At 59.6% G+C, this 57671-nt stretch carries 55 protein-coding genes (1 of these 55 running past the window's edge); 39 read left to right on the top strand and 16 right to left on the bottom strand.

The window, feature by feature from the left end:
* Positions 1-42 precede the first annotated feature (42 nt).
* Positions 43-630: an NUDIX domain-containing protein gene (locus KGA82_RS00280; RefSeq protein ID WP_223449299.1), complete on the bottom strand. Its 588-nt coding sequence runs from the start codon at positions 628-630 to the stop codon at positions 43-45.
* A gap of 50 nt (positions 631-680) precedes the next feature.
* Entirely contained in the window at positions 681-1118 is a 438-nt protein-coding gene (locus tag KGA82_RS00285) for a hemerythrin domain-containing protein (RefSeq protein ID WP_223449301.1), read from the bottom strand.
* Between the two features lie 146 nt (positions 1119-1264).
* On the opposite strand from KGA82_RS00285, the gene KGA82_RS00290 reads away from it, so the two are divergent.
* Complete coding sequence (locus KGA82_RS00290; RefSeq protein ID WP_223416595.1) at positions 1265-1708, top strand: GNAT family N-acetyltransferase; 444 nt, start codon at positions 1265-1267, stop codon at positions 1706-1708.
* Positions 1709-1794: 86 nt separating this feature from the next.
* Here the strand turns inward: KGA82_RS00290 and KGA82_RS00295 are convergent, their stop codons facing one another.
* Positions 1795-2145, bottom strand: a complete 351-nt coding sequence (locus KGA82_RS00295; protein WP_008029480.1) for a hypothetical protein — start codon at positions 2143-2145, stop codon at positions 1795-1797.
* A gap of 161 nt (positions 2146-2306) precedes the next feature.
* Here KGA82_RS00295 and KGA82_RS00300 point away from each other — a divergent pair, with 161 nt between their 5' ends.
* The 9 genes from KGA82_RS00300 (at position 2307) to KGA82_RS00340 (ending at position 7322) form a co-directional block, all read left to right on the top strand.
* Positions 2307-2555, top strand: a complete 249-nt coding sequence (locus tag KGA82_RS00300) for a hypothetical protein (protein ID WP_008045271.1) — start codon at positions 2307-2309, stop codon at positions 2553-2555.
* A gap of 20 nt (positions 2556-2575) precedes the next feature.
* On the top strand, positions 2576-2905 hold the full coding sequence (locus KGA82_RS00305) for a DUF6388 family protein (protein ID WP_008029485.1): 330 nt from the start codon (positions 2576-2578) through the stop codon (positions 2903-2905).
* Between the two features lie 28 nt (positions 2906-2933).
* Positions 2934-3638 carry a YoaK family protein gene (locus KGA82_RS00310; RefSeq protein ID WP_008029486.1) on the top strand — a complete coding sequence of 235 codons (705 nt, stop codon included), beginning with the start codon at positions 2934-2936 and terminating at the stop codon, positions 3636-3638.
* A gap of 206 nt (positions 3639-3844) precedes the next feature.
* Positions 3845-4237, top strand: a complete 393-nt coding sequence (tusD, locus tag KGA82_RS00315) for a sulfurtransferase complex subunit TusD (RefSeq protein ID WP_223416604.1) — start codon at positions 3845-3847, stop codon at positions 4235-4237.
* A gap of 1 nt (position 4238) precedes the next feature.
* A complete protein-coding gene (tusC, locus tag KGA82_RS00320; RefSeq protein WP_207286701.1) occupies positions 4239-4601 on the top strand; it encodes a sulfurtransferase complex subunit TusC in 363 nt (120 codons plus the stop codon).
* Complete coding sequence (tusB, locus tag KGA82_RS00325) at positions 4601-4894, top strand: sulfurtransferase complex subunit TusB (RefSeq protein ID WP_207286702.1); 294 nt, start codon at positions 4601-4603, stop codon at positions 4892-4894. Before tusC ends, tusB begins: the two co-directional genes overlap by 1 nt.
* A complete protein-coding gene (locus KGA82_RS00330; RefSeq protein ID WP_008043792.1) occupies positions 4891-5226 on the top strand; it encodes a TusE/DsrC/DsvC family sulfur relay protein in 336 nt (111 codons plus the stop codon). Before tusB ends, KGA82_RS00330 begins: the two co-directional genes overlap by 4 nt.
* Entirely contained in the window at positions 5223-6224 is a 1002-nt protein-coding gene (locus KGA82_RS00335; protein WP_207286703.1) for a glycosyl transferase family protein, read from the top strand. The genes KGA82_RS00330 and KGA82_RS00335 overlap by 4 nt, the downstream gene beginning before the upstream one ends.
* A gap of 90 nt (positions 6225-6314) precedes the next feature.
* Complete coding sequence (locus KGA82_RS00340) at positions 6315-7322, top strand: glutathione S-transferase family protein (RefSeq protein ID WP_223449303.1); 1008 nt, start codon at positions 6315-6317, stop codon at positions 7320-7322.
* A 112-nt stretch (positions 7323-7434) separates the two neighbouring features.
* Here the strand turns inward: KGA82_RS00340 and cysG are convergent, their stop codons facing one another.
* The 6 genes from cysG to KGA82_RS00370 form a co-directional block, all read right to left on the bottom strand.
* Entirely contained in the window at positions 7435-8829 is a 1395-nt protein-coding gene (gene cysG, locus KGA82_RS00345) for a siroheme synthase CysG (protein ID WP_223449306.1), read from the bottom strand.
* Complete coding sequence (gene serS, locus KGA82_RS00350) at positions 8830-10110, bottom strand: serine--tRNA ligase (protein WP_008043810.1); 1281 nt, start codon at positions 10108-10110, stop codon at positions 8830-8832.
* 15 nt (positions 10111-10125) lie between these two features.
* Entirely contained in the window at positions 10126-10500 is a 375-nt protein-coding gene (gene crcB, locus KGA82_RS00355) for a fluoride efflux transporter CrcB (protein ID WP_008029503.1), read from the bottom strand.
* Positions 10500-11822, bottom strand: coding sequence for a replication-associated recombination protein A (locus tag KGA82_RS00360; RefSeq protein ID WP_223449308.1), 1323 nt, complete (start codon positions 11820-11822; stop codon positions 10500-10502). The genes crcB and KGA82_RS00360 overlap by 1 nt, the downstream gene beginning before the upstream one ends.
* 137 nt (positions 11823-11959) lie before the next feature.
* Entirely contained in the window at positions 11960-12583 is a 624-nt protein-coding gene (gene lolA / locus KGA82_RS00365) for an outer membrane lipoprotein chaperone LolA (protein WP_223449310.1), read from the bottom strand.
* A 65-nt stretch (positions 12584-12648) separates the two neighbouring features.
* A complete protein-coding gene (locus KGA82_RS00370; protein WP_223449312.1) occupies positions 12649-15057 on the bottom strand; it encodes a DNA translocase FtsK in 2409 nt (802 codons plus the stop codon).
* A 295-nt stretch (positions 15058-15352) separates the two neighbouring features.
* Here KGA82_RS00370 and trxB point away from each other — a divergent pair, with 295 nt between their 5' ends.
* From trxB to infA, 4 genes are all read left to right on the top strand, one after another.
* Entirely contained in the window at positions 15353-16312 is a 960-nt protein-coding gene (gene trxB, locus KGA82_RS00375; protein WP_008029514.1) for a thioredoxin-disulfide reductase, read from the top strand.
* Positions 16313-16376: 64 nt separating this feature from the next.
* Positions 16377-17057, top strand: coding sequence for a leucyl/phenylalanyl-tRNA--protein transferase (gene aat, locus KGA82_RS00380; protein WP_008043823.1), 681 nt, complete (start codon positions 16377-16379; stop codon positions 17055-17057).
* 56 nt (positions 17058-17113) lie between these two features.
* On the top strand, positions 17114-17821 hold the full coding sequence (locus tag KGA82_RS00385) for an arginyltransferase (RefSeq protein ID WP_008029519.1): 708 nt from the start codon (positions 17114-17116) through the stop codon (positions 17819-17821).
* A gap of 100 nt (positions 17822-17921) precedes the next feature.
* The gene (gene infA / locus KGA82_RS00390) at positions 17922-18140 is read left to right on the top strand and encodes a translation initiation factor IF-1 (protein WP_002553999.1); all 219 of its coding nucleotides are present in this window, start codon (positions 17922-17924) and stop codon (positions 18138-18140) included.
* A gap of 1322 nt (positions 18141-19462) precedes the next feature.
* On the opposite strand, the gene clpA is transcribed toward infA, so the two are convergent.
* Complete coding sequence (gene clpA / locus KGA82_RS00395) at positions 19463-21733, bottom strand: ATP-dependent Clp protease ATP-binding subunit ClpA (RefSeq protein WP_008033994.1); 2271 nt, start codon at positions 21731-21733, stop codon at positions 19463-19465.
* Positions 21734-21763: 30 nt separating this feature from the next.
* On the bottom strand, positions 21764-22126 hold the full coding sequence (gene clpS, locus KGA82_RS00400) for an ATP-dependent Clp protease adapter ClpS (protein ID WP_015094394.1): 363 nt from the start codon (positions 22124-22126) through the stop codon (positions 21764-21766).
* Positions 22127-22351: 225 nt separating this feature from the next.
* Between clpS and KGA82_RS00405 the strand changes: the two genes are divergently transcribed.
* Positions 22352-22633, top strand: a complete 282-nt coding sequence (locus KGA82_RS00405; protein ID WP_223449314.1) for a cold shock domain-containing protein — start codon at positions 22352-22354, stop codon at positions 22631-22633.
* 61 nt (positions 22634-22694) lie between these two features.
* Here KGA82_RS00405 and icd read toward each other — a convergent pair whose 3' ends face one another.
* Positions 22695-23951 (bottom strand): NADP-dependent isocitrate dehydrogenase, encoded by a 1257-nt coding sequence (icd, locus tag KGA82_RS00410; RefSeq protein WP_008033986.1) that lies wholly within the window; start codon positions 23949-23951, stop codon positions 22695-22697.
* Here icd and KGA82_RS00415 point away from each other — a divergent pair.
* The 24 genes from KGA82_RS00415 to KGA82_RS00530 all read left to right on the top strand — a co-directional run bounded on the left by KGA82_RS00415 (position 23950) and on the right by KGA82_RS00530 (position 53983).
* Positions 23950-24177 (top strand): hypothetical protein, encoded by a 228-nt coding sequence (locus KGA82_RS00415; protein ID WP_032829130.1) that lies wholly within the window; start codon positions 23950-23952, stop codon positions 24175-24177. The two genes, icd and KGA82_RS00415, sit on opposite strands and share 2 nt — an antisense overlap.
* Before the next feature lie 268 nt (positions 24178-24445).
* Positions 24446-26671: an NADP-dependent isocitrate dehydrogenase gene (locus KGA82_RS00420; RefSeq protein WP_192227333.1), complete on the top strand. Its 2226-nt coding sequence runs from the start codon at positions 24446-24448 to the stop codon at positions 26669-26671.
* A 208-nt stretch (positions 26672-26879) separates the two neighbouring features.
* Positions 26880-27326 (top strand): NUDIX hydrolase, encoded by a 447-nt coding sequence (locus KGA82_RS00425; protein WP_008032714.1) that lies wholly within the window; start codon positions 26880-26882, stop codon positions 27324-27326.
* Positions 27327-27385: 59 nt separating this feature from the next.
* The gene (gene mnmA / locus KGA82_RS00430; RefSeq protein ID WP_008041236.1) at positions 27386-28531 is read left to right on the top strand and encodes a tRNA 2-thiouridine(34) synthase MnmA; all 1146 of its coding nucleotides are present in this window, start codon (positions 27386-27388) and stop codon (positions 28529-28531) included.
* Positions 28528-29151: a high frequency lysogenization protein HflD gene (hflD, locus tag KGA82_RS00435; RefSeq protein ID WP_008032717.1), complete on the top strand. Its 624-nt coding sequence runs from the start codon at positions 28528-28530 to the stop codon at positions 29149-29151. The genes mnmA and hflD overlap by 4 nt, the downstream gene beginning before the upstream one ends.
* 127 nt (positions 29152-29278) lie before the next feature.
* Positions 29279-30649 carry an adenylosuccinate lyase gene (gene purB / locus KGA82_RS00440; protein ID WP_008032719.1) on the top strand — a complete coding sequence of 457 codons (1371 nt, stop codon included), beginning with the start codon at positions 29279-29281 and terminating at the stop codon, positions 30647-30649.
* Between the two features lie 86 nt (positions 30650-30735).
* Positions 30736-31905 carry a cupin domain-containing protein gene (locus KGA82_RS00445; RefSeq protein WP_192227332.1) on the top strand — a complete coding sequence of 390 codons (1170 nt, stop codon included), beginning with the start codon at positions 30736-30738 and terminating at the stop codon, positions 31903-31905.
* Entirely contained in the window at positions 31898-32323 is a 426-nt protein-coding gene (locus KGA82_RS00450; protein WP_017339601.1) for a GNAT family N-acetyltransferase, read from the top strand. Before KGA82_RS00445 ends, KGA82_RS00450 begins: the two co-directional genes overlap by 8 nt.
* 322 nt (positions 32324-32645) lie before the next feature.
* Positions 32646-33407, top strand: coding sequence for a secretin N-terminal domain-containing protein (locus KGA82_RS00455; protein WP_223449316.1), 762 nt, complete (start codon positions 32646-32648; stop codon positions 33405-33407).
* Positions 33408-33882: 475 nt separating this feature from the next.
* Positions 33883-35208 carry an isocitrate lyase gene (aceA, locus tag KGA82_RS00460; RefSeq protein ID WP_008032724.1) on the top strand — a complete coding sequence of 442 codons (1326 nt, stop codon included), beginning with the start codon at positions 33883-33885 and terminating at the stop codon, positions 35206-35208.
* Between the two features lie 661 nt (positions 35209-35869).
* Positions 35870-36283 carry an NADH-quinone oxidoreductase subunit A gene (locus KGA82_RS00465; RefSeq protein WP_003223812.1) on the top strand — a complete coding sequence of 138 codons (414 nt, stop codon included), beginning with the start codon at positions 35870-35872 and terminating at the stop codon, positions 36281-36283.
* Positions 36284-36293: 10 nt separating this feature from the next.
* A complete protein-coding gene (locus KGA82_RS00470; RefSeq protein WP_008032725.1) occupies positions 36294-36968 on the top strand; it encodes a NuoB/complex I 20 kDa subunit family protein in 675 nt (224 codons plus the stop codon).
* 72 nt (positions 36969-37040) lie between these two features.
* Complete coding sequence (gene nuoC / locus KGA82_RS00475) at positions 37041-38825, top strand: NADH-quinone oxidoreductase subunit C/D (RefSeq protein ID WP_008032726.1); 1785 nt, start codon at positions 37041-37043, stop codon at positions 38823-38825.
* Positions 38826-38827: 2 nt separating this feature from the next.
* Complete coding sequence (nuoE, locus tag KGA82_RS00480) at positions 38828-39325, top strand: NADH-quinone oxidoreductase subunit NuoE (protein ID WP_008020715.1); 498 nt, start codon at positions 38828-38830, stop codon at positions 39323-39325.
* On the top strand, positions 39322-40677 hold the full coding sequence (gene nuoF / locus KGA82_RS00485) for an NADH-quinone oxidoreductase subunit NuoF (protein ID WP_008032727.1): 1356 nt from the start codon (positions 39322-39324) through the stop codon (positions 40675-40677). Before nuoE ends, nuoF begins: the two co-directional genes overlap by 4 nt.
* A 137-nt stretch (positions 40678-40814) precedes the next feature.
* A complete protein-coding gene (nuoG, locus tag KGA82_RS00490) occupies positions 40815-43529 on the top strand; it encodes an NADH-quinone oxidoreductase subunit NuoG (protein WP_223436227.1) in 2715 nt (904 codons plus the stop codon).
* On the top strand, positions 43526-44533 hold the full coding sequence (gene nuoH, locus KGA82_RS00495) for an NADH-quinone oxidoreductase subunit NuoH (RefSeq protein WP_008032732.1): 1008 nt from the start codon (positions 43526-43528) through the stop codon (positions 44531-44533). Before nuoG ends, nuoH begins: the two co-directional genes overlap by 4 nt.
* Positions 44534-44545: 12 nt before the next feature.
* Entirely contained in the window at positions 44546-45091 is a 546-nt protein-coding gene (gene nuoI, locus KGA82_RS00500) for an NADH-quinone oxidoreductase subunit NuoI (RefSeq protein WP_008032736.1), read from the top strand.
* A 9-nt stretch (positions 45092-45100) separates the two neighbouring features.
* Entirely contained in the window at positions 45101-45604 is a 504-nt protein-coding gene (nuoJ, locus tag KGA82_RS00505) for an NADH-quinone oxidoreductase subunit J (RefSeq protein WP_008032738.1), read from the top strand.
* 2 nt (positions 45605-45606) lie between these two features.
* On the top strand, positions 45607-45915 hold the full coding sequence (nuoK, locus tag KGA82_RS00510) for an NADH-quinone oxidoreductase subunit NuoK (RefSeq protein WP_007940879.1): 309 nt from the start codon (positions 45607-45609) through the stop codon (positions 45913-45915).
* Positions 45912-47765, top strand: coding sequence for an NADH-quinone oxidoreductase subunit L (gene nuoL, locus KGA82_RS00515; RefSeq protein ID WP_008032743.1), 1854 nt, complete (start codon positions 45912-45914; stop codon positions 47763-47765). Before nuoK ends, nuoL begins: the two co-directional genes overlap by 4 nt.
* A 40-nt stretch (positions 47766-47805) precedes the next feature.
* Positions 47806-49338: an NADH-quinone oxidoreductase subunit M gene (nuoM, locus tag KGA82_RS00520; protein WP_008032746.1), complete on the top strand. Its 1533-nt coding sequence runs from the start codon at positions 47806-47808 to the stop codon at positions 49336-49338.
* 7 nt (positions 49339-49345) lie between these two features.
* Positions 49346-50809 carry an NADH-quinone oxidoreductase subunit NuoN gene (gene nuoN / locus KGA82_RS00525; RefSeq protein WP_008032749.1) on the top strand — a complete coding sequence of 488 codons (1464 nt, stop codon included), beginning with the start codon at positions 49346-49348 and terminating at the stop codon, positions 50807-50809.
* A gap of 474 nt (positions 50810-51283) precedes the next feature.
* Positions 51284-53983, top strand: coding sequence for an RHS repeat domain-containing protein (locus KGA82_RS00530; RefSeq protein ID WP_223449318.1), 2700 nt, complete (start codon positions 51284-51286; stop codon positions 53981-53983).
* Between the two features lie 145 nt (positions 53984-54128).
* On the opposite strand, the gene KGA82_RS00535 is transcribed toward KGA82_RS00530, so the two are convergent.
* The 4 genes in view from KGA82_RS00535 to KGA82_RS00550 are tightly spaced (at most 47 nt apart) and all read right to left on the bottom strand, a layout consistent with a single transcriptional unit that may run on beyond the window.
* On the bottom strand, positions 54129-55871 hold the full coding sequence (locus KGA82_RS00535; protein WP_192227326.1) for an extracellular solute-binding protein: 1743 nt from the start codon (positions 55869-55871) through the stop codon (positions 54129-54131).
* Positions 55872-55918: 47 nt separating this feature from the next.
* Positions 55919-56191 (bottom strand): DUF2160 domain-containing protein, encoded by a 273-nt coding sequence (locus tag KGA82_RS00540; protein WP_032829048.1) that lies wholly within the window; start codon positions 56189-56191, stop codon positions 55919-55921.
* A gap of 10 nt (positions 56192-56201) precedes the next feature.
* On the bottom strand, positions 56202-57002 hold the full coding sequence (locus KGA82_RS00545; RefSeq protein ID WP_008032760.1) for a carbohydrate ABC transporter permease: 801 nt from the start codon (positions 57000-57002) through the stop codon (positions 56202-56204).
* A gap of 8 nt (positions 57003-57010) precedes the next feature.
* Positions 57011-57671: the 3' portion of a carbohydrate ABC transporter permease gene (locus KGA82_RS00550; protein ID WP_008032762.1), read on the bottom strand. 206 nt of this gene lie beyond the right edge of the window; the window shows 661 of its 867 coding nt (coding positions 207-867); its start codon lies off the right edge, out of view; the stop codon is at positions 57011-57013.

The following is a 57671-nucleotide window of genomic DNA, read 5'->3' on the forward strand; positions in this document are numbered from 1 at the left end:
CACCTTCGCGAGCAAGCTTCGCTCCTACAGGGGATTGCGTGCTCAGGTGAACATATTTTTCATGGCGGCGTACTGCAGCAGCATGATGGTCTTCGCGTCGCAGATCTCCCCGCGATAAAACGCTTCCAACGCGTCGTCGAACGGCCACTCCAGCACTTCCAGTTCTTCGGTCTCTTCTTCGAGCCCGCCGCCCTCGCCGACTTTCGATGAAGCATCGTATTCGGCGATGAAGAAATGCAGTTTTTCTGTCACCGAGCCGGGGCTCATGTAGGCCTCGAACACCTTCTGCACATGGTGCACGCGATAACCGGTTTCTTCCTCCGCTTCATCGCGGATGCGTTCTTCGGGCGCAGCGCCTTCGAGCAACCCCGCAGCCACCTCGATCAACAGACCGTCGTGACCATTGACGAACACCGGCAAGCGGAATTGCCGGGTCAGTACGACGGTTTTCTTCTCGCGGTTGAACAGCAGAATCGCCGCGCCATTGCCACGGTCGTAGACCTCGCGGGTCTGGCGTTGCCATTCGCCGTTGTTGCGCTGGTAATCGAAGGTGATTTTCTTCAGCAGATACCAGTCGTGGGACAACACCTGCGACTCGACGATGTTGACCCGCTCGGCTGTGTTCGGCATGACAACGCATCCTTATTTCGTCAGAAAACGCCCATCTTAGACGAAGGCCCTCACGAAAGTTGAGCCTTGTATTCCTTCTCGTATTGCCCGGCGAGCGTTTCTTTCTGCTGGTCGTCGAGCAGCTTGCCGGCCATCTGGAAGAACTTCTGCTCTTCCTCCTCCAGATGGTGATGGACCTTCTCGGAGAGCTTCTTCGCGGTCGCCAGCCAGGCCGGGCTGGACATCTCGGTCTCGTCGAGTTCTTCCATCATTTCGTCCATCTCGTGATGTTCCGAAATCGCGTGGCGACTGAGGTCGACACCGTTGTCGAACTCCATCAGCGGGATATAAAAATGCCGCTCTTCTGCGGTTTCGTGTGCCTGGAGTTCGGACTTGAGCTGCTTGTAGGCTTCAACGCGCTCCGGGGTGTCGCCGCTGGTCTTGACCAATGCGACGGCGTAGGTGCGTTGGCGGTCGTGGCTTTCGCGCAAGGCTTCAAAAATGTTCATTGGCAATCCTCATCGGCCGCGTTCTGGAATGACGCTGTAAAGGCTAGACATCTGCGCGCTGGCGACGGTTCCTCTGAATAACGAGGGATAGAACAATCGGCGCGACCCGGATACGCTCGTGCATCACTGCCATAAGGATGTAGCCGATGACACTCAGCATCGAACAGTCGCACAACCCGACACCGGAAGATCGCGAGGCGATCCTCGCACCGTTGCGGGCCTACAACGTCGCCCAAGCGGGGGACGGCAAAGCGCAACCGCTGGCCCTGCTGGTGCGCAATGACCAGGGCGAGATTCTCGGCGGGCTGTACGGCCGGTTTTTCTATCAATGGTTGTTTATCGAATTGCTGTCGGTGCCGGAACAGGGCCGGGGACAAGGCATCGGTTCCAGACTGATGCAGATGGCCGAAGACCTGGCGCGGGAGAAGGAATGCATCGGGATCTGGCTGGACACCTTCGACTTTCAGGCGCCGGAGTTCTACAAGAAGCTTGGGTTCAGCGAGTTGGGGCAGATCGTTGACTACCCGCCGGGGCACAAGCGCTTCTTTTTCCAGAAGCGCCTGATCAATAAAGCCGAACTCTCCCTGTAGGAGCATGGCTTGCCAGCGAAGGCGTCCGTGAAATCGCCTTCGCCGGCAAGCCGTGCTCCTACAAAGGTATTGCGGTGTTCAAAAGATCAGAGGCAGGTAGCCAGCGCCGCCAAACGGCGCTTGGCGACAAAGTCGTCATGCTGCGCGTAGTAACTCAACGCCGTCCCTGACGCATCGGTGGTCACGTCCACAAAGGACTCCGCCGAACGCGTGTAAACGGTAGACCCGCCCTTCTTGCCCGGCTGCAAATACGCGCCCGCATCGACGCCGAATACCGCCTCGTCCTGCCAGGCAAACTGCACGCACTGGGCGACGACTTTTTCCGGTTTGTCCGAAGTCAGGGTTTTGTACGGGGTGCCCGTGCGGGCATCGTTCATCACCGAACCGGCGCATCCCGCCAGCAACGTTGCGGCCAGCGCCACCATCAGAATTCGCATTGCGTGTGCTCATCAAGAAAAAGCGGACTGTATCACCGTGGGCCGGCGTATCGTTCTGCTTTACTTCATTTATACCGCGACACCGCGCAACGATTCGCGCACCCTGTCGCGCCAACCGCTGCATCGCCCCTGTTTTCGGGCTCATTTTTTCTGGAACGTCCATGACACCCAACGCCGAATTCTACAAACCGACCGCTGAATATGCCGACAAGCTGATCAGCCAGATCGGCCAGACGCCTTCCTGGATCGCCAAGCGAATCGGCGTCACCGACAAGCGGATCCGTTACATCCTCGACGGCGAACGCACCGTCAAGGGCGAAACCACGCCGATCCAGATGACCTACTGCGAGCAGTTTGCCCTCGAATGCCTGGCCGCAGCGGCCAAGGCCAGCAAGAAGCAGTCCGTGTAACCCATTCTCAAGGAGCGACCATGGCGGCAACCGAACAGCAACACGAGCAGGCGCTGCAGAAGTTTCTCGATGAGCGACCTGAACTGCGCCACGAACTCGACAACCTCAACCCGCTGCTGGCTCAGGCCAAGGGCGAAACCGCAGCGCAGTTTCGCGACGAGCGCTTGCATGAAGCGTTCGAAGCCGAGGCCGAACGCCTGGGGTTGTTTGCCTGGGAGCTGACCCTGCAACTGACCGCCGCGACACCGGAGGACTACGAAGCTCAACGCCTGAACGTACACCGGGAAGTGGCCGAGATGGCGGGGATGGACTGGCTGGAGTATTGCGAGTTATATGGTCTGATCCCATAACCGTCGCCGCACAAGGATCCCGCCACCGATGCTGCCTTCGTCCTCCACGACCCGCGCCAGTCCGGGGCATCTGCACACTCAGAAATGGCGCGGCCGCATCGGCCTGTCACTGGTGGCCGCACTCTCGGTACTCGCCGGCATGACCGACGCTATCGGCTTCATGGCCAGCGGCGATTTCGTCTCCTTCATGAGCGGCAACACCACCCGCCTCGCCGTGGCGATCAGCGACGGCGACATGGGCCTGACCCTGCGCCTGCTGCTGCTCGTGGCCACGTTCATCCTCGGCAACGCCTTGGGCATTGTCGTCAGCCGTGTCGGTGGGCGCCGCGCGCTGCCCTTGCTGTTGTGCATCGCCATGTTGCTGTGTGCGGCGGCGGCCTGGCCTTATGACGAACAATTGCCGGCGCTGCTGGCGGCGATCATCGCGATGGGCATGCTCAATGCCGCCGTCGAAGAAGTGAATGGACTGCCGGTGGGCCTGACTTACGTGACGGGCGCCCTGTCGCGCTTCGGTCGCGGCCTGGGACGCTGGATGCTCGGCGAGCGGCGCAATGGCTGGCGGGTGCAGCTGATCCCCTGGACCGGAATGTTTGCCGGCGCGGTGCTGGGGGCTGTGCTGGAGCATCATCTTGGACTCAGGGCGTTGTTTGTCAGCGGGTTGCTGGCGGGGGCGCTTGGCGTGCTGTCGTTGAGGATTCCACGGCGTTGGCAGTTGGGGTATATGCCGCGTTGAACTCGGGTGTACATCCGGAACCTTGAGGCTGCCTGGCAGGCCGCCATCGCCAGCAAGCCGGCTCCTACAAGGGGTATGCGGTGGGCCGCGGTCTTGCATAAGACACAGATCCTGTAGGAGCCGGCTTGCTGCGGGCGGCGATCCGACGATGGCGACAACTCGGTCCACGCCTTATCATGGCCGCAGTTTCGCTGATCGAGTCCGTCATGAAGTTCGCCATCGCGCTGTTTTCCGCCGCCCATGCGCCCTCCTCGCGCCGTGCCTTGTTGTTCGCCCAGGCTGCGCTGGCCGGCGGGCATGAGATTGTCCGGCTGTTTTTCTATCAGGATGGCGTCTACAACGCGTCCGCCAGCGTGGTCACGCCGCAGGATGAACTGGACCTGCCCAAGCAATGGCGCGCCTTTGTGGCCGAACATCAACTGGACGGTGTCGTCTGCATCGCCGCCGCCCTGCGTCGTGGCGTTTTGAACGACGAAGAAGCCCAGCGTTATCAGCGCGAAGCGGTCGCCGTCGGCGCGCCGTGGGAATTGTCCGGTCTCGGTCAGTTGCATGACGCGGTGCAGGACGCCGACCGACTGATCTGTTTCGGAGGTGCGTGACATGCCTAAATCCTTGCTGATTATCAGCCGTCAGGCGCCGTGGTCCGGGCCGAGCGCACGTGAAGCACTGGACATCGTGCTGGCCGGCGGTGCCTTCGACCTGCCGATCGGCCTGCTGTTTCTTGATGACGGGGTGTTCCAGCTCGCGCCGAAACAGGACGCCAAGGCCCTGCAACAAAAAGACTTGAGCGCCAACCTGCAAGCGTTGCCGATGTTCGGCGTCGAAGACCTGTTCGTCTGTGGCGACAGCGCCGCTGAACGCGGCCTGGCCCCGGACAGCTTGTCGCTGGCAGAAGCCCAGGTGCTGGCCGCCCGCGAAATCACCGCCCTTATTGACCGTTACGACCAGGTGATCACCCTCTGATGTCGACTTTGCATGTGTTGTCTCATTCCCCGTTCGGCGACGACCGCCTGAGCAGTTGCCTGCGCCTGATCGGCGCGAACGATGCGCTGCTGCTGACCGGTGACGCGGTGTATGCGTTGCAACCGGGCACCGCGCCCTTCAACGCACTGATTGCCGGTAACCCGACGCTGTTCGTGTTGGCCGAAGACGCCCAGGCTCGTGCGGTGGAGGTTCCGGATACGGCCAAGGCGATCGATTATCCCGCCTTCGTCGAACTGTCGATTCACTACGACAAGGTCAACAGCTGGTTATGAATGCACTGACGGTCGGCGCCCGCGCCATCGAGTTGGACAAGGACGGTTTCCTGGTTGAACTGAGCGACTGGTCCGCCGACGTGGCCAGCGCCCTCGCCGCTGCCGAAGACATCGAGTTGAGCCCCGAACACTGGGAAATCCTCGAATTGCTGCGCAGCTTCTACGCCGAATTCCAGCTGTCCCCGGCGACGCGTCCGCTGATCAAGTACACAGCATTGAAGCTCGGCCCGGAAAAAGGCAACAGCCTGCACCTGAACCGACTGTTCAAAGGCACCCCTGCCAAACTCGCCGCGAAACTGGCGGGCCTGCCCAAACCGACGAATTGCTTATGACCGATTATCCAGTGCTGACTCTAGAAACACCCGCCGAACACCCCTTCGCCCAATTCGTGCGGATCCTCGGCAAAGGCAAGCGTGGCGCCCGCGACCTGACCCGTGAGGAAGCCCGCGAAGCCATGGGCATGGTGCTCGACGATAAGGTCGAAGACACTCAGCTCGGTGCATTTCTGATGCTGCTGCGGCACAAGGAAGAAAGCGCCGAGGAAATGGCCGGCTTCACCGAAGCCCTGCGTGAGCGCTTGCAACCACCGGCCTTGAATGTCGATCTGGATTGGCCAACCTACGCCGGCAAGAAACGCCATCTGCCGTGGTATCTGCTGGCAGCCAAGTGCCTGGCGCAAAACGGCGTGCGGATTTTCATGCACGGCGGCGGCGCACATACGGCCGGGCGGCTGTACAGCGAGCAACTGCTGGATGAGCTGAAGATCCCGTTGTGCCGCAACTGGCAACAAGTCGGCTCGGCGCTCGATAACGGCGGCCTGGCGTTCATGCCGCTGGTGGATTGGGCCCCGCAACTGCAACGCATGATCGACCTGCGCAACACCTTGGGCCTGCGCTCGCCGATCCACTCCCTGACGCGCATTCTCAATCCGTTGAACGCCCGCTGCGGCCTGCAAAGCATTTTCCACCCTGGCTACCAGGCGGTGCATCGCGATGCCAGCGGCTTGCTCGGCGACACCGCGATCGTGGTCAAGGGCGATGGCGGCGAGATCGAGATCAACCCCGACACCGACAGCCACTTGTACGGCACCACCGGCGGCGAGAGCTGGGATGAGGAATGGCCGCAGTTGTCGGCACAACGCCATGTCAAACCCGCCTCTCTCGATCCCGAACATTTGAAAGCCGTATGGCGCGGTGACGTGGTCGACAGTTATCCGCAAATGGCGCTGATCTCGACCATGGCCCTCGCACTACGCGGCCTCGGCCAACCTCGCGAGATCGCCTTCGAAACAGCCCAGAAATATTGGGACGCACGGGACAGATCGATTTAACCGATCATAAGCGCCCAACCTTTGCGCTTTTTTATCGAACCTATCGGAATAGACTCTTCTCCAACGCTTATCGGTTGAGGAGTCTTGAACATGGGTTTGTTAGTCGAAGGTCGCTGGCATGACCAGTGGTACGAAAGCAGCAAGGACGGCGCGTTCCAGCGCGAACAGGCGCAGCGTCGAAACTGGCTGACGGCCGACGGCACGCCAGGCCCGACCGGTGTGGGTGGCTTTGCCGCCGAGGCGGGTCGTTATCACCTCTACGTATCGCTCGCCTGTCCGTGGGCGCATCGCACGCTGATCCTGCGCAAACTCAAAGGCCTTGAAAGCCTGATCGACGTGTCGGTGGTCAGTTGGCTGATGCTGGAAAACGGCTGGACCTTCGACAAGCACTTCGGCTCGACCGGCGACAAGCTCGATCACTTCAACTTCATGCACCAGCGCTATACCGCCGACACCGTCGACTACACGGGTCGCGTCACTGTGCCGGTGCTCTGGGACAAGCAGCAGAATCGCATCGTCAACAATGAATCGGCGGAGATCATCCGCATGTTCAACGGCGCACTCGATGACTTGACCGGCAATGACCTGGATTTCTATCCGGCGCCATTGCGCGGCGAGATCGATGCGTTGAATGAGCGGATTTATCCGGCGGTGAACAACGGCGTGTACCGCGCCGGGTTCGCGACATCGCAGACGGCTTATGAAGAGGCGTTTGACGGGTTGTTTGCGGAACTGGATCGACTGGAACAGCTGTTAGACGCCAATCGTTATCTGGTGGGCGAATACCTGACCGAAGCGGACATTCGCCTGTTTACCACGCTGATCCGCTTTGATGCGGTTTACCACGGGCACTTCAAGTGCAACCTGCGGCGGATTGCCGATTATCCGAACCTGTCGAACTGGCTGCGCGAGATTTATCAGTGGCCGGGTATTGCCGAGACGGTGGATTTTCAGCACATCAAGAACCACTACTATGGCAGCCACAAGACCATTAACCCGACCGGGGTTGTGCCGAAGGGGCCGGAGCAGGACTTTACCGTGGCGCATGATCGGGCGCGGTTGAGCGGGAAAGGGGTTTGGCGCAAGAACAGCGCCTGATTTGAACCTCGTATAAATTTGAGGGCCTCTTCGCGGGCAAGCCTCGCTCCTACAGGGATTTGTACGTTCCCTGTAGGAGCGAGGCTTGCCCGCGAAGAAGGCGACGCGGTCTCTAGACTTGCGCCTGAGCACCCTCAAACCACGCCAGTTTCTCGCGCAACTGCACCACTTCCCCAACAATCACCAGCGTCGGTGCATGCACTTCATGCTCCGCTACCAGCCGTGGAAGATCGGCCAAGGTGCCGGTAAACACCCGCTGATTCACCGTGGTGCCCTGCTGAATCAACGCCGCCGGCGTATCCGCTGCGCGACCATGCTTGATCAACTGCTCGCAAATGATCGGCAAGCCCACCAGCCCCATGTAGAACACCAGGGTTTGCGCCGGCGCAACCAGGTCACCCCACGGCAAATCGGTGGAGCCGTCCTTCAGGTGCCCGGTGACAAATCGCACCGACTGCGCGTAATCGCGGTGGGTCAGCGGAATCCCGGCGTACGCCGCGCAACCGCTGGCCGCCGTGATGCCCGGCACCACCTGGAACGGGATGCCATGGGCCGCCAGTTCTTCGATCTCTTCACCGCCACGGCCGAAGATGAACGGATCACCGCCCTTCAACCGCACGACGCGCTTGCCCTGTTTGGCCAGGTCCACCAGTTGCTGGTTGATCTGATCCTGCGGCACGGCGTGATCGGCGCGACGCTTGCCGACGTAGACCCGCTCGGCATCACGACGGCACAAATCGAGAATCGCCGGCGCCACCAACCGGTCATACAGCACCACATCGGCTTGCTGCATCAGGCGCAAGGCGCGGAAGGTCAACAGGTCTGGATCACCCGGCCCGGCACCGACCAGGTACACCTCACCCGTGGCAACCGGCGCTTCACCGCTGATTTTCGCCTGCATCATGCGCTCGGCTTCAGCGCCCTGCCCGGCCAGTTGCCGGTCGGCAATCGGGCCCTGGAACACATCTTCCCAGAACGCCCGACGCTGCTGTACATCCGGAAACAGGCCTTTGACCTGACTGCGAAAACGCGCAGCCAGACCGGCCAGTTGACCATAGGTGGAAGGAATCCAGGTTTCGATCTTGGCGCGGATCAACCGCGCCAGCACCGGCGCATCGCCGCCACTGGAAACCGCGATGATCAGTGGCGAACGGTCGACGATTGCCGGGAAGATCACGCTGCACAAGGCTGGCGCATCCACCACGTTGACCGGCACGCAACGCCAATGAGCATCAGCGGAGACTTGTGCATTCAGCGGTTCATCATCGGTGGCGGCAATGATCAGCCCGCAGCCGTCCAGATCCGCTTCGACGTAGCCGCGCAGCAGGCACTCGCCACCGCTGCCGGCAACGAGTTCGCGCAGTTGCGGTTCGATTTCAGGCGCAACCACCCGCAGCAGCGCACCGGCTTCGGCCAGCAGGCGGGATTTGCGCAAGGCAATTTCCCCCCCACCGACGACCAACACACGACTGCCGCGAAGGTTGTGAAACAGCGGCAGATAGTCCATTTAGCCGATGACCTCGAGGCCACCCATGTACGGTTTCAGCACGTCCGGCACACGGATCGAACCGTCGGCCTGCTGGTAGTTTTCCAGCACGGCAACGAGGGTACGACCGACCGCCAGACCGGAACCGTTCAGGGTGTGAACCAGTTCAGGCTTGCCGGTTTCCGGGTTGCGGAAACGCGCTTGCATGCGACGGGCCTGGAAATCGCCGCAGTTGGAGCACGACGAAATCTCGCGGTATTTGTCCTGGCTCGGGATCCACACTTCCAGGTCGTAGGTCTTGACGGCGCTGAAGCCCATGTCGCCGGTGCACAGCGCAAGGGTGCGATAAGGCAGTTCCAGCAATTGCAGGACTTTCTCGGCGTTGGCGGTCAGGCCTTCCAGCGCTTCCATCGAGGTCGATGGCTCAACGATCTGGACCATCTCGACCTTGTCGAACTGGTGCTGGCGAATCATGCCGCGGGTATCGCGACCCGACGCACCGGCTTCACTGCGGAAGCACGGCGTATGGGCGACGAACTTGATCGGCAGCAGTTTCGAATCGACGATTTCGCCGGCGACGATGTTGGTCAGCGACACTTCAGCGGTCGGGATCAAGTACAGATCGGCCTCGCCTTCGCGAGCGATCTTGAACAGGTCTTCTTCGAATTTCGGCAATTGACCGGTGCCTTGCAGCGCCGGCGCCTGGACCAGATAAGGCGTGTAGGCCTCTTCGTAACCGTGCTCGCTGGTGTGCAGGTTGATCATGAACTGCGCCAGGGCGCGGTGCAGACGGGCGATCGGGCCACGCAGCAAGGCGAAACGCGCGCCGGACAGCTTGGCGGCGGTTTCGAAGTCCAGCCAGCCGAATTTCTCGCCTAGGGCGACGTGGTCCTGGACCGGGAAATCGAACGCGGTCGGGGTGCCCCAGCGGCGCACTTCAACGTTGCCGTCTTCGTCATCGCCGATTGGCACGGATTCGTGCGGCAGGTTCGGGATGCCGAGCAGGATCGAATCCAGATCTGTCTGAATCCCGTCCAGCTCGACTTTGCCGGCGCTCAATTCGTTGGCCATGCGCTCGACGTCCGCCATCAACGGCGCGATGTCTTCGCCGCGCTGCTTGGCCTGACCGATGGATTTGGAGCGCGCATTACGTTCAGCCTGCAGTGCTTCGGTGCGGGTCTGGACGGTCTTGCGCTGTTCTTCCAGCGCTTCGATGCGCGCAACATCCAGCGTGTAGCCACGGGATGCCAGGCGGTCCGCTACGTCCTGAAGGTTGCTACGTAACAGTTTGGAATCGAGCATGTCGGTCTCTCGTTATCAAAGTTTGGTCAAGGACAGGCCGGCCCAGGTGGCGAGCAGCCCGCCGAATACGCTGATGGCAGCATAGCCCAGGGCCAGTGGCACCTGCCCGCTTTCCAGCAGGCGCACCGTATCCAGTGAAAAGGATGAAAAAGTCGTCAGCCCCCCGAGGAAGCCGACAATCAGCCCGGCGCGCACTTCGAAAGGCACCTCCGGGCGAATCAAAAACAGACCGTATAGAACGCCGATCAGCAAACAGCCGACGATATTAACGGCCAGCGTCGCGGTATAGAAGTGCCGTGGCCAATTAGCATTGACCCAGTTGCCGGTGGCGAAGCGCAACAGCGTGCCAGCGACCCCGCCGACGGAAACCGCAACAATCAATGGAAGCACTATTTTCTCCGCTGCCGGGGGCTTAAACGGTCAAGTTGCGCGAGGTGATTGAGCTTCTCGCCGATCTTCAGCTCCAGGCCTCGCGGCACTGGCTGATAGAACGGTTGCGGCTCAAGCTCTTCGGGGAAGTAGTCTTCGCCGGCGGCGTAGGCATCCGGTTCATCGTGGGCATAACGGTACTCGTCGCCGTAACCGAGTTGCTTCATCAGCTTGGTCGGGGCGTTGCGCAGGTGCAACGGCACTTCCAGCGAACCGTGTTCGGTGGCGCTGCGCATCGCGGCTTTGAAACCCATGTACACCGCATTGCTTTTCGGCGCGCAGGCCAGATAGGTGATGGCCTGGGCCACCGCCAACTCGCCTTCCGGGCTGCCGAGGCGTTCCTGCACTTCCCACGCGGCCAGGCACAGGCTCAAGGCGCGGGGGTCGGCGTTGCCGATGTCTTCGCTGGCCATGCGCACCACGCGCCGGGCGAGGTACAGCGGATCGCAACCGCCATCGATCATCCGTGCAAACCAGTACAACGCGCCGTCCGGATTGGAGCCGCGCACCGATTTATGCAGCGCGGAAATCTGGTCGTAAAACGCTTCGCCGCCCTTGTCGAATCGGCGACGGGTATCGCCCAAAAGACTTTGCAGCAGATCGACGCCGATTTCGCTGTTGTCTTCGGCAAGGTCCGAGGCGTTTTCCAGCAGGTTGAGCAAGCGCCGACCATCGCCATCGGCGGCGGACAGCAGCATCTGAAAGCCTTCATCGCTGAGGCTCAGTTGCCGTTTGCCCAGGCCACGCTCTTCGGTGAGCGCACGATGCACCAGTTTGCGCAGCGCCGCTTCGTCGAGGCTTTTGAGCACGTAGACGCGCGCCCGGGAGAGCAAGGCGTTATTGAGTTCGAACGAGGGGTTTTCCGTGGTCGCGCCGATGAAAATCAGCGTGCCATCTTCGACGTAGGGCAGGAAGGCGTCCTGCTGCGACTTGTTGAAGCGGTGCACTTCGTCGACGAACAGGATGGTGCGTTTGCCGTATTGACCGGCCTGTTGCTTGGCGATTTCCACCGCCTGGCGGATTTCCTTCACGCCGGCCAATACAGCCGAGACCGTTTCGAAGTGCGCATCCGAGACTTCCGCCAGCAACCGCGCCAGGGTGGTTTTGCCCACGCCCGGCGGGCCCCAGAAAATCATCGAATGCAGCGCACCCTGCTCCAGCGCTTCGCGCAAAGGCTTGCCGCGAGCGAGCACGTGTTCCTGACCGACGTACTCGTCCAGATTGGCCGCACGCAAACGGGCGGCCAAGGGCTGAGCTATCGGGGCGCTGCGAAACAGGTCCATCACTGCCTATAAAACCTCACTATGAACACCGCAATACCTGTAGGAGCCGGCTTGCTGGCGATGGCTGTTTATCATTCAACATTGATGTTGACTGACCCACCATCGCCAGCAAGCCGGCTCCTACAAGGGGCTGCGGTTTATTCCTGGATGATGTCTGCGCCTTTAGGGATGTCGAACTTGAACTTCGACGCCGGGATCGGCTCGTTGGCCTTCACGCCGGTAAACAGGATGTTGGTACGCTGGCCGACGCTGTCGATCAGTTGCATGTCATTGACCAGGCCATTGCGGAACGACAGGCGCAGGCTGTCGAACAGGGTGTCCTTGGATTTCGGCTTCAGGGTGAAGTCAATCACCCCGCCGGCTTCCTTGGCGCTGATGGCGAAGCTCTGGCTGATCTTGGACACATCACCGGACAGCAACAATGCCGGCGTCTGGCTCAGACGCAGGTCGAGGGTCTTGATGGTGGCCTGTTCCAGGTCCGGGTCCCACAGGGTCACTTTCTTGCCGTCGGAAACCACGACTTGCTCGGCCGGCGCATCGGTGTGCCAGTAAAACAGGCCCGGGCGCTGCAGCGACATTTCACCGGCCGTTTCCTGCAACTGGGTGCCGCTGCCATCAAGGGTCAGTTGCGAGAAGCGTGCGGTCAGGGTCTGGGATTTTTCCAGGAGTTGGGTCAGACGTGCCACGTCCTTGTCATCGGCGTGGACCGAGAGCGTGGTCAAAGCCAGAACCGGCAGCAACAGCATGCGGATAAGACGCATGGGAGTCCTCATAACATTCGTGGGAGTTCGGACGGTGCGTCACCACACCATCCTTGCAAATCAAATCAGTCGCGCACCGGGCCAGGCGCCAGGACTTCACGCGAACCGTTGGTGTTCATGGACGTCACGACCCCGGCCATTTCCATGGCTTCGATCATGCGTGCGGCGCGGTTGTAGCCGATCTTCAGCTTGCGCTGAACCGCAGAGATGGACGCGCGACGGCTTTCCAGCACGAACTGCACCGCTTCGTCGTACAGCGCATCGGTTTCAGCATCGTCATCACCGCCGCCACCGCCATTCTCAAAGCCGCTACCGGCCTCTTCGACACCGGCGAGGATGTCATCGTTGTATTCCGGCGCACCGCGCAGTTTCCAGGCTTCCACCACCCGGTGTACCTCGTCATCGGACACGAACGCGCCATGCACACGAATCGGCAGGCTGGTGCCCGGCGGCATGTAGAGCATGTCACCGTGGCCCAGCAGCTGCTCGGCACCACCCTGGTCGATGATGGTCCGCGAGTCGATCTTGCTCGACACCTGGAACGCCATGCGCGTCGGGATGTTCGCCTTGATCAGACCGGTGATCACGTCAACCGACGGACGCTGGGTCGCGAGGATCAAGTGGATACCGGCGGCACGGGCCTTCTGGGCGATACGGGCGATCAGCTCTTCAACCTTTTTGCCGACGATCATCATCATGTCGGCGAATTCGTCGACCACCACGACAATGGTCGGCAGCTTGGTCAGCAGCGGCGCTTCGTCGTGAATGCTCTCGCGCTTGTACAGCGGATCGGTCAGCGGCGTTCCGGCGTCCTGGGCTTCCTTGACCTTGGCGTTGAAGCCGGACAGGTTTCGCACGCCCATCTTCGCCATCAGTTTGTAGCGACGCTCCATCTCCGCCACGCTCCAGCGCAGGGCGTTGGCCGCGTCCTTCATGTCGGTCACGACCGGGCACAGCAGGTGCGGAATGCCTTCGTAGATCGACAACTCAAGCATTTTCGGGTCGATCATGATCAGCTTGGCGTCTTCCGGGCCGGACTTGAACAGGATCGACAGAATCATCGCGTTCACACCCACCGACTTACCGGAACCGGTCGTACCGGCCACCAGCAAGTGCGGCATTTTGGCGAGGTCGGTGATGACCGGCTTGCCGCCGATGTCATGACCCAGGGCCAGGGTGACCGGGGATTTGAAGTTGTCGTACTCAGGCGTCGAGAGCACTTCGGAGAAGCGCACGATCTGCCGGTCTTCGTTGGGAATCTCGATACCGACGGTGGTCTTGCCCGGAATCACTTCCACCACCCGCACGCTGGTCACGGCCAGGGAACGCGCCAGGTCTTTCGCCAGGTTGGCGATACGGCTGACCTTGACCCCGGCGGCAGGCTGGATTTCGTAACGGGTAATCACCGGGCCCGGGTGGATCGAATCCACCGAGACTTCGACGCCGAATTCCTTGAGCTTGATTTCCAGCAAGTGGCCGACGGCTGCCAGCGACTCCGGGGAATAATTGAGTTGTTTCTTTTCTGCGGGATCGAGAATCGAGATCGGCGGCAAGGTGCCTTCGACGGCGCTGTCGACGAACAGCGGCGCCTGTTTCTCTTTTTCCACGCGCTGGCTTGGCGCGGCGGGTTTCGGCGGCGCGGGGGCAATCACCGGCGGGACCTGCTTCTCGCGGTCCGACATGTGTTTGCTCAGGGCTTGCTCGCGCTCGATCAGGCGTTCCTTGACCTTGGCTTGCTCGCGCTTGTCGGTAACGGTCGGTGCGACCACCTCATGCACGCGATCATCGACTTCACGCAACTGCGCAACCAGCTGCTTGCGCTCGACACGGGCGGCCCACCAGCGGTTGGCCGCGCCCTGGAACACTTCGAACAGGTCGAGGGTGATCTTGCCGGTAACGTCCATCACCTTGAACCACGACAGGTCGGTGAACACCGTCAGGCCGAACAGGAACAACGCGATGAACAGCAAGGTGCTGCCCTGGATATTCAGCGCATTGCGGGCCAGGTCGCCAAGGCTTTCGCCCAACGCGCCGCCCGCGCCGGCCGGCAAACCGGTCGGTGCATGGAAATGGATGTGGGCCAGGGCCGCGCCCGACAGCACCAGGAACACCAGGCCGATCAGGCGCCAGGAAAACAGCCAGCCGCTCCACTGCCACGGCTCGTGGCGTTGACGGAAGATCTGGTAGGTCTTGACCGCCAGCAACAGCGGGAAAATGTAGGCGAAGTAACCCAGCACCATGAACAGGATGTCGGCACTGTAGGAGCCGACCGGTCCGCCAAAGTTCTGAACATCGTCGATCTTGCTGTTATGGCTCCAGCCCGGATCGTCCTTGCCGTAAGTCAACAAGGCCATCATCAGGAACAGGCACAGGCCGCCGATGGCGATCAATGCACCTTCCTTGAGCCGGTAGTGCAAATGCTGGCGCCAGAGCGGAACGACGGCTGTTTTAGGTGCTGCGGTGGATTTCTTCAAAACGCTTCTTTTCCTGCGCCTATGGCGCGTCCATCTGTTGAATGACTATAAAAAACTGCCCAATCCAGGCAGGTAAAAAAGTTAACCGGCGCAACTGGGACTACTTTTAACACTGCACTCCGGTTTTTATAAACACGGTGCGCACTGAATATTCAAGTGACCGGCACGCATTGTACGGGTTTGTACGTACGATGCCATGCTGGCAGGCCATGGATCAGCATAGCTAACGGCGCACCGATTGCGATTCAATTTGAGCACGCATTCTCTTTCGTGACAAAGGCTTATGAGGTGTTTTATGAGCGAATCCAAGCATTGCCGCCTGATCATTCTGGGTTCCGGCCCTGCCGGTTACAGTGCAGCGGTTTATGCCGCCCGCGCCAACCTCAAACCTGTGGTCATTACCGGCATACAGGCAGGTGGCCAGCTCACCACCACCGTCGAAGTCGACAACTGGCCCGGTGACGTCGAAGGCCTGACCGGCCCGGTACTGATGGAACGCATGCAAAAACACGCCGAGCGCTTTGACACAGAGATCGTTTACGACCACATCCACACAGCCAAGTTGCAACAGCGCCCGTTCGAACTTATCGGCGACGGCGGCACTTATACGTGCGACGCACTGATTATTGCCACCGGCGCTTCGGCGCAGTATCTGGGTCTGCCCTCGGAAGAGGCCTTCGCCGGCAGAGGGGTTTCGGCCTGCGCAACGTGCGACGGCTTCTTCTACCGCAATCAGGTGGTCGCCGTAGTCGGCGGCGGCAATACCGCTGTTGAAGAAGCGTTGTATTTGTCCAACATCGCCAAGGAAGTCCACTTGATCCACCGACGCGACAAGTTGCGCTCGGAGAAAATCCTTCAGGACAAACTCTTCGAAAAGGCCGCCAACGGTAATATCCGTTTGCACTGGAACCAGAATCTCGATGAAGTGCTGGGCGACGCCAGCGGCGTGACCGGCGCCCGCCTGCGCGAAAGCCACAGCGGCGAAACCAGCGAGCTGTCGGTGGCCGGCGTGTTCATCGCCATTGGCCACAAGCCCAATACCGGACTATTCGAAGGCCAGCTGAAAATGCGTGACGGTTATCTGCTGATCAGAGGCGGCAGCGAAGGCGATGCCACCGCCACCGAGATCCCCGGCGTGTTCGCCGCCGGTGATGTGGCCGACCATGTTTATCGCCAGGCCGTCACTTCCGCCGGCGCCGGCTGCATGGCCGCACTCGACGCCGAGAAATACCTCGACGACATTCCGGCCGTTTGACGGCAAACTTCACGGTGGGCCCAACCGCCCACCACTGCCCTCCCCTTCTGTAAGCCCGGATGCCATGCTGACTTGGTTACAACGCAACACCCTGACCTTCCCGCCGCTGGAAAAAGCCATGCGCGATCCCAACGGATTGCTGGCTGCGGGCGGCGATCTGTCCGCCGATCGTCTGATTCAGGCCTATCGCCATGGCTGCTTTCCGTGGTTTTCGGAAGGCCAGCCGATTCTCTGGTGGTCGCCGGATCCGCGTACCGTGCTGTTTCCCGACGAACTGCATGTCTCGCGCAGCCTCAGCAAGCTGCTGCGTCAGCAACGCTATCAAGTGACCTTTGATCAGGATTTTGCTGCGGTCATTCGCGCGTGCGCTGCACCGCGCGAATATGCCGACGGGACCTGGATCACCGAAGCGATGCAGAACGCCTACCTGGCGCTGCACCAGCGGGGCTACGCGCATTCGGTGGAGGTCTGGGATCAGGGGGAACTGGTCGGCGGGCTCTATGGCCTGGCGATGGGGCAGTTGTTTTTCGGCGAATCCATGTTCAGCCGCGCCGACAACGCCTCCAAATTCGGCTTTGCCACCCTGGTCAAACATCTGAAAGACTCGGGTTTCGTGCTGATCGACTGCCAGATGCCCACCGATCATTTGCACAGCCTGGGCGCCCGCGCCATTCCTCGTCGCGAGTTTGCCCGCTATCTTGCGCAGCATCTGGACCAACCCAGCCGTGCCACCTGGGTTTGCTGAGCGACTTTCGCGCGCGTGGCTTACACTTAATTCAAAGCTTATACCGAGGGTTGATCATGACCGAGTTGGCGCGTTTGAAGTTTTATGCCACTCAGCCCCACTCTTGCAGTTATCTGCCCGAGGAGCAGGCCACAACGCTGTTCCTCGACCCTAGCCAGCCCATGGATGTGCATGTCTATGCAGACCTGTCTGAAATGGGTTTTCGTCGCAGCGGCGATCATCTTTATCGGCCACATTGCCAGAATTGCAATGCGTGCGTGCCTGCGCGCATTCCAGTGGCGCAATTTTCGCCGAATCGTCAGCAGAAACGCATTTTCAAGCGCAATGCCGACGTGCAGGTGCGCCCGACCAAGCCGAAGTTCAGCGAAGAGTACTTCGACCTGTATCAGCGCTACATCGAACAGCGCCATGCCGATGGCGACATGTACCCGCCGAGTCGTGACCAGTTCTCGACCTTCCTGGTGCGTGACCTGCCATTTTCGCGTTTCTACGAATTTCGCCTGGAGGGCCAGCTGTTGGCGGTGGCGGTCACTGACTTGCTGCCGAACGGTCTGTCGGCGGTCTACACCTTCTACGAACCCTCTGAAGAACGCCGCAGCCTGGGGCGCTATGCGATTCTCTGGCAAATCGCCGAGGCCCAGCGCCTGGGGCTTGAAGCGGTCTACCTCGGATACTGGATCAAGAACTGCAAAAAAATGAGCTACAAGACCCAATATCGCCCGATCGAACTGTTGATTAATCAGCGCTGGGTCATCCTGAACTAGAACCCCTTGGCTTAAACCCCATTTTTCGGGCACAATGCACGCCGCTTTTGCCTGGCGCAGTTGCACCGGGCCATTCATTGGACACCGAGGGCTTTACTGCATGTCGAAAGAAGACAGCTTCGAAATGGAAGGCACTGTCGTCGACACCCTGCCCAACACCATGTTTCGCGTGGAGTTGGAAAATGGGCACGTCGTAACCGCGCATATCTCCGGCAAGATGCGCAAGAACTACATTCGTATTCTTACCGGTGACAAAGTGCGCGTCGAGCTGACGCCCTATGACTTGAGCAAAGGGCGCATCACTTACCGCGCTCGCTAATCAAGTCAATACAAGACGCCCGGCTTTTGCCGGGCGTTTTTGTTTGTCTGCGATTTGGTTTGGCTTGGTTTGGCTTGGTTTGGTTTGGTTTGGTTTGGTTTGGTTTGGTGTGTATATCCATTTTTTTGGTGATGACTGATATTGGTTCCGCTTTTACAGCGGGTCACTTGGAGAAGCGCCAAGTAACCAAGCGCTTTTGCCCCTTTCGTTCGGTGCCTCGCTAAGGCTCGCCATACCCTCGCTCCGGTCCTGCTCCGTGGGCACGCCGCCATCGGCCATCCATGGCCGGGTTGCCCACTGCGCAGAACCTCCACTCGGCCTCTCGAGGGGGCGACCACCGCCACAGCCGCCGAGGCGGCCTGAAAGCCGACCTGGCTCTGCAGTTGTCCGCGTTGTCCTTCACTGCTGCGCTCACTCATTCCGAACATGTACACCAATCCCCTGTAGGAGCCGGCTTGCTGGCGATGGCGTCCTTTCAGGCGATACATGCGTCGACTGACCCACCGCTATCGTCGGAACGCCGCCCGCAGCAAGCCGGCTCCTACACGGTGATTGGGTTCACACGATTCAAAATGGTAGGAGCTGGCTTGCCAGCGATGGACGTCAACGATAACGCGGGCTGTCTGAATGAACGCGTTGTCCAAACGCTTTTCGCCGGCAAGCCGGCTCCTACAAGGGATTGGGTTCACACGACTCAAAATTGTAGGAGCCAGCTTGCTGGCGATGGACGTCAACGATAACGCGGGCTGTCTGAATGAACGCGTCGCCCAAACGCTTTTCGCCGGCAAGCCGGCTCCTACAAGGGATTGGGTTCACACGATTCAAAATTGTAGGAGCTGGCTTGCCAGCGATGGACGTCAACGATAACGCGGGGTGTCTGAATGAACGCGTTGTCCAGACGATTTTCGCCGGCAAGCCGGCTCCTACAGGGAATCGCGTTTGCTTTTGATTTTCACCACTCATCAGGCCGAGCGTTAGCTCGCCTTCAGCTTTTGATCTGAGCGCCCCCTCGAGAGGCCGAGCGCAGGTTCTGCGTAGTGGGCAACCCGGCATGGATGCCGGGTTAGCCGCCCCCGGCCATGGATGGCCGATGGCGGCGGGCCCACGGAGCAGGACCGGAGTGAGGGCATGGCGAGCATTAGCGAGCCACCGAACGAAAGGGGCAAGAGCGCTTGGTTACTTGGCGCTTCTCCAAGTGACTCGCCGTAAGGGCGAAACCAATAGCCGCCATTACCGAAGAAACGGATCTGCCCCCCCAAACCAAGCAGACAACAAAAAAGGCGCCCGAAGGCGCCTTTCGCTTTACAACAGATCAACAACCGTCAGGCCATTTCAGCCGTGGTTTCAAACTCGAAGGTCAGCTCGCCGTCCTTCAGATCGATATGCACCACGCCACCATGGTCAGCCAGCTCGCCAAAGAGAATCTCTTCCGCCAGCGGACGCTTGATCTTGTCCTGGATCAAACGCGCCATCGGCCGAGCGCCCATTGCCGAGTCGTAGCCACCTGCCGCCAGCCAGCTGCGCGCCGCGTCGGTCACTTCCAGCTGCACGCGCTTGTCTTCCAGCTGCGCCTGAAGCTCGGTAAGGAACTTGTCCACCACGCTTTTGATGACCTCATGACTGAGGCGACCAAACTGGATAATGGTGTCCAGACGGTTGCGGAACTCCGGCGTGAAGCTCTTCTTGATCACTTCCATCGCATCGGACGAGTGGTCCTGATGGGTGAAACCGATCGAAGCACGCGCGGCGGTTTCGGCACCGGCGTTGGTCGTCATGATGACGATCACGTTACGGAAGTCCGCCTTGCGCCCGTTGTTATCGGTCAGCGTACCGTGGTCCATGACCTGCAACAGCAAGTTGAAGACTTCCGGATGCGCCTTCTCGATTTCATCGAGCAACAGCACGCAGTGAGGCTGCTTGGTGATAGCTTCGGTCAGCAGACCGCCCTGATCAAACCCCACGTAGCCAGGAGGCGCACCGATCAGACGCGATACGGTGTGGCGCTCCATGTACTCGGACATGTCGAAACGAACCAGCTCGATACCCAACGCCTTGGCCAACTGACGCGCCGCTTCGGTTTTACCGACACCGGTCGGGCCTGCGAACAGGAACGAACCGACAGGCTTGTCAGGCGACTTGAGGCCGGCACGGGACAGTTTGATCGCAGTCGACAGCGAGTCGATTGCGGCATCCTGACCAAACACCGTCAGCTTCAGGTCACGCTCAAGGTTACGCAGCAGCTCTTTGTCGGAGCTGGTGACGTGTTTTGGCGGAATCCGCGCGATTTTCGCGACGATGTCCTCGACCTGAGGCACTTCGATGCGTTTCACGCGTTTCTCGATCGGCTGCAGACGCTGGTAGGCGCCCGCCTCGTCGATCACGTCGATGGCCTTGTCCGGCATGTGCCGGTCATTGATGTAACGCGAGGCCAGTTCGGCAGCGGCGCGCAGGGCTTCATCACTGTATTCGATATTGTGATGGAGCTCGAAACGCCCTTTCAGGCCGCGCAGGATGCCGATGGTGTCTTCCACCGACGGTTCCGACACATCGACTTTCTGGAAGCGTCGTGCCAGGGCACGGTCCTTCTCGAAGATGCCGCGGAATTCCTGGAAGGTGGTCGAACCGATGCAACGGATGTCACCGGACGACAGCAGCGGCTTGAGCAGGTTCGAGGCATCCATGACGCCACCGGACGCGGCACCCGCACCGATGATGGTGTGGATTTCGTCGATGAACAGGATCGCCTGCGGACGTTTTTTCAGTTCATTGAGCAACGCCTTGAAGCGCTTCTCGAAATCGCCGCGGTATTTGGTCCCGGCCAGCAAGGCGCCCAAGTCGAGGGAATACACCACGCTGTTGGCCAGCAGGTCCGGCACCTGGTTGTCGACAATACGCTTGGCCAGGCCTTCGGCAATCGCGGTTTTACCCACGCCCGCCTCGCCCACCAGCAGCGGGTTGTTTTTGCGTCGACGCGCGAGGATCTGCGCGACGCGCTCGACTTCGAGCTCACGACCTACCAGCGGATCGATTCGACCCTGGCGCGCGAGTTCGTTGAGGTTACTGGCATAAGCATCCAGAGGATTGCCTGAAGAAGAAGACTCACCGCCCTCGTCGTCCTGCATATCTTGCTCACCTTCAGAGTGATCGCCATGCCCCGGCACTTTGGAAATGCCGTGTGCGATGTAGTTGACGACATCAATGCGTGCAACGCTCTGCTGTTTCAGCAGGAACACTGCCTGACTTTCTTGCTCACTGAAGATCGCAACCAGCACGTTGGCGCCAGTCACTTCGCGTTTGCCCGAGCTCTGTACGTGGAAAACAGCACGCTGCAGAACACGCTGGAAGCCCAGGGTAGGTTGGGTCTCGCGATCCTCATCATGAATAGGGATCAACGGCGTGGTGGAGTCGATGAACTCCTGCAGATCATGCTTGAGTTTGTCGAGGTTGGCGCCGCAGGCACGCAAAACGGTGGCGGCAGCCTCATTGTCCAATAAGGCCAGCAGAAGATGTTCGACGGTCATGAATTCATGACGCTTCGAACGGGCCTCCTTGAAGGCAAGATTGAGGGTGACTTCGAGCTCGCGGTTTAACATAGCTTCACCTCATACCCAAGTGGTCGGCGATTAACCGTCCTTCTCGATTTCACAGAGTAGCGGATGCTGGCTTTCCCTGGCGTACTGGTTGACCTGCATGGCCTTGGTCTCGGCAATGTCGCGGGTAAACACTCCACATACTGCCCGTCCTTCTGTGTGGACGGCCAGCATGACCTTGGTCGCCAGCTCGCGATTCAGGTTAAAAAACACCTCGAGCACTTCGACGACGAAATCCATCGGTGTGTAGTCATCATTAAACAAAACCACCTTGTACATCGGCGGCGCCTGTAAAGCAGGCTTGGCCTCCTGAACAGCAATGCCTGCGGAATCGTCGTCGTGTAAATCAGGGCGATCCTGATTGAATGTTAGTCGAATCTGGCTGATTGCATGCATGGAAAGAAAGGTTCGTCAGTTGTGCGAATACAGTAGTGGGGACGGTTATGAACGATTTCAATACCGACTGCCGGGTCACCTTGACTATCGGCAAAACGGTGTTACAACCAATAGAGCCCACAGTGGGTAAAAAAGGTCCGCGGAGTCAATCTTATTTACAGGATTCGACTGCGGATGTACTGGATGATACTCCAGTGATGGAGTCTGTTGCAGAGGGATATGAGCATGGCTGTCGGTAAGGTGAAATGGTTCAACAATGCCAAAGGGTTCGGTTTCATCAATACCGACACCAGTGAAGGTCGCCACGAGGATGGTTGCCTTATTGATTTCTTCGCCCATTATTCCGCCATTGAAATGGACGGGTACAAAACCCTCAAGGCCGGGCAACTCGTGAAATTCGAGATCGTCCAGGGCCCTAAAGGCCTGCACGCCGTGAAGATTACGGCGGCGCCTGCCTCTAACGAACTACCCACACCCGCCCCCCACAAAGAAACAGTGTCGAACTGACGCAAGCCGTCACCCAGTCATAAAAAAACCGCCCGAAGGCGGTTTTTTTGTGCCGATTCGCTTACATGTGCGAAATCAGTGCATCGCCAAACCCGGAAGACGACACCAGCTTCGCGCCGTCCATCAGACGTTCGAAGTCATAGGTCACGGTCTTCGCGGAAATCGCGCCGTTGGTGCCTTTGATGATCAGGTCGGCCGCTTCGGTCCAGCCCAGGTGACGCAACATCATCTCGGCGGACAGGATCAGCGAGCCCGGGTTGACCTGGTCCTTGCCGGCGTACTTCGGCGCAGTACCGTGGGTCGCTTCGAACATGGCGATGGTGTCGGACAGGTTGGCACCCGGCGCGATACCGATACCGCCCACTTCCGCCGCCAGGGCGTCGGAGAGGTAGTCGCCGTTCAGGTTCAGGGTCGCGATCACATCGTATTCGGCCGGGCGCAGCAGGATCTGCTGGAGCATGGCGTCGGCGATGGCGTCCTTGACGATGACGTTCTTGCCGGTTTTCGGGTTCTTGAACTGCATCCACGGACCGCCATCGAGCAGGGTCGCGCCGAACTCTTCAGCCGCCACTTCGTAGGCCCATTCCTTGAAGGCACCTTCGGTGAACTTCATGATGTTGCCTTTGTGCACGATGGTCAGCGAGTCGCGGTCGTTGTCGACCACGTACTGCAGGGCCTTGCGCGCCAGACGCTTGGTGCCTTGCAGGGACACCGGCTTGACGCCGATACCGCAGTTTTCGTCGAAACGGATCTTGGTGACGCCCATTTCTTCTTTGAGGAACTTGATGACCTTGGTCGCTTCCGGCGAACCGGCCTTCCACTCGATACCGGCATAAATGTCTTCCGAGTTTTCACGGAAGATGGTCATGTCGACGTCGCCTGGCTTCTTGACCGGGCTAGGCACGCCTTCGAACCAGCGCACCGGGCGCAGGCAAACGTACAGGTCGAGTTGCTGACGCAGGGCCACGTTCAGGGAACGAATGCCGCCGCCGACCGGCGTGGTCAGAGGGCCCTTGATGGAAACCACGTAATCCTTGACTGCGTCCAGGGTTTCCTGAGGCAGCCAGGTGTCCTGATCGTAAACCTGAGTCGCTTTCTCCCCGGCGTAGACTTCCATCCAGGAAATTTTGCGCTCGCCGCCGTAAGCCTTCTTAACAGCAGCATCGACAACCTTGATCATGACCGGGCTGATATCAACGCCAATACCATCGCCTTCGATGAAGGGGATGATCGGGTTGTTAGGAACATTGAGAGAATGGTCCGCGTTGACGGTGATTTTGTCGCCGACTGCTGGAACCTGAATCTTCTTGTATCCCATGCTGAACTCCATTGTTTGGATTGAACATCTGGCTTCGTCCGAGCGTACCCCAGTTAAATCGGCGCGCAAACCCTATGTTCTGCCCATCGACTGCAAAGCTGCGCAGTTCGTGTTCTACAAGCCTGAAAGCAAAGGGAAAAGCGCCAAACTCAAGCACGGCCAACGACTCTACGCCCTGCACTCCCCTGCGACCTTTAGACCAATGGACGACAATCGTTACGTATGAACCATCGGCAGATTGCCAGCTACCTATGTATAATGCCGCCCGCTGACCACAGAGTCACGACGGCCGACCTCTCTAGCACGAGACTTTGGACCCGAAAAAGCAGGACTGTTACCGCAGTCCACCCGCTTGACGCTCGACTGATGCACCCAACATCACCGCGCACAAATCTCGACATTCGGCTCATGGATGACTTTGAACGAACGCGCTTACCCGGCGCCCCTCGAGTTTCTGCGCACGCTTTAGCAAAGAAGAGAGAGTTAATCCGAATATGCCCACCCGCTCGAAGATCATCTATACCTTCACCGACGAAGCCCCAGCCCTCGCCACCTATTCACTGTTGCCTATCGTAGAAGCGTTCACCGCTTCGGCTGATATCGCCGTTGAAACCCGCGATATCTCTCTTGCAGGGCGCATCCTGGCCAGCTTCCCCGAGCAATTGGGTGACAAAGCCGTAGCCGACCACCTCGCCGAACTGGGCGACCTGGCCGTTACGCCAGAAGCCAACATCATCAAGCTGCCGAACATCAGTGCTTCGGTTCCGCAACTGCAGGCCGCGATCAAAGAGCTGCAAGCCCAGGGCTTCGCACTGCCGGACTACCCGGAAACCGTGACCAGCGACGCCGACAAAGAAGCCAAGTCGCGCTACGACAAGATCAAGGGCAGCGCCGTGAACCCGGTTCTGCGCGAAGGCAACTCCGATCGTCGTGCCCCGCTGTCGGTCAAGAACTACGCTCGCAAGCACCCGCACAAAATGGGCGCCTGGGCTGCGGACTCCAAGTCCCACGTCGCGCACATGAGCACCGGCGATTTCTACGGCAGCGAAAAAGCCGCCCTGATCGACGCCGCTGACGCCGTCAAAATCGAACTGATCGCTCAAGACGGCACCACCACCGTCCTGAAAGAAAAGACCACCGTGCAAGCCGGTGAGATCCTCGATTGCGCGGTCATGAGCAAAAACGCTCTGCGCAGCTTCATCGCTGCCGAGATCGAAGACGCCAAAGCCAAGGGCGTGCTGCTGTCGGTTCACCTGAAAGCCACCATGATGAAGGTCTCCGACCCGATCATGTTCGGCCAGATCGTTGCCGAGTTCTATAAAGACGCACTGGCCAAGCACGCTGACGTGCTGGCACAGATCGGCTTCAACCTGAACAACGGCATCGGCGACCTGTACGCTCGCATCAAGGCTTTGCCTGCCGAGCAACAAGCGCAGATCGAAGCGGACATCCAGGCGGTCTACGCCGTTCGTCCGTCGTTGGCCATGGTCAACTCCGACAAAGGCATCACCAACCTGCACGTGCCGAGCGACGTGATCGTCGACGCCTCGATGCCGGCGATGATCCGTGACTCCGGCAAAATGTGGGGCACTGACGGTCAGCTGCACGACACCAAGGCTGTGATCCCGGATCGCTGCTACGCCACCATCTACCAGGCCGTTATCGAAGACTGCAAGCTGCACGGCGCTTTCGATCCGACCACCATGGGCAGCGTGCCAAACGTTGGCCTGATGGCGAAAAAAGCCGAAGAGTACGGCTCGCACGACAAGACTTTCCAGATCAAGACCAACGGCGTTGTCCGCGTGACGGACAGCAAAGGCGCCTTGTTGCTGGAGCAGTCGGTTGAAGCCGGCGACATCTTCCGCATGTGCCAGACCAAAGACGCGCCGATCCAGGACTGGGTCAAACTGGCCGTCAACCGTGCTCGCGCAAGCAGCACCCCAGCGATTTTCTGGCTGGACCCAATGCGCGCTCACGACGGCGTAGTGATCGAGAAAGTTCAGGCTTACCTGAAGGATCACGACACCTCCGGCCTGGACATCCGCATCATGTCGCCAGTCGACGCGATGGCCTTCACCCTGGGCCGCACCCGCGAAGGCAAGGACACCATCTCGGTGACCGGCAACGTACTGCGCGACTACCTGACCGACCTGTTCCCGATCATGGAACTGGGCACCAGCGCCAAGATGCTGTCGATCGTTCCGCTGATGAACGGCGGCGGTCTGTTCGAAACCGGCGCCGGCGGTTCGGCACCGAAGCACGTTCAGCAGCTGCTGGAAGAGAACTTCCTGCGCTGGGATTCCCTGGGCGAGTTCCTCGCTCTGGCCGCTTCCCTTGAGCACCTGGGCGTTACTTACAACAACCCTAAGGCGCTGGTTCTGGCCAAGACCCTGGACCAGGCCACCGGCCAGTTCCTGGACAACAACAAGTCGCCATCGCGCAAAGTCGGCAACATCGACAACCGCGGCAGCCACTTCTACCTGGCGCTGTACTGGGCTCAGGCCCTGGCCGCCCAGACTGAAGACGCTGCACTGCAAGCGCAGTTCGGCGAACTGGCAAAAACCCTGACCGAGAACGAGGCGACCATCGTTGCCGAGCTCAACGCCGTTCAGGGCAAGCCAGTGGACATCGGCGGTTACTACCACGCCAATGCCGAGCTGATCAGCAAGGCCATGCGCCCGAGCAACACTTTCAACGCCGCGATCGCTGCGCTGGTTTAAGGTTGTAAGGATGCAAAGAAGCCCCGGCCCAGTGCCGGGGTTTCTGTTTGTGGTTTCTACAATCTATCTGCCGAACACAATCCCTGTAGGAGCCGGCTTGCTGGCGATCGCGGTGTATCAGCCAACAAAATGTTGAATGATAAAACGCAATCGCCAGCAAGCCGGCTCCTACAGGGTCCGTATTTCAATTGGAAATTGAGGAAGCTTCATGGACTGGAAACCCCACATCACCGTCGCCACCATCGTCGAAGACAATGGCCGCTTCCTGATGGTCGAAGAAACCAAGCACGGACGGACGGTACTCAACCAGCCCGCCGGCCACCTCGACCCGAACGAAACCCTGACCGAAGCCGCCGTACGCGAAACCCTCGAAGAAACCGGCTGGGACGTCGAGGCGACCGGCGTGGTGGGCATTTACCTCTACACCGCGCCCAGCAACGGCGTGACGTATCAGCGAGTCTGCTTCATTGCAAAAGCGCTCAAGCACCACCCCGACTATCAGCTGGATGACGGCATCGTCGGCGCAAAATGGCTGACGCGTGACGAACTGCTGGCACAACGCGCAAACTGGCGCAGTGAGCTGATCATCCGCTGTATCGATGATTATCTGGACGGTAAACACTTCGGCCTCGAACTGATCCGCCCTTCTCTTTAGCCTTGTGGGCTGCGGCCTGCTAGAATCGCGTCCTTTTTCAAGACACTCATTGAATCCCTATGCGTGATCCAGCCCCTTCTGACACACAAAAGAAGCGCGTCATTGTCGGCATGTCCGGCGGCGTGGACTCTTCCGTTTCCGCCCTCCTGCTGATCGAGCAGGGTTATGAGGTGGAAGGCCTGTTCATGAAGAACTGGGAAGAAGACGATGGAACGGAATACTGCACCGCCATGGACGACCTGGCGGACGCCCAGGCCGTGTGCGACAAAATTGGCATCAAGCTACACACCGCCAACTTCGCCGCCGAGTACTGGGACAACGTGTTCGAGCACTTCCTGGCCGAATACAAGGCCGGTCGCACGCCGAACCCGGACATCCTGTGCAACCGCGAAATCAAGTTCAAGGCGTTCCTCGACTACGCCATGGTGCTCGGCGCCGACCTGATCGCCACCGGCCACTACGTGCGCCGCCGCGACATCGACGGCCGCACCGAACTGCTCAAGGGCCTGGACCCGAACAAGGACCAGAGCTACTTCCTGCACGCCGTCGGCGGCGAACAGATCGCCAAGACCCTGTTCCCGGTCGGCGAGCTGGAAAAACCGCAAGTGCGGGCGATTGCCGAGAAATACGAACTCGCCACCGCGAAGAAAAAGGATTCCACCGGGATCTGCTTCATCGGCGAACGCCGCTTCAGCGACTTCCTCAAGCAGTACCTGCCGGCGCAGCCAGGCGAAATCAAAACCACCGAAGGTGAAGTCATCGGCCGCCACCACGGCTTGATGTACCACACCATCGGCCAGCGTCAGGGCCTGGGCATCGGCGGCTTGAAAGACGCCAGTGACGAGCCGTGGTACGTGCTGATCAAAGACCTGGAGCACAACGAACTGATCGTTGGCCAGGGCAATGACCACCCTTACCTGTTCTCCCGCGCCCTGCTCGCCTCGGACATCTATTGGGTCAACCCGATCGACTTGAGCGAGCCGCGCAAACTGACCGCCAAAGTGCGTTATCGCCAGAGCGACCAGTCGTGCACGCTGGAGAAAACCGCCACCGGCTACCGCGCGACCTTCGATGAGCCGCAACGCGCGGTCACTCCAGGTCAGTCCGTGGTGTTCTACGACGGCGAAATCTGCCTCGGCGGCGGCGTGATTGAAGTGGCGGAACCGTGGACCAGCAAAGGCACCCTTCAAGGCGAGCAGCAATGAGCCCCACTCAGGAGCAACTGACGGCGCTGGGCGGCGTGTTTCTCGCCGCCGTCCTTGTCGACAAGATCGCCAAGACCGGCCAGACCAGCGAAGCCGGCCTGACCTGCATGCTTGGCAGCCTGCTGATTCGCGACCCCAAGGACACGCTGGAAGTCTACGGCGGCGACGACATCAATCTGCGCGAAGGTTATCGCGCACTGATCGGCGCCCTTGAACGTGACCCGAGCACCCTGCAGCGCGAACCGCTGCGCTACGCCCTGGCAATGCTCGGGCTGGAGCGTCAACTGGCCAAGCGCGGCGACATGCTCGAGGTGATCGGCAAACGCCTGCCGCAGATTCAATCCCAGGTCGAACACTTCGGCCCGGCGCACGAAAATGTGATCGCCGCTTGCGGCGCGCTGTACCAGGACACCCTGAGCACCTTGCGCCAACGGATTCAGGTTCACGGTGACATGCGCAACCTGCAGCAGCCGAGCAACGCTTCGAAGATCCGTGCGCTGTTGCTGGCCGGGATTCGTTCGGCGCGCCTGTGGCGGCAGTTGGGTGGTCATCGCTGGCAGTTGGTCGTCAGCCGCCGCAAATTGCTGAAAGAGCTTTACCCGCTGATGCGCAGCAGCTGAACCGCGCCCGCAACACCGTTTTGTAGTCAGTAACGCGTAATACGCTGGTCAGTTGGCAACGGACCGGCGGATTTTTTCATGTATGATACGCGCCCCATTTCGTTGCCCGACTGTCCGAGAACACCCCATGCAGCTTTCTTCGCTCACTGCGGTTTCCCCTGTTGACGGCCGCTACGCCGGCAAAACCCAGGCCCTGCGCCCAATTTTCAGCGAATACGGCCTGATCCGTGCTCGCGTGCTGGTTGAAGTGCGCTGGCTCCAGCGCCTCGCCGCTCACCCTGCCATCAGCGAAGTGCCGGCGTTCTCCGCCGAAGCCAACGCTGTGCTGAACACCCTGGCGGAAAACTTCTCTCTGGAGCACGCCGAGCGTGTCAAAGAGATCGAGCGCACCACCAACCACGACGTCAAAGCCATCGAATACCTGCTCAAAGAGCAAGCGGCCAAGCTGCCGGAACTGGCGGCTGTCAGCGAATTCATCCACTTTGCCTGCACCAGCGAGGACATCAACAACCTGTCCCACGCCCTGATGCTGCGCGAAGGCCGTGATGACGTCATGCTGCCGCTGATGCGCCAGACTGCCGAAGCCATCCGCGAACTGGCCATCCGTTTCGCTGACGTGCCGATGCTGTCGCGTACCCACGGTCAACCAGCCTCGCCGACCACCCTGGGCAAAGAACTGGCAAACGTGGTTTACCGTCTGGAGCGTCAAATCGCTCAAGTCGCTGCCGTTCCGCTGCTGGGCAAGATCAACGGCGCAGTCGGCAACTACAACGCTCACCTGTCGGCCTACCCTGAGATCGACTGGGAAGCCAACGCCCGCGCCTTCATCGAAGACGAGCTGGGCCTGGGCTTCAACCCATACACCACACAGATCGAACCGCACGACTACATCGCCGAGCTGTTCGACGCGATCGCGCGTTTCAACACCATCCTGATCGACTTCGACCGCGACATCTGGGGCTACATCTCCCTGGGTTATTTCAAACAGCGCACCATCGCTGGCGAAATCGGTTCGTCGACCATGCCGCACAAGGTCAACCCGATCGACTTCGAAAACTCCGAAGGCAACCTGGGCATCGCCAACGCACTGTTCCAGCACCTGGCGAGCAAACTGCCGATCTCCCGCTGGCAGCGCGACCTGACCGACTCCACCGTACTGCGCAACCTCGGTGTCGGCTTCGCCCACAGCGTGATCGCGTACGAAGCCAGCCTCAAAGGCATCAGCAAACTGGAGCTCAACGCTCAGAAAATCGCTGCTGACCTCGATGCTTGCTGGGAAGTCCTGGCCGAGCCGATCCAGACCGTGATGCGTCGCTACAACATCGAAAACCCGTACGAGAAGCTGAAAGAGTTGACCCGTGGCAAGGGCATCAGCCCTGAAGCGCTGCAAACTTTCATCGACGGGCTGGACATGCCTGCCGCCGCCAAGGCCGAGCTGAAACTGCTCACCCCGGCGAACTACATCGGCAACGCTGTAGAGCAAGCCAAGCGCATCTGATCGACCGTTTTACCCGTTTGAGACGCCCGGCAGCGCCGGGCGTTTTTATTCCCGTCTGAAAAGTGCTTTTTTTCAATAGGTTACACATGAATCCTGACATTCCTCTTCAACTTCTGGGCGGCATCACGGCGCGCGAGTTCCTGCGTGACTACTGGCAGAAAAAACCCCTGCTGATCCGTCAGGCAATCCCTGATTTCGAAAGCCCGATCGACGCCGACGAACTGGCCGGCCTGGCGCTGGAAGAAGAAGTTGAATCGCGCCTGATCATCGAGCACGGCGAGCGCCCTTGGGAATTGCGCCGCGGCCCGTTCGCCGAAGACGAATTCAGCAAGCTGCCGGAAACCGAATGGACCCTGCTGGTGCAAGCGGTTGACCAGTTCGTGCCGGAAGTCAGCGAACTGCTGGAACAGTTCCGCTTCCTGCCGAGCTGGCGCATCGACGACGTGATGATCAGCTTTGCCGCCCCAGGTGGCAGCGTCGGTCCGCACTTCGACAACTACGACGTGTTCCTGCTGCAAGGCCACGGCAAGCGCAACTGGAAAATCGGCCAGATGTGCAACTCCGAAAGCCCGATGCTGCAACACGCAGACCTGCGCATCCTGGCTGATTTCGAAGCCACCGATGAGTGGGTCCTGGAACCGGGCGACATGCTCTACCTGCCGCCACGCCTGGCCCACTGCGGCGTGGCCGTCGATGACTGCCTGACCTACTCCGTAGGTTTCCGCGCACCGAGCGCCGCTGAAGTGCTGACCCACTTCACCGACTTCCTCAGCCAGTTCCTGACTGACGAAGAGCGTTACACCGACGCCGACGCCCTGCCGGCAGTTGATCCGCATCAGATCCAGCACGACGCCCTCGATCGCCTGAAAGCCCTGCTGGCCGAGCACATGAGCGACGAACGCCTGCTGCTGACCTGGTTCGGCCAGTTCATGACCGAACCGCGCTACCCGGAACTGGTGGTCGGCCCTGAAGAAATCGAAGAAGACGACCTGCTTGCCAGCCTGGAGCAAGGCGCCGTACTGATCCGCAACCCGAGCGCCCGTATGGCCTGGTCCGAAGTCGATGACGACCTGCTGCTGTTCGCCAGCGGTCAGAGCCGTTATCTGCCGGGCAAACTGCGCGACCTGCTGAAGTTGATCTGTGCCGCCGATGCGCTGCACATCGACAACCTCGGCGAATGGCTGAGCGACGAAGACGGTCGCGGCTTGATTTGCGAACTGATCAAGCAAGGAAGCCTGGGGTTTGCCGATGAATAAAATTCACGTACGTGTCGCAGACTGGCAAAAGGATAACGCCGAGATCCGGCGCATTCGTGAGACGGTGTTCATCGCCGAGCAATCCGTTCCGCCCGAGCTGGAATGGGATGCAGATGACGCGACAGCAGTGCATTTCCTGGCCTTCGAAGGTGACTTTCCGATTGGCACCGCACGCTTGCTGCCCGATGGGCATGTTGGCCGGGTTTCGGTGCTGAAAGACTGGCGCGGCTTGAAGGTTGGCGACGCGCTGATGCAAGCGGTGATCGGCGAAGCCGAGAAGCGCGGGCTGAAGCAGCAGATGCTGAGCGCGCAGGTGCAGGCGACGGCGTTCTATGAGCGCCTTGGCTTCAGCCTGGTCAGCGAGGAGTTCCTGGAAGCCGGGATTCCGCATGTGGACATGGTGCGGCACTCCGCTTAAAACCGCGGCGCGGCCTTCGCGAGCAAGCTTCGCTCCTACAGAATCACACTGAACCTGTAGGAGCGAGGCTTGCCCGCGAAGAGGCCCGAAAGCACACCACAAAACGCCCCGCCATTTTCGGATGCCGGGGCGTTTTGCTGTCTACGATTCAACTTGCCCCACGCCGGGCCGACAAACTGGCAAACTCAAGACCTGTAGGAGCGAGCCTGCTCGCGATGGTCGTGAGAGCGCCGCGGGCTATCAGGCTTCCAGCGTCATCGTTGACGACCATCGCCAGCAAGCTGGCTCCTACACACAAACTTCAAGGCCGGAGATAACGGATATGTCCCTACGCACCCTGCTCACCACGCTGCTGCTGACCTGCAGTTTTTCGGTCATGGCAGCCACCGAGATCGTGCCGTTGAACTACCACACCAGCGCCGACATGCTGCCAATGGCGCAGGATTTTATCGGCAAGGACGGCCAGGTCAGCGCCTACGGCAACCAACTGATCGTCAATGCCGATCAACGCAAGATCGACGAACTTAAAGCGCTTATCGCCCAACTCGACACTCAGCCCAAGCGCCTGTTGATCACCGTCGACACCAACGAAAACAACTTCCAGGGCGATCAGGGTTATTCGGTGAACGGCGCCAAACCCAGCCAGACCCGAATCATCAATCGCAGCACCGAAAGCCGTGACGGCGGCATTCAGCAAGTCCAGGCCAGCGAAGGCACACCGGCGCTGATCCAGGTCGGCCAGAGCGTGCCGTTGACCAGCACGCAGATCGATTCGTATGGCGATCCCCGCAGCCAGACCGAATACCGCAACGTCACCCAGGGTTTCTATGTCACCGCCAGCATCACCGGCGACATCGTTCACCTGTCGATCAGTACCAACCGTGACCGCATGAGCCAGGAACGTCCCGATGTAGTGAACGTGCAAAGCACCGACACAACCGTCACCGGCCGCCTCGGCGAATGGATCACCCTCGCTGGCGTGAATCACCAGACTCAGGCCGACAAACAGGGCATGACCCGCAGCTACTCGACTCAGGGCCGGGATGACATGACCCTGCGGGTGAAAGTCGATACTTTGGACTAAACCACCAAAAACTGACTGATTAGTCGTATTAGACCAAAGATGTAGTGCCATAAAAAAAGCACTACAAAACGTTTGACGAGCCAAAAAAGCGAAGGCATGATGGCCTCGCTCCCGCTAATCAGGGGCCCTGGCAAGGGCCTTCGAGGCGATGCTCGCACCTACCCCGCGAGCCGTTTCGTGTCTGTACCGCCCACAAGGTGTGTTTGACGAGGTTGCCGACTGGAACGAAGTTGTCCCGAGGGACGGAAGCGTATTTAGGTAACCCGGCATCACACTGAAGTTCGTATAAAGGCCCACGACGCCCGAATGCGCTCGCCAGTCCGCCCTTACCTGCTCACTTCCCCTCGAGCCCATCGTTCATCCCGTCGCCAACCCCGCCGAATTCGACTTGACCGCCTAAGCTTCTGGTCTGCGAGCGCATGAATTTTCCACCGCAGAACAACTTTCCGTAAAAGACGCGACGAGGTTTATCTCCATGGCACTGACACGCGAACAGCAAATTGCAGCCCTCGAAAAAGACTGGGCTGAAAACCCACGCTGGAAAGGCGTGACACGCGCTTACTCCGCTGCTGACGTCGTCCGCCTGCGTGGCTCGGTTCAACCTGAGCACACCTTTGCAAAACTCGGCGCCGAGAAGCTCTGGAACCTGGTCACCCAGGGCGCCAAGCCGTCCTTCCGTCCTGAGAAAGATTTCGTCAACTGCATGGGCGCCCTGACCGGCGGCCAGGCTGTACAACAAGTCAAAGCCGGTATCCAGGCGATCTACCTGTCGGGCTGGCAGGTTGCTGCGGACAACAACTCCGCCGAATCGATGTACCCGGACCAGTCGCTGTACCCGGTGGACTCGGTTCCAACCGTGGTCAAGCGCATCAACAACTCGTTCCGTCGTGCCGACCAGATCCAGTGGAAAGCCGGCAAGGGCCCGGGCGACGAAGGTTACATCGACTACTTCGCACCAATCGTGGCTGACGCTGAAGCCGGTTTCGGCGGCGTACTGAACGCCTACGAGCTGATGAAGAGCATGATCGAAGCAGGCGCCGCCGGCGTTCACTTCGAAGACCAACTGGCGTCCGTGAAAAAATGCGGCCACATGGGCGGCAAGGTACTGGTTCCTACCCAGGAAGCGGTACAGAAGCTGACCGCTGCCCGTCTGGCGGCTGACGTTGCCGGTACTCCGACCATCATCCTGGCACGTACCGACGCTAACGCGGCTGACCTGCTGACTTCCGACTGCGACCCGTACGACCAGCCATTCGTGACTGGCGAACGTACCCAGGAAGGCTTCTACAAAGTGCGCGCCGGCCTGGACCAGGCAATCGCTCGCGGCCTGGCTTACGCTCCGTACGCCGACCTGATCTGGTGCGAAACCGCCAAGCCGGACCTGGACGAAGCCCGTCGCTTCGCTGAAGCGATCAAGAAGGAATACCCGGACCAACTGCTGTCGTACAACTGCTCGCCTTCCTTCAACTGGAAGAAAAACCTGGACGACGCGACCATCGCCAAGTTCCAGCGCGAACTGTCCGCCATGGGTTACAAGCACCAGTTCATCACCCTGGCCGGCATTCACAACATGTGGCACAGCATGTTCAACCTGGCGCACGACTACGCCCGCAACGACATGACTGCCTACGTGAAGCTGCAAGAGCAGGAATTCGCCGACGCCGCCAAGGGTTACACCTTCGTGGCTCACCAGCAGGAAGTGGGCACCGGCTACTTCGACGACATGACCACCGTGATCCAGGGCGGCTCCTCGTCGGTTACCGCACTGACCGGTTCGACTGAAGAAGAACAGTTCCACTGATCTGCTTCGCCTGAACGAACGGCCGTTGCGGACCGAATAAAAAGCTAACCGCAACGCCGCACATCTGACGCCCCGACTGGTTCGGGGCGTTTTTTTTGCGTTCATTTTTTACACGATACGACCCCTGTAGGAGCGAGCGGTGCGGCGATCCGACTTGCCCGCGAAGAATGCGCCGCCGTGCTTCTGGCATACCGCGTCATCGTTCTTCGCGGGCAAGCCTCGCTCCTACAGAGGGTGGGGACGGGGGTGATTCAGGAAAAATCCTTGATCCAGCGCAGTTTCACGATCAGAAAAACAGGGTAAAACGGTGCCGCCCGCTACTTGCAGTAACGCGCATATAAGACAACTTTCCACCCACCTACCCGTTAAACAGTTTGAAAACCGCTTCAAACAATATTGATTATCATTTAGCTCAAACTATGTTCGTTACATTCCCTACAAAACATAATTGGTGAAAAGCCTGCTAATGCCCGCAACGCATGGGCTGCGGGACTTTGGAGGTGCGCTATGTCCTTATTCCTATAAATAATTTCGCTATAGGAATTTTACTTGCACGGTGTTGTGCCATAAAATCAGCGGGATTGATTGCTGCGACATATCGTCACTGCTTTGTTTCTTTTTCAAGCTCAGAGACCTTTGCTCTCTGTTAAGGATTACCAGCATGCCCGAAGCGACAGGACTCATGGCCCACAACTGGGGCTTTGCCATTTTCCTTCTGGGCGTCGTCGGCCTTTGCGCCTTCATGCTCGGCGTCTCCAGCCTCCTCGGGTCAAAAGCCTGGGGCCGCAGCAAAAACGAACCGTTCGAGTCCGGCATGCTACCTACAGGTGGCGCCCGCTTGCGGCTCTCAGCCAAATTCTATCTGGTCGCGATGCTCTTCGTGATCTTCGATATCGAAGCCCTTTTTCTCTTTGCCTGGTCTGTGTCCGTCCGCGAAAGCGGCTGGACCGGATTCGTCGAAGCTCTCGTTTTCATAGCAATTCTGTTGGCAGGCCTTGTCTACCTATTCCGAGTGGGCGCCCTTGACTGGGCTCCGGAAGCTCGTCGTAAGCGGCAAGCGAAGCTGAAACAATGAGGCTTTGGCAATGCAATACAATCTCACCAGGATCGACCCCGATGCTCCTAACGAGCAGTATCCGATTGGCGAACGGGAAACCGTTTCCGATCCGTTAGAAGATCAAGTCCACAAAAACATCTTCATGGGCAAGCTCGAAGACGTGCTTAACGGCACGATCAACTGGGGGCGCAAGAACTCCCTGTGGCCGTATAACTTCGGCCTTTCGTGCTGCTACGTGGAAATGACCACCGCCTTCACGGCGCCCCACGACATCGCGCGCTTTGGCGCCGAGGTTATCCGGGCATCGCCGCGTCAGGCGGATTTCATGGTTATCGCCGGTACCTGCTTCATCAAGATGGCGCCGATCATTCAGCGTCTCTACGAGCAAATGCTCGAACCTAAATGGGTCATCTCCATGGGTTCGTGCGCCAACTCCGGTGGCATGTACGACATCTACTCAGTCGTTCAAGGGGTGGACAAGTTCCTGCCCGTGGACGTCTACGTGCCTGGCTGCCCGCCCCGCCCTGAAGCTTTTCTGCAAGGCTTGATGCTTTTGCAGGAGTCGATAGGACAGGAGCGTCGTCCGCTTTCCTGGGTCGTTGGCGATCAAGGCGTGTATCGCGCCGAGATGCCTTCCGAGAAGGACAAGCGCCGCGAACAGCGAATCGCAGTCACCAACCTGCGCAGCCCCGACGAAGTCTGATCCAGATCTGCTTCTTATATAGAACGAGACACTGGCTTCATTCTTTACGTTGACCGAAAGCGATAAATAACCATGACTACAGGCAGTGCTCTGTACATCCCGCCTTACAAGGCAGACGACCAGGATGTGGTCGTCGAACTGAATAACCGTTTTGGCCCCGAGGCGTTCACCGCCCAGCCTACCCGCACCGGCATGCCGGTGCTTTGGGTTGCCCGTGCCAAACTCGTCGAAGTGATGACCTTCCTGCGCAACCTGCCCAAGCCGTACGTCATGCTCTATGACCTGCACGGCGTGGACGAGCGTCTGCGCACCAAGCGTCAAGGGCTGCCAAGCGGCGCCGACTTCACCGTGTTCTATCACCTGATGTCGATCGAACGTAATAGTGACGTGATGATCAAGGTCGCCTTGTCCGAGAGCGACCTCAGCGTGCCGACCGTCACCGGGATCTGGCCGAACGCCAACTGGTACGAGCGTGAAGTGTGGGACATGTACGGCATCGACTTTGCCGGCCACCCGCACCTGACCCGCATCATGATGCCGCCGACCTGGGAAGGTCACCCGCTGCGCAAGGACTTCCCGGCCCGTGCCACCGAGTTCGACCCGTTCACCCTGAACCTGGCCAAGCAACAGCTTGAGGAAGAAGCCGCGCGCTTCAAGCCTGAAGACTGGGGCATGAAGCGTTCCGGTGCGAACGAGGACTACATGTTCCTCAACCTCGGTCCCAACCACCCTTCCGCGCACGGTGCGTTCCGCATCATCCTGCAGCTGGACGGTGAAGAGATCGTCGATTGCGTACCGGACGTCGGCTACCACCACCGTGGTGCCGAGAAGATGGCCGAGCGTCAGTCCTGGCACAGTTTCATCCCGTACACCGACCGTATCGACTACCTCGGCGGCGTGATGAACAACCTGCCGTACGTGCTCTCGGTCGAGAAGCTGGCCGGCATCAAGGTGCCCGAGAAGGTCGACGTCATCCGCATCATGATGGCCGAGTTCTTCCGGATCACCAGCCACCTGCTGTTCCTGGGGACCTACATCCAGGACGTCGGCGCCATGACCCCGGTGTTCTTCACCTTCACCGACCGCCAGAAGGCGTACACGGTGATCGAAGCCATTACCGGCTTCCGTCTGCACCCGGCCTGGTACCGCATCGGCGGCGTCGCCCACGACCTGCCGCGCGGCTGGGAAAAGCTGGTGAAAGACTTCGTCGAGTGGATGCCAAAGCGTCTGGACGAATACCAGAAAGCCGCCCTGGACAACAGCATCCTGCGTGGCCGGACCATCGGCGTCGCTGCCTACAACACCAAAGAGGCCCTCGAATGGGGCGTCACCGGTGCAGGCCTGCGTTCGACCGGTTGCGACTTCGACCTGCGTAAAGCGCGTCCATACTCGGGCTACGAGAACTTCGAATTCGAAGTGCCGCTGGCCGCCAATGGCGATGCCTACGACCGCTGCATCGTGCGCGTCGAAGAAATGCGCCAGAGCATCAAGATCATCGACCAGTGCATGCGCAACATGCCGGAAGGCCCGTACAAGGCGGATCACCCGCTGACCACGCCGCCGCCGAAAGAGCGCACGCTGCAGCACATCGAGACCCTGATCACGCACTTCCTGCAAGTTTCGTGGGGCCCGGTCATGCCGGCCAACGAATCCTTCCAGATGATCGAAGCGACCAAGGGCATCAACAGTTATTACCTGACGAGCGATGGCGGCACCATGAGCTACCGCACCCGGATTCGCACCCCAAGCTTCCCGCACCTGCAGCAGATCCCTTCGGTGATCAAAGGCAGCATGGTCGCGGACTTGATTGCGTACCTGGGTAGTATCGATTTCGTTATGGCCGACGTGGACCGCTAAGCATGAACAGCACGCTTATCCAGACAGACCGTTTCACCTTGAGTGAAACCGAGCGCTCGGCCATCGAGCACGAGCTGCATCACTACGAAGACCCGCGCGCGGCGTCGATCGAAGCCCTGAAGATCGTCCAGAAGGAACGTGGCTGGGTGCCTGACGGCGCGCTCTACGCCATCGGCGAGATCCTCGGCATCCCGGCGAGCGACGTTGAAGGCGTGGCGACTTTCTATAGCCAGATCTTCCGTCAACCAGTCGGTCGCCACATCATTCGCGTCTGCGACAGCATGGTCTGCTACATCGGCGGCCATGAATCGGTAGTCAGCGAGATCCAGAGCAAACTCGGCATCGGCCTGGGCCAGACCACCGCCGACGGTCGTTTCACCCTGCTGCCGGTCTGCTGCCTCGGCAACTGCGACAAGGCGCCGGCGTTGATGATCGACGACGACACTTTCGGTGATGTGCAGCCTGCCGGCGTTGCCAAATTGCTCGAGGGCTACGTATGACCCTGACTTCCTTCGGTCCTGCCAACCGCATCAAACGTTCGGCCGAGACTCACCCGCTGACCTGGCGTCTGCGTGACGACGGCGAAGCTGTCTGGCTCGACGAGTACCAGGCCAAAAACGGTTACGCGGCTGCGCGCAAGGCCTTCGCCGACATGGCTCAGGACGACATCGTCCAGACCGTGAAAGACGCCGGCCTGAAAGGTCGCGGCGGTGCAGGCTTCCCCACGGGCGTGAAGTGGGGCCTGATGCCGAAAGACGAATCCATCAACATCCGCTACCTGCTGTGCAACGCGGATGAAATGGAGCCGAACACCTGGAAAGACCGCATGCTGATGGAGCAACTGCCCCATCTGCTGATCGAAGGCATGCTGATCAGTGCCCGCGCACTGAAAACCTACCGTGGCTACATCTTCCTGCGTGGCGAATACACCACCGCCGCCAAGCACCTCAACCGTGCGGTGGAAGAAGCCAAGGCAGCTGGCCTTTTGGGCAAGAACATCCTGGGCAGCGGCTTCGATTTCGAGCTGTTCGTCCACACCGGTGCCGGGCGTTACATCTGCGGTGAAGAAACCGCACTGATCAACTCCCTCGAAGGCCGCCGCGCCAACCCGCGCTCCAAGCCGCCCTTCCCTGCCGCCGTTGGCGTGTGGGGCAAGCCGACTTGCGTGAACAACGTTGAAACCCTGTGCAACGTCCCGGCGATCATTGCCGATGGCGTGGACTGGTACAAATCGTTGGCGCGCGAAGGCAGTGAAGACATGGGCACCAAGCTCATGGGCTTCTCCGGCAAGGTCAAGAACCCGGGCCTGTGGGAATTGCCATTCGGCGTCACCGGTCGCGAGTTGTTCGAAGACTACGCCGGCGGCATGCGCGACGGTTACAAGCTCAAGGCCTGGCAGCCAGGCGGCGCCGGTACCGGTTTCCTGTTGCCTGAACACCTGGACGCACAAATGTACGCCGGCGGCATCGCCAAGGTGGGCACCCGTATGGGTACCGGCCTGGCCATGGCGGTGGACGACAGCGTCAACATGGTGTCCCTGCTGCGCAACATGGAGCAGTTCTTCGCCCGCGAATCCTGTGGTTTCTGCACCCCTTGCCGCGATGGCTTGCCATGGAGCGTCAAGCTGCTGATGGCCATCGAGAACGGCGAAGGCCAGCCAGGCGACATCGAGACCCTGCTGGGTCTGGTCGGCTTCCTCGGCCCAGGCAAGACCTTCTGTGCTCACGCACCGGGTGCCGTGGAGCCGTTGGGCAGCGCAATCAAATACTTCCGCCATGAGTTCGAAGCCGGCATCGCGCCTGTCAGCGCCGTCGTCCCGCCTCTGGCAAGGCCGATCGTAGTCGGCGCTTAACGCTTAAAAAAGGCGAACGGTCCGTGCCGTTCGCCTTCTCGTGTGATGACGCCTTGAACGGCTGTGTTGATTCACGCGAATAACAAGATTCCATTAGCCACGCCCGCTGACACCGGGCCAACGAAGAACTTTGAACCATGGCCACTATCCACGTAGACGGCAAAGAGCTCGAAGTCGATGGGGCAGACAACCTGTTACAGGCATGTCTGTCGCTAGGCCTCGATATCCCTTATTTCTGCTGGCACCCTGCCCTTGGCAGCGTTGGCGCTTGCCGCCAGTGCGCGGTCAAGCAGTACACCGACGAGAACGACACCCGCGGTCGCATCGTCATGTCCTGCATGACCCCTGCCACCGACGGCACCTGGATCTCCATCGAAGATGAAGAGTCCAAGGCCTTCCGCGCCAGTGTTGTTGAATGGCTGATGACCAACCACCCGCACGACTGCCCGGTCTGTGAGGAAGGCGGTCACTGCCACCTGCAAGACATGACCGTGATGACCGGCCACAACGAGCGCCGTTATCGCTTCACCAAGCGTACCCACCAGAACCAGCAACTGGGCCCGTTCATTTCCCACGAAATGAACCGCTGCATCGCTTGCTACCGCTGCGTGCGCTTCTATAAGGATTACGCTGGCGGCACCGACCTTGGTGTGTTCGGCGCCCACGACAACGTGTACTTCGGTCGCGTTGAAGACGGCGTACTGGAAAGCGAATTCTCCGGCAACCTCACCGAGGTCTGTCCGACCGGTGTGTTCACCGACAAGACTCACTCCGAGCGCTACAACCGCAAGTGGGACATGCAGTTCTCGCCGAGCATCTGCCATGGCTGCTCCAGCGGTTGCAACATCTCCCCGGGCGAGCGTTACGGCGAACTGCGTCGGATCGAAAACCGCTTCAACGGTTCGGTCAACCAGTACTTCCTGTGCGACCGTGGCCGTTTCGGCTATGGCTACGTCAACCGCGAAGACCGCCCGCGTCAGCCTCTGCTGGCCAACGGCACCAAGCTGAGCCTCGACGAAGCGCTGGATAAAGCGGCTGACCTGCTGCGCGGTCGTAACATCGTCGGTATCGGTTCGCCGCGTGCCAGCCTCGAAAGCAACTACGCGTTGCGCGAGCTGGTCGGTGCCGAGCACTTCTACTCCGGTATCGAAGCCGCCGAGCTGGAACGCATTCGTCTGGTCATGCAGGTGCTGAAAGACAGCCCGCTGCCGATCCCGAACATGCGCGACATCGAAGACCACGACGCCATCTTCGTCCTCGGCGAAGACCTGACCCAGACTGCCGCCCGTATGGCGCTGTCCCTGCGTCAATCGGTCAAGGGCAAGGCAGAAGACATGGCCGACGGCATGCGCGTTCAGCCTTGGCTCGACGCTGCGGTGAAGAACATCGGTCAGCACGAGCTGAACCCGCTGTTCATCGCCAGCCTGGCTGAAACCAAGCTCGACGACATCGCCGAAGAATGCGTTCACGCCGCTCCAGATGACCTGGCGCGCATCGGTTTCGCCGTGGCTCACGCCCTCGACGCCAGCGCCCCAGCGGTTGAAGGCCTCGACACCGAAGCCCTCGAACTGGCCAAGCGCATTGCCGACGCCCTGCTCGCGGCCAAGCGTCCGCTGATCATTGCCGGTACCTCGCTGGGTTCCAAAGCATTGATCGAAGCCGCCGCGAACATCGCCAAAGCCCTGAAGCTGCGCGAGAAGAACGGTTCCATCAGCCTGATCGTGCCAGAGGCCAACAGCCTCGGCCTGGCCATGCTCGGTGGCGAATCGGTCGACGCCGCGCTGCAAGCGGTGATCGATGGCAAGGCCGACGCCATCGTCGTGCTGGAAAACGATCTGTACACCCGTACCGACAAAGCCCGTGTCGATGCCGCCCTGACCGCCGCGAAAGTGGTGATCGTTGCCGACCACCAGAAAACCGCCACCAGCGATCGCGCGCACCTGGTTCTGCCAGCCGCCAGCTTCGCTGAAGGCGACGGTACGCTGGTCAGCCAGGAAGGCCGCGCCCAGCGCTTCTTCCAGGTCTTCGATCCGAAGTACATGGACGCGAGCATCCTGGTTCACGAAGGCTGGCGCTGGCTGCATGCCCTGCGCGCTACCTTGCTGAACCAGCCGATCGACTGGACCCAACTGGACCACGTCACCGCTGCCGTCGCTGCAAGCACGCCGCAACTGAACCGCATCGTCGATGCCGCACCGTCCGCCTCGTTCCGCATCAAGGGCATGAAGCTTGCCCGCGAACCGCTGCGTTATTCGGGTCGTACCGCCATGCGCGCTGACATCAACGTGCACGAACCGCGTACCCCGCAAGACAAGGACACCGCGTTCGCCTTCTCCATGGAAGGTTACTCGGGCTCGGCCGAACCGCGTCAGCAAGTGCCTTTCGCCTGGTCTCCGGGCTGGAACTCGCCGCAAGCCTGGAACAAGTTCCAGGACGAAGTCGGTGGTCACATCCGCGCTGGCGACCCGGGCACCCGCCTGATCGAAAGCACCGGTGATTCGCTGAACTGGTTCTCGGCTGTTCCGCGCGCCTTCAACCCGGCGCCGGGCACCTGGCAGGTCGTGCCGTTCTTCCACCTGCTCGGCAGCGAAGAGAACTCTTCGAAAGCCGCACCGGTTCAGGAACGCATCCCGGCCGCCTACGTCGCTTTGGCCAAGTCCGAAGCGGATCGCCTGGGTGTCAACGACGGTGCCCTGCTGAGCTTGAACGTTGCCGGCCAGACCCTGCGTCTGCCACTGCGCATCAACGAAGAGCTGGGTGCTGGCCTGGTCGCATTGCCGGCCGGTATCGCGGGCATTCCGCCAGCGATCTTTGGCAAATCCGTTGACGGTCTGCAGGAGGCAGCTCAATGACCTGGTTCACGCCTGAAGTGATTGACGTGATCATCGCGGTCCTCAAGGCCATCGTGATTCTGCTCGCCGTGGTGGTGTGCGGCGCGCTGCTGAGCTGGGTCGAGCGTCGTCTGCTCGCCCTCTGGCAGGACCGTTACGGTCCGAACCGCGTCGGCCCGTTCGGCGCGTTCCAGATCGCGGCCGACATGATCAAGATGTTCTTCAAGGAAGACTGGACCCCGCCGTTCGCCGACAAGATGATCTTCACCCTGGCACCGGTAGTCGCCATGAGCGCCCTGCTGATTGCCTTCGCGATCATCCCGATCACCCCGACCTGGGGCGTGGCGGACATCAACATCGGCATCCTGTTCTTCTTCGCCATGGCCGGTCTGTCGGTCTACGCGGTGCTGTTCGCCGGCTGGTCGAGTAACAACAAGTTCGCCCTGCTGGGCAGCTTGCGGGCCTCGGCACAGACCGTGTCGTACGAAGTGTTCATGGGCCTGTCGCTGATGGGCATCGTGATCCAGGTCGGCTCGTTCAACATGCGCGACATCGTTGAATATCAAGCGCAGAACCTGTGGTTCATCATTCCGCAGATCTTCGGTTTCCTGACCTTCTTCATCGCCGGCGTCGCCGTGACTCACCGTCACCCGTTCGACCAGCCGGAAGCGGAGCAGGAACTGGCTGACGGTTACCACATTGAATACGCCGGCATGAAATGGGGCATGTTCTTCGTCGGCGAGTACATCGGCATCGTGTTGATTTCGGCGCTGCTGGTGACCTTGTTCTTCGGTGGCTGGCACGGTCCGTTCAACATTCTGCCGCAGATCCCGTTCATCTGGTTTGCGCTGAAAACCGCGTTCTTCATCATGATCTTCATCCTGTTGCGCGCCTCGATTCCGCGCCCACGGTATGACCAAGTGATGGACTTCAGCTGGAAGTTCTGCCTGCCGCTGACCCTCGTCAACATGCTGGTGACCGCTGCGATCGTGTTGCTCAACACGCCCGCCGTCGCGGCTCAGTGAGGATAGAGAATCATGAAGTACATATTTGACATCGTGCATGGCTTCTTCACCCAGCTTCGCAGCCTGGTGATGATTTTCGGCCACGCCTTCCGCAAGCGCGACACGCTGCAGTACCCGGAAGAACCGGTCTACCTGCCGCCGCGCTACCGTGGCCGTATCGTCCTGACCCGCGACCCTGATGGCGAAGAGCGTTGTGTAGCCTGCAACCTGTGCGCCGTGGCGTGCCCGGTCGGGTGCATCTCGCTGCAGAAAGCTGAAACCGAAGACGGTCGCTGGTACCCGGACTTCTTCCGCATCAACTTCTCGCGCTGCATTTTCTGCGGCCTCTGCGAGGAAGCCTGCCCGACCACCGCGATCCAGCTGACACCGGATTTCGAGATGGCCGAGTTCAAACGTCAGGACCTGGTTTACGAGAAAGAAGATCTGCTGATCTCCGGCCCCGGCAAAAACCCTGATTACAACTTCTATCGTGTTGCAGGTATGGCGATTGCCGGGAAGCCGAAAGGCTCCGCGCAGAATGAAGCCGAACCGATCAACGTGAAGAGCTTGCTGCCTTAAGGAAGAAAGATGGAATTCGCTTTCTATTTCGCATCGGGTATCGCTGTGGTGTCCACGCTTCGCGTGATCACCCACACCAACCCTGTGCACGCCCTGCTCTACCTGATCATTTCGCTGATCGCCGTGGCCATGACGTTCTTCGCCCTCGGCGCACCGTTTGCCGGTGTTCTGGAAGTGATCGCCTACGCTGGCGCCATCATGGTGCTGTTCGTGTTCGTGGTGATGATGCTGAACCTGGGCCCGGCCTCGGTTCAGCAAGAGCGCGTCTGGCTCAAGCCCGGCATCTGGCTCGGCCCGGTGATTCTCGGTGCCCTGCTGCTGGCTGAACTGCTGTACGTGCTGTTCTCCCACCAGAGCGGCCAGGCCGTCGGCCACACCACCGTAGACGCCAAGGCCGTGGGCATCAGCCTGTTCGGTCCGTACCTGCTGGTGGTCGAACTCGCCTCGATGCTGCTGCTCGCCGCAGCCGTGACGGCGTTCCACTTGGGCCGTAACGAAGCCAAGGAGCAATGACGATGCCTGCTATCCCTTTGGAGCATGGTCTGGCGGTCGCCGGCATCCTGTTCTGCCTCGGTCTGGTCGGCCTGATGGTCCGCCGCAACATTCTCTTCGTACTGATGAGCCTGGAGGTCATGATGAATGCCTCCGCTTTGGCGTTCATCGTTGCCGGTAGCCGCTGGGCGCAGCCGGATGGACAGATCATGTTCATCCTGGTGATCAGCCTGGCAGCCGCCGAGGCCAGTATCGGCCTGGCGATCCTGCTGCAACTGTATCGCCGCTTCCACACGCTCGATATCGACGCTGCCAGTGAGATGCGCGGATGAATCTTCTCTATCTGACTTTCGTATTCCCTCTCATAGGTTTCCTGCTGCTGTCGTTCTCCCGTGGACGCCTCTCGGAAAACCTGTCGGCGCTGATCGGCGTCGGTTCCATCGGCCTGTCTGCCATCGTCACCGCTTACGTGATCTGGCAATTCAACGTCGCGCCACCTGAAGGTGGTCACTACACCCAGGTGTTGTGGCAGTGGATGGCGGTGGAAGGCTTCACGCCGAACTTCGCGCTGTACCTGGATGGTCTGTCCCTGACCATGCTCGGTGTCGTGGTCGGTGTCGGCTTCCTGATCCACCTGTTCGCGTCCTGGTACATGCGCGGTGAAGCCGGTTACTCGCGTTTCTTCGCCTACACCAACCTGTTTATCGCCAGCATGCTGTTCCTGGTCCTGGGCGATAACCTGTTGTTCCTGTACTTCGGCTGGGAAGGCGTGGGCCTGTGCTCGTACCTGTTGATCGGTTTCTACTACAGCAACCGCAACAACGGTAACGCGGCACTCAAAGCCTTTATCGTGACCCGCATCGGCGACGTGTTCATGGCCATCGGCCTGTTCATCCTGTTCGCCCAACTGGGCACGCTGAACGTCCAGGAACTGCTGGTGCTGGCACCGCAGAAATTCCAGGCCGGCGACTTCTGGATGGTCATGGCCACCCTGATGCTGCTGGGCGGTGCTGTCGGTAAATCCGCGCAACTGCCACTGCAAACCTGGCTGGCGGATGCGATGGCCGGCCCTACTCCGGTTTCGGCACTGATCCACGCCGCGACCATGGTGACCGCCGGTGTCTACCTGATCGCCCGTACCCACGGCCTGTTCACCCTGGCGCCGGAAATCCTGCATCTAGTAGGAATCGTCGGTGGCGTGACCCTGGTACTCGCCGGTTTCGCGGCACTGGTTCAGACCGACATCAAACGTATCCTCGCCTACTCGACCATGAGCCAGATCGGCTACATGTTCCTGGCGCTGGGCGTTGGCGCATGGGATGGCGCGATCTTCCACCTGATGACCCACGCCTTCTTCAAGGCACTGCTGTTCCTTGCGTCCGGTGCGGTGATCGTTGCCTGCCACCACGAGCAGAACATCTTCAAGATGGGCGGCCTGTGGAAGAAACTGCCACTGGCCTACGCCAGCTTCATCGTCGGCGGCGCGGCCCTGGCGGCCCTGCCACTGGTGACCGCAGGCTTCTACTCCAAGGACGAAATCCTGTGGGAAGCGTTTGCCAGCGGCAACCAAGGTCTGCTGTACGCAGGTCTGGTCGGTGCGTTCATGACTTCGCTGTACACCTTCCGCCTGATCTTCATCGCGTTCCACGGTGAAGTGAAGACCGAAGCGCACGCCGGTCACGGCATCGCTCACTGGCTGCCACTGTCGGTGCTGATCGTATTGTCCACCGCCATTGGCGCGATGATCGTTCCGCCGCTGCACGGTGTGCTGCCGGAAAGCGTCGGCCACGCCGGCGGCGAAGCCAAGCACAGTCTGGAAATCGCCTCGGGCGCCATCGCCCTGGCCGGTATCCTGCTGGCCGCGTTGCTGTTCCTCGGCAAGCGTCGTTTCGTTACTGCAATCGCCAACAGCGGCATCGGCCGCTTCCTTTCGGCCTGGTGGTTCGCTGCCTGGGGCTTCGACTGGATCTACGACAAACTGTTCGTCAAGCCATACCTGGCGATCAGCCATGTACTGCGCAAAGACCCGCTCGACCAGACCATCGGTCTGATCCCGCGTATGGCCAAAGGCGGTCACACCGCCCTGAGCCGTACCGAAACCGGTCAACTGCGTTGGTACGCGGCATCGATGGCAGCCGGCTCCGTGCTGGTCATCGGCGCCATCGTGCTGGTAGCGGTCTGAATATGAACCTTGCGAACTTGCGAAAGGAATTGAGCCCGTCATGATTCTGCCTTGGCTAATCCTGATCCCCTTCATCGGCGGCCTGCTGTGCTGGATGGGTGAGCGCTTCGGCGCCACCCTCCCCCGCTGGATTGCGCTGATCACCATGTCCCTGTTGCTCTCCCTCGGCCTCTGGCTGTGGGCCACCGGTGACTATTCATTTGCCCCGGCGCCTGGCGCCGACCCGACCTGGGCGCTTGAGTTCAAGCACATCTGGATCGAACGCTTCGGCATCAGCGTGCACCTGGCCCTCGACGGCCTGTCGCTGCTGATGATCATGCTGACCGGTCTGCTGGGCGTGCTTTCGGTACTCTGCTCGTGGAAAGAGATTCAACGTCACGTTGGCTTCTTCCACTTGAACCTGATGTGGATCCTGGGCGGTGTCGTCGGCGTGTTCCTCGCCCTCGACCTGTTCATGTTCTTCTTCTTCTGGGAAATGATGCTGGTGCCGATGTACTTCCTCATCGCGCTCTGGGGTCACAGTTCTTCGGACGGCAAGAAAACCCGGATCTACGCGGCGACCAAGTTCTTCATCTTCACTCAGGCTTCCGGCCTGATCATGTTGGTGGCGATCCTGGGTCTGGTACTGGTCAACTTCAACGACACCGGCGTGATTACTTTCAACTACGCCGATCTGTTGAAAACCAAGATGTCGCTGACCACCGAGTACATCCTGATGCTCGGTTTCTTCATCGCCTTCGCGGTCAAGCTGCCAGTCGTACCGTTCCACTCCTGGTTGCCTGATGCTCACGCCCAGGCGCCGACCGCAGGTTCCGTCGACCTGGCCGGTATCTTGTTGAAAACCGCTGCGTACGGTCTGCTGCGTTTCGCCCTGCCGCTGTTCCCGAACGCGTCGGCCGAGTTTGCGCCGATCGCCATGACCCTCGGTCTGATCGGGATTTTCTACGGCGCGTTCCTGGCCTTCGCACAAACCGACATCAAGCGTCTGATCGCCTTCTCGTCCGTTTCCCACATGGGCTTCGTACTGATCGGCATCTACTCCGGCAGCCAACTGGCGCTGCAGGGCGCGGTGATGCAGATGCTGGCGCACGGTCTGTCGGCCGCGGCACTCTTTATCCTGAGCGGTCAGTTGTACGAGCGTACCCACACCCGCGACATGCGTGAAATGGGTGGCCTGTGGTCGAAGATCGCTTACCTGCCAGCACTCAGCCTGTTCTTCGCAGCCGCGTCGCTGGGCTTGCCGGGCACCGGTAACTTTGTCGGTGAGTTCCTGATCCTGATCGGTACCTTCCCTGCTGCACCGTTGGTCACCATCATCGCGACGTCCGGCCTGGTGTTCGGTTCGGTCTACTCGCTGATCATGATCCACCGTGCGTACTTCGGTCCGGCCAAATCGGACGCGGTGCTGCATGGCATGGACGGTCGCGAACTGATCATGGTGGTCGGTCTGGCGGCATTGCTGATCTACATCGGCGTGTACCCGCAACCGTTCCTCGATACCTCTGCTGCGACGATGCATGGCGTGCAGCAATGGCTCGGCACCGCCTTCACTCAACTCGCTTCGGCCCGGTAAGAGCGCTATGGAATTCACGACTCAACACTTTATCGCGCTAGCGCCGTTGTTGATCACCAGCGCCACGATCATCGTGGTGATGCTGGCGATTGCCTGGCGCCGCAACCACTCGCAGACCTTCCTGATTTCCGTGGCGGGCCTGAACCTGGCGTTGCTGTCGATCCTGCCAGCCTTGAAAGTCGCGCCATTGGCCGTGACCCCACTGCTGCAGATCGATAGCTTTGCCTGCTTGTACATGGCGCTGATACTGGTCGCCACCCTCGCTTGTGTGACCCTCGCCCACGCCTACCTCGGCGATGGCGGTTCGGGTTACCCGGGCAACCGCGAAGAACTGTACCTGCTGATCCTGATGGCCGCCGCGGGTGGCCTGGTTCTGGTCAGCGCGCAGCACCTGGCCGGGTTGTTCATCGGTCTGGAACTGCTCTCGGTGCCGGTCTACGGTCTGGTGGCCTACGCCTTCTTCAACAAGCGTTCGCTGGAAGCCGGTATCAAGTACATGGTGCTGTCGGCCGCCGGTTCCGCGTTCCTGTTGTTCGGTATGGCCCTGCTCTACGCCGATTCCGGCAGCCTGAGCTTTGTCGGTATCGGCCAGGCCCTCGCGGCCACCGGTCTGCCAAGCTCCCTGGCGCAGATGGGCCTGGGCATGATGCTGATCGGCCTGGCGTTCAAACTGTCGCTGGTACCGTTCCACCTCTGGACCCCGGACGTTTACGAAGGTGCTCCGGCACCGGTGGCGGCGTTCCTGGCGACCGCTTCCAAAGTCGCTGTGTTCGCAGTGATGGTGCGTCTGTTCCAGATCTCGCCAGCGGCGAGCAGCGGTGTACTCAGCGACGTGCTGACCATCATCGCCATCGCCTCGATCCTGTTCGGTAACCTGCTGGCCCTGACCCAAAGCAATCTCAAGCGTCTGCTGGGTTACTCGTCCATCGCGCACTTCGGCTACCTGCTGATCGCCCTGGTGGCGAGCAAGGGTCTAGCCGTGGAAGCCATCGGCGTGTACCTGGTCACCTACGTGATCACCAGCCTCGGCGCCTTCGGCGTGATCACCCTGATGTCCTCGCCGTACAACGGCCGTGACGCGGATGCCCTGTACGAATACCGCGGCCTGTTCTGGCGCCGTCCGTACCTGACCGCCGTACTGACCGTGATGATGCTGTCCCTGGCCGGTATCCCGCTGACCGCGGGCTTCATCGGCAAGTTCTACATCATCGCCACCGGTGTCGAGTCGCACCAATGGTGGCTGGTAGGTTCCCTGGTACTGGGCAGCGCCATCGGCGTCTTCTACTACCTGCGCGTCATGGTCACTCTGTACCTGATGGAGCCAAACCTGCGTCGCCACGATGCGCAACTGCATTGGGAACAACGTGCAGGCGGCGTGATGCTGCTGGCCATCGCCGTACTGGCGTTCTTCCTCGGGCTGTATCCGCAGCCGTTGCTGGCTCTGGTTCAACAGGCTGGTCTGGCGGGTTGATCGCTTAGCGATACTCGGTAGAAAACAGAAACGGCACCTTCGGGTGCCGTTTTTGCGTTTGTGGGATTCAAGGTCAGAAGATCGCAGCCCTATGTCGCAGTGCAGGACATTGCGGAACTTGTGGGAGCGGGCTTGCTCGAGAAGACATCGGCACAGACTACATCTTCATTGACTGACCCATCGCTTCCGTGAGCAGACTCGCTCTAACAGGTTATGCGCCAGGCGGCTGAAGTTGATGGTACGCCCCCACTCACGAAAGCCTCTTATCCTGTAGTCGCAATAAGAACCGACTTCCAGATCGAATTCGCTCTGAACAAAAGCTGACAACCTGTTAGGTCTGACAGGTTACGCCGGCCTTGCTTAACGCTAGCATCACTGTTGCGCTTTGCATCAATGCCATCCTTCCCAGGAGAGCCTGGTGTCGTCGAGGCATGAGAAAAACCTATAAAAACGGCGAACCAAAGGGCAGAAAATATGAAATCGGGTGGTGATTCACATACGCCACACCTCACGGTCACCGACAGCCGCGCCTTGCCAGTACGGCAAATTGCGTACTGGCGACAGAATATGAGCGAGCCTGAGGCACGCGTCACGCTCCAGCGGCATAACGCCACCGGACGGCTGATGGCGCAGTGGGGGCCGCGACAGGCTGCGGACGCTTCGGCTCCCGCCAACCTGCGGACGACGTATTCTCTGTCCGGTCAGGTGCTGAGCACGATCAGTGTCGATGCAGGATGGCACATCAGCCTGTCGGGCGCGGCGAATCAGCCTGTGCACAGCTGGGATGGCCGGGGCATTCAGCGCTGGACTGACCACGACGAACAGTTACGCCCCTTGGCGGTGTTCGAGCAGACGGTGGGTGGACAGCCGTTGTGTACAGAACGCTTGGGCTATGGAGGCGCTGATCCGGTACTCGCCGGCCACAACCAATTCGGGCAACTGATTCGCCACGATGATCAGGCAGGCACCCTGATATTCCCGGAGTTCGGATTGACGGGCAAGCCACTGAAGCTGACCCGGCATTTTCTGCGAACACTGAAACAGCCCGACTGGCCCGAATGCGTGGTAGAGCGCGAAAAGTTACTTGAGACTCGCGCGGGGGCCACAAACCGCTCACGTTTCAATTCGATAGGCGAGGTCATCGAACAGTCCGATGCCAAAGGCCATCGACAATTTTTCAGTCAGACCCTGGAGGGTCAGTTGCGCGAAGTTCGCCTGCAACTGGAGAAGGACATCGCACCGAAAATCCTGGTCGACGCTATCCAGTACAACGCCGATCGTCAGGCAGTGCAGGAAACCACTGGCAATGGCGTGATCACCCTGCGCGAATACGCGCCTGAAGACCGTCGTCTGACCAGGCTTCAAACCAGACGCGGCAATGTTGTTCTGCAGGATTTGCACTATGCCTACGATCCGGTCGGCAATGTGCTCAGCATCGAAGACGCTGCTCTTCCAATCCGATACTTCGCCAACCAGCGGGTCGATCCGATCAACCACTACGTCTATGACAGTCTCTATCAGTTGGTGAAGGCGACTGGCTGGGAGGCTGGCGGCCCCAACAAAGGCCCGCCATTGTCGGTTTTTGGCGATCCCGCAGCGTGCGCCAATTATTCCCAGACCTACCGCTATGACCGTAGCGGCAATCTGCTGGAGTTGACTCACGAAGGTCCGCAAGGCCACAGCCATCGCCTGACTGCAGCGGCACAGAGCAACCGGTGTTTGCCGGTGTTGAATGGTGTGGAACCGAGCGAAGAAGACTTTCGCAACAGCTTCGACGCCAGCGGTAATTTGCTCACCCTGCAACGGGGCCGGTCCCTGAATTGGGATCTACGCAACCAATTGCGCGAAGTCCGACCGGTTGAACGAGACTTCGGTCCCGATGACAGCGAGTGTTACGTGTACGGCGCTGACGGCATGCGCGTGCGCAAGATCCGGCAGATGCTGAGCAACGCCCGAACCCTGGTCTCTGAAGTTCGTTATCTACCAAATCTAGAGATCCGCACCCACAGTGGCACCGGAGAAGTGTTGCAAGTGATCAGTGTTAAGGCCGGACGTAGCTGCGTGCGGGTCTTGCACTGGGAGTCCGAGCCGCCTGCGGGCATCGCTAATTATCAACACCGGTACAGCCTGAATGATCATTTGGGTTCCTGCACCCTGGAACTCGACAGCGCGGGTCAGGTGATCAGCCACGAGCGTTATCACCCCTTCGGCACCACCGCGTGGTTCGCCGGGCAGGGGGAAGTCGAGGTGAGTTATAAAACGCTACGGTATTGCGGTAATGAGCGAGATGTGACGGGGCTTTATTATTATGGTTTCAGGTATTACGTGGCGTGGTTACAGCGGTGGCTTAATCCGGACCCGCAAGGAGTAATGGATGGACTGAATGTGTTCAGCATGGTGAGAAACAACCCGCTAACCTACTTCGATATTGATGGTCGAGTACGCCAGGGAATTAATAAAGACAATCCGACAGAAGAATCACCTGAGTATTCCCCTCTGCTGTTATCAGAAACTCCGTTCTCACCAAATGTTTTGAATACCGGCAGTACACCATTTAATTTCCCTGACACCCTCCCAAACCTTCCAGAAAGCACGAGCAAAACTCAGTCTGTCGACGATTTAATGAGAAGACTTCAACTGGCGCCTGAAATTGCCAATGATAGTTTCATCTCTGTTGCAGATGATATTGGGGGCCGTCCCCGCATAGCGGGAGGCGGCGAGGGAGAAATCTACGAAAGTCTCGATGGAAAGCATGTTTACAAGAAATACAGGGAGATCAATATGGCCACCAGCATTCCTGGCTCTATCTATTCCGAAGCAGAGAACTTCAATGCTTATTATGGAGCCGGATCGGCAATAGCACTTCTAGAGGACAATCAGGTTTATCTCAAGATGATCAAACTGGATGGCATACCCCTCGATAAGATTGAAAAAGGCTCTATACCGGCACACGCCACCTACGCGTTGTTAGACATGTTCGATGAAATGGAAGCAAAAGACCTATTCCACCAGGATGTACAGGGTATCAACTTTCTTTATTCCGAGAAGGACAACAAAGTCTATCCCGTAGATATGGAGACGCACCCCTATGACATTGCTCAATACTCAATCGACGTATACGACAAAAATAAAATCAAGCTGCTAACGCAATTTGCGAATAACGTAAAACACTGATTTTTACATCTGTGTTCGATGAGGTTCGCAAGATCAGCGGGTATACCGGGAAACTGTGGGAGCGGGCTTGCCTGCGAAGGCCGTGGCTCAGGTACAAATGAAAACGGCACCTTCCGGTGCCGTTCGCCTTTATCAGTCCCGCCGTTTACTTACGCGCATCTGCCCACGATTTCAGCAGTTCGTTGTAGCTCACGGTTTCACCCTTAGGCTTTTCGTTCGCCAGTTTCGGTTTTGGTGCACCCGGCTGATCGAACCAGTATTGCGCATCGCGCTCGGGGTTCATTTTCGGGGCGCAGGTGGCTTGGGCCTTTGAGCGTTCCAGGCGGGACATGATCGCGTCCTGATCCTTGGCCAGGCCGTCGAGCGCCTGTTGAGGGGTTTTGTCGCCGCTGGCGGCTTCGGCGATGTGGCTCCACCACAGTTGCGCCAGACGCGGATAGTCCGGCACGTTGGTCCCGGTCGGGGTCCATTGCACGCGGGCCGGGCTGCGGTAGAACTCGACCAGCCCACCGAGTTTCGGCGCCAGGTCGGTCATCGCTTGCGAGTTGATGTCCGACTCGCGGATCGGTGTCAGGCCGACGATGGTTTTCTTCAGCGATACGGTTTTCGACGTCACGAATTGCGCATAGAGCCAGGCAGCCAGTTTCTGTTTCTCAGGCGTGGACTTCATGAACGTCCAGGAACCCACGTCCTGATAACCCAGCTTCATGCCCTCTTCCCAATACGGACCGCGCGGCGAAGGCGCCATGCGCCATTTCGGTGTGCCGTCGGCGTTCACCACGGGCAGACCCGGTTTGGTCATGTCGGCGGTGAATGCGGTGTACCAGAAGATCTGTTGGGCGATGTTGCCCTGGGACGGCACCGGGCCGGACTCGGAGAAGGTCATGCCCGCCGCTTCCGGTGGTGCGTAGGCCTTGAGCCAGTCGACGTATTTGGTGGTGGCAAATACCGCCGCCGGGCCGTTGGTGTCGCCACCGCGAGTCACGCTGGAACCGACCGGGTGGCAGTCCTCTACGCGGATGCCCCACTCGTCCACCGGCAAACCGTTAGGCAAGCCCTTGTCGCCACCACCTGCCATGGAGAACCAGGCATCGGTGAAGCGCCAGCCCAGGGACGGGTCTTTCTTGCCGTAATCCATGTGCCCGTAGACCCGCTTGCCGTCGATTTCCTTGACGTCTTCGCTGAAGAATTTGGCGATGTCTTCATAGGCCGACCAGTTCACCGGAACGCCCAACTCGTAACCGTACTTTTCCTTGAACTTGGCTTTAAGGTCGGCGCGCTCGAACCAGTCGGCGCGGAACCAGTAAAGGTTGGCGAACTGTTGGTCGGGCAGTTGATAGAGCTTGCCGTCGGGCGCGGTGGTGAAGGAAAGGCCGATGAAATCCTTGAGGTCCAGGGTCGGCGAAGTGAAGTTTTTACCTTCATTGGCCATCAGGTCGGTGATGGATTCTGTCTTGCCGTAACGGAAGTGCGTACCGATCAGGTCCGAGTCGTTGACCCAGCCGTCATAGATGCTCTTGTCCGACTGCATCACGGTCTGCAGCTTTTCCACCACGTCGCCTTCCTGCAGCAAATCGTGGGTCACCTTGATCCCGGTGATCTCGGTAAAAGCCTTGGCCAACACCTTGGACTCATATTCGTGAGTGGTCAGGGTTTCCGAGACGACCTTGATGTCCATCCCGCGAAACGGCTCGGCGGCCTTGATGAACCACTTCAGTTCCGCGAGCTGCTGATCCGCCGTCAGGGTGGACGGCTTGAACTCGCTGCCGACCCATTTTTTCGCAGCTTCTTCGTAGGCATCGGCCCAGGCCGAAGCGCTCAAACCGCTGAGTGCCAGCATGGCTGCCAATGAAATGCTATGTCGCAGCTTATTGTTTTTGTCGAACATAGAGACCTCCTTTTAGGGTTTCGGAGCAACATTGCCGAGCGATTCGACTAGCCCCAACGCATCACAGCCAACAGCCACACCAGGGACAACGCGAACGCTACCCAGATGCTCCAGTCGGTGACGCCGATTACCAGCAAATGCAGGTAGGCGCTGCCGAGAAGACCGATAAACAGCCGATCGCCACGGGTGGTGGCAATCGGCAAAAAACCACGCCGAAGAACGCTCGGCGAGCGTAGTTCCCACGTCGTCATGCCCACCAGAATCAGGCCAATGACGGTGAAGAACGCCGCTGTGGGGACAGTCCAACTCATCCATTCCATCATCAGTTCCTCATACTCGGCCGAGGGCAAAGCCCTTGGCCACGTGGTTACGGACAAACCAGATCACCAGCATGCCCGGCAGGATGGTCAACACCCCCGCCGCCGCCAGCACGCCCCAGTCGATGCCGGACGCCGAAACGGTTCGGGTCATCACCGCCGCGATCGGCTTGGCGTTGACCGAGGTCAGCGTCCGCGCCAGCAACAGCTCGACCCAGGAAAACATGAAGCAGAAGAACGCCGTCACGCCGATCCCCGAGCCAATCAGCGGTACGAAAATCTTCACGAAGAACTTGGGAAAACTGTAGCCATCAATGTAGGCGGTTTCGTCGATTTCCTTCGGAACGCCGGACATGAAGCCCTCGAGAATCCACACCGCCAACGGCACGTTGAACAGGCAATGCGCCAACGCCACGGCGATGTGGGTGTCGAACAGGCCGATCGAGGAATACAGCTGGAAGAACGGCAACAGAAACACCGCAGGTGGTGCCATGCGGTTGGTCAGCAGCCAGAAGAACAGGTGCTTGTCGCCGAGGAAGCGATACCGCGAGAACGCATACGCCGCCGGCAACGCCACGCTCAGGGAAATCAGCGTGTTCAGGCTCACGTAATACAGCGAGTTGAGGTAACCGGTGTACCAGGCCGGATCGGTGAAGATCACCTTGTAGTTGGCAAACGTGAAATCCTGCGGAAACAGCGTCAGGCCGCTGAGGATTTCGGTGTTGCTCTTGAAGGACATGTTCAGCAGCCAGTAGATCGGCACCAGCAGGAACAGGATGTAGATCAGCAGTGGAATCAGCTTTCTCTTGCTCATGGCGGGCCTCAGCGGTTGGCGTCAGAGTGAGTCATGGCGGTGTAGAACAGCCAGGACACCAACAGGATGATCAGGAAGTACACCAGCGAGAATGCCGCCGCCGGGCCAAGGTCGAATTGGCCGATGGCCATTTGCGTCAAGGTCTGGCTGAGGAATGTCGTGGCATTGCCCGGCCCGCCGCCCGTGAGCACGAACGGCTCGGTGTAGATCATGAAACTGTCCATGAACCGCAGCATCACCGCGATCAACAGCACGCTCTTGAGCTTGGGCAACTGGATGTGTCGGAACACCGCCCAGGCCGATGCGCGATCAATCCGCGCCGCCTGGTAATACACGTCCGGAATCGCCCGCAGCCCGGAAAAACACAACAGCGCCACCAGCGAAGTCCAGTGCCAGACGTCCATCACCAGCACCGTGACCCAGGCGTCCATGGTGTTGGCCGCATAGTTATAGTTGATGCCCATCGCGTTGAGGCTCGAACCAAGCAAGCCAATGTCGGCCCGGCCGAAGATCTGCCAGATAGTGCCGACCACGTTCCATGGAATCAGCAGCGGAATCGCCAGGATGATCAGCACCAGGGAAGACCAGCGGCCCTTGGTCGGCATGGTCAGGGCGATGGCGATGCCCAGCGGGATTTCGATCAGCAGCACGCAGCCGGAGTAGATGAAC

Origin of the sequence: Pseudomonas sp. BF-RE-22, from assembly GCF_019956155.1 — a bacterium.
Classification (GTDB): Bacteria; Pseudomonadota; Gammaproteobacteria; order Pseudomonadales; family Pseudomonadaceae; genus Aquipseudomonas; species Aquipseudomonas migulae.

Excerpts from the sequence above, each read along its gene's own strand:
- KGA82_RS00280 (WP_223449299.1), bottom strand. The coding sequence starts at position 630 with ATGCCGAACACAGCCGAGCGGGTCAACATCGTCGAGTCGCAGGTGTTG.
- KGA82_RS00285 (WP_223449301.1), bottom strand. The coding sequence starts at position 1,118 with ATGAACATTTTTGAAGCCTTGCGCGAAAGCCACGACCGCCAACGCACC.
- KGA82_RS00290 (WP_223416595.1), top strand. The coding sequence starts at position 1,265 with ATGACACTCAGCATCGAACAGTCGCACAACCCGACACCGGAAGATCGC.
- KGA82_RS00295 (WP_008029480.1), bottom strand. The coding sequence starts at position 2,145 with ATGCGAATTCTGATGGTGGCGCTGGCCGCAACGTTGCTGGCGGGATGC.
- KGA82_RS00300 (WP_008045271.1), top strand. The coding sequence starts at position 2,307 with ATGACACCCAACGCCGAATTCTACAAACCGACCGCTGAATATGCCGAC.
- KGA82_RS00305 (WP_008029485.1), top strand. The coding sequence starts at position 2,576 with ATGGCGGCAACCGAACAGCAACACGAGCAGGCGCTGCAGAAGTTTCTC.
- KGA82_RS00310 (WP_008029486.1), top strand. The coding sequence starts at position 2,934 with ATGCTGCCTTCGTCCTCCACGACCCGCGCCAGTCCGGGGCATCTGCAC.
- tusD (WP_223416604.1), top strand. The coding sequence starts at position 3,845 with ATGAAGTTCGCCATCGCGCTGTTTTCCGCCGCCCATGCGCCCTCCTCG.
- tusC (WP_207286701.1), top strand. The coding sequence starts at position 4,239 with ATGCCTAAATCCTTGCTGATTATCAGCCGTCAGGCGCCGTGGTCCGGG.
- tusB (WP_207286702.1), top strand. The coding sequence starts at position 4,601 with ATGTCGACTTTGCATGTGTTGTCTCATTCCCCGTTCGGCGACGACCGC.
- KGA82_RS00330 (WP_008043792.1), top strand. The coding sequence starts at position 4,891 with ATGAATGCACTGACGGTCGGCGCCCGCGCCATCGAGTTGGACAAGGAC.
- KGA82_RS00335 (WP_207286703.1), top strand. The coding sequence starts at position 5,223 with ATGACCGATTATCCAGTGCTGACTCTAGAAACACCCGCCGAACACCCC.
- KGA82_RS00340 (WP_223449303.1), top strand. The coding sequence starts at position 6,315 with ATGGGTTTGTTAGTCGAAGGTCGCTGGCATGACCAGTGGTACGAAAGC.
- cysG (WP_223449306.1), bottom strand. The coding sequence starts at position 8,829 with ATGGACTATCTGCCGCTGTTTCACAACCTTCGCGGCAGTCGTGTGTTG.
- serS (WP_008043810.1), bottom strand. The coding sequence starts at position 10,110 with ATGCTCGATTCCAAACTGTTACGTAGCAACCTTCAGGACGTAGCGGAC.
- KGA82_RS00360 (WP_223449308.1), bottom strand. The coding sequence starts at position 11,822 with ATGGACCTGTTTCGCAGCGCCCCGATAGCTCAGCCCTTGGCCGCCCGT.
- lolA (WP_223449310.1), bottom strand. The coding sequence starts at position 12,583 with ATGCGTCTTATCCGCATGCTGTTGCTGCCGGTTCTGGCTTTGACCACG.
- trxB (WP_008029514.1), top strand. The coding sequence starts at position 15,353 with ATGAGCGAATCCAAGCATTGCCGCCTGATCATTCTGGGTTCCGGCCCT.
- aat (WP_008043823.1), top strand. The coding sequence starts at position 16,377 with ATGCTGACTTGGTTACAACGCAACACCCTGACCTTCCCGCCGCTGGAA.
- KGA82_RS00385 (WP_008029519.1), top strand. The coding sequence starts at position 17,114 with ATGACCGAGTTGGCGCGTTTGAAGTTTTATGCCACTCAGCCCCACTCT.
- infA (WP_002553999.1), top strand. The coding sequence starts at position 17,922 with ATGTCGAAAGAAGACAGCTTCGAAATGGAAGGCACTGTCGTCGACACC.
- clpA (WP_008033994.1), bottom strand. The coding sequence starts at position 21,733 with ATGTTAAACCGCGAGCTCGAAGTCACCCTCAATCTTGCCTTCAAGGAG.
- clpS (WP_015094394.1), bottom strand. The coding sequence starts at position 22,126 with ATGCATGCAATCAGCCAGATTCGACTAACATTCAATCAGGATCGCCCT.
- KGA82_RS00405 (WP_223449314.1), top strand. The coding sequence starts at position 22,352 with ATGGCTGTCGGTAAGGTGAAATGGTTCAACAATGCCAAAGGGTTCGGT.
- KGA82_RS00415 (WP_032829130.1), top strand. The coding sequence starts at position 23,950 with ATGCTGAACTCCATTGTTTGGATTGAACATCTGGCTTCGTCCGAGCGT.
- icd (WP_008033986.1), bottom strand. The coding sequence starts at position 23,951 with ATGGGATACAAGAAGATTCAGGTTCCAGCAGTCGGCGACAAAATCACC.
- KGA82_RS00420 (WP_192227333.1), top strand. The coding sequence starts at position 24,446 with ATGCCCACCCGCTCGAAGATCATCTATACCTTCACCGACGAAGCCCCA.
- KGA82_RS00425 (WP_008032714.1), top strand. The coding sequence starts at position 26,880 with ATGGACTGGAAACCCCACATCACCGTCGCCACCATCGTCGAAGACAAT.
- mnmA (WP_008041236.1), top strand. The coding sequence starts at position 27,386 with ATGCGTGATCCAGCCCCTTCTGACACACAAAAGAAGCGCGTCATTGTC.
- hflD (WP_008032717.1), top strand. The coding sequence starts at position 28,528 with ATGAGCCCCACTCAGGAGCAACTGACGGCGCTGGGCGGCGTGTTTCTC.
- purB (WP_008032719.1), top strand. The coding sequence starts at position 29,279 with ATGCAGCTTTCTTCGCTCACTGCGGTTTCCCCTGTTGACGGCCGCTAC.
- KGA82_RS00445 (WP_192227332.1), top strand. The coding sequence starts at position 30,736 with ATGAATCCTGACATTCCTCTTCAACTTCTGGGCGGCATCACGGCGCGC.
- KGA82_RS00450 (WP_017339601.1), top strand. The coding sequence starts at position 31,898 with ATGAATAAAATTCACGTACGTGTCGCAGACTGGCAAAAGGATAACGCC.
- KGA82_RS00455 (WP_223449316.1), top strand. The coding sequence starts at position 32,646 with ATGTCCCTACGCACCCTGCTCACCACGCTGCTGCTGACCTGCAGTTTT.
- aceA (WP_008032724.1), top strand. The coding sequence starts at position 33,883 with ATGGCACTGACACGCGAACAGCAAATTGCAGCCCTCGAAAAAGACTGG.
- KGA82_RS00465 (WP_003223812.1), top strand. The coding sequence starts at position 35,870 with ATGCCCGAAGCGACAGGACTCATGGCCCACAACTGGGGCTTTGCCATT.
- KGA82_RS00470 (WP_008032725.1), top strand. The coding sequence starts at position 36,294 with ATGCAATACAATCTCACCAGGATCGACCCCGATGCTCCTAACGAGCAG.
- nuoC (WP_008032726.1), top strand. The coding sequence starts at position 37,041 with ATGACTACAGGCAGTGCTCTGTACATCCCGCCTTACAAGGCAGACGAC.
- nuoE (WP_008020715.1), top strand. The coding sequence starts at position 38,828 with ATGAACAGCACGCTTATCCAGACAGACCGTTTCACCTTGAGTGAAACC.
- nuoF (WP_008032727.1), top strand. The coding sequence starts at position 39,322 with ATGACCCTGACTTCCTTCGGTCCTGCCAACCGCATCAAACGTTCGGCC.
- nuoG (WP_223436227.1), top strand. The coding sequence starts at position 40,815 with ATGGCCACTATCCACGTAGACGGCAAAGAGCTCGAAGTCGATGGGGCA.
- nuoH (WP_008032732.1), top strand. The coding sequence starts at position 43,526 with ATGACCTGGTTCACGCCTGAAGTGATTGACGTGATCATCGCGGTCCTC.
- nuoI (WP_008032736.1), top strand. The coding sequence starts at position 44,546 with ATGAAGTACATATTTGACATCGTGCATGGCTTCTTCACCCAGCTTCGC.
- nuoJ (WP_008032738.1), top strand. The coding sequence starts at position 45,101 with ATGGAATTCGCTTTCTATTTCGCATCGGGTATCGCTGTGGTGTCCACG.
- nuoK (WP_007940879.1), top strand. The coding sequence starts at position 45,607 with ATGCCTGCTATCCCTTTGGAGCATGGTCTGGCGGTCGCCGGCATCCTG.
- nuoL (WP_008032743.1), top strand. The coding sequence starts at position 45,912 with ATGAATCTTCTCTATCTGACTTTCGTATTCCCTCTCATAGGTTTCCTG.
- nuoM (WP_008032746.1), top strand. The coding sequence starts at position 47,806 with ATGATTCTGCCTTGGCTAATCCTGATCCCCTTCATCGGCGGCCTGCTG.
- nuoN (WP_008032749.1), top strand. The coding sequence starts at position 49,346 with ATGGAATTCACGACTCAACACTTTATCGCGCTAGCGCCGTTGTTGATC.
- KGA82_RS00530 (WP_223449318.1), top strand. The coding sequence starts at position 51,284 with ATGAAATCGGGTGGTGATTCACATACGCCACACCTCACGGTCACCGAC.
- KGA82_RS00535 (WP_192227326.1), bottom strand. The coding sequence starts at position 55,871 with ATGTTCGACAAAAACAATAAGCTGCGACATAGCATTTCATTGGCAGCC.
- KGA82_RS00540 (WP_032829048.1), bottom strand. The coding sequence starts at position 56,191 with ATGGAATGGATGAGTTGGACTGTCCCCACAGCGGCGTTCTTCACCGTC.
- KGA82_RS00545 (WP_008032760.1), bottom strand. The coding sequence starts at position 57,002 with ATGAGCAAGAGAAAGCTGATTCCACTGCTGATCTACATCCTGTTCCTG.